A 57,671-nucleotide genomic window follows, 5' to 3' on the forward strand; every position below is an offset into this window, starting at 1 on the left:
GAGGGCATCGCCCGGCGCGCGGGCGTCGGAAAGACCGCCGTCTACCGCCGCTGGAAGTCCAAGCTGGCCCTCGTTCTCGACCTGGTCTCCGCCGTCGCGGTCCAGGGCATGCCTGCGCCGGCCACCGGTTCGCTGTACGGGGACGTCCGCGCCGTGCTCCAGCTGGCCGCCTATGCGCTGCGCCACCCCGTCGCCTCGCAGGTCATCCCGGATCTGCTGGTCGAGGCGGCGCGCAACCCGGAGATCTCCGACACGATCAAGTCGGCCCTGCTGGACCCGCAGCAGGGCATCGCCGCCGTGGTCGTCCGGGACGCCGTCGCCCGCGGTGAGCTGCCCGAGGACAGTGACCCGGACCGCGCCCTGGACCTGATCGTCGGCCCGCTCTACTGGCGGCTCGCCGTGGTCCGCGGCGATCTGCCCAAGGGCTATCTGGACGATCTGGCCGAGTCGGCCGTCGCCGCCCTCAAGAAGAACTGACCGCCCGACCATCGGCTGCGCCCCGGCCCCGTCCGCCTGCCGGGTCTCGTACGGCGCGCACGTCGGCCCGGTGCCCGGCCGCCCCGGCGACACCCCCGGAGCTGTCGCCGCCACCGAGGGCGGGCTGCCGGGGGTCTTCGGATCGAGGAGTGGAGGTCACAGCGGGCGGCCGGGCTCCGGGGCATGTTCCGGGAGCGGTTCCGTCCGTACCATGGCGGCCACGCCGCCGACCGCGTGGTGCCATGGTGTTCCTGAACAGCTTGTGATGTCACTCGTTCGAGGCCGTAACCGGTGACCCCCGGCCGTTCACACGGTTGAGCCATACGGACAACCAGGCCCCCGATGAACGGACGTGCTCAACATGCCGCCACGGCTCAGTGTCGTCGTCCCCGTCTACAACGTGGAGCTCTATCTGACGGACTGCCTGAAGTCCCTCGCGGAGCAGACCATGGACGACCTGGAGGTGGTGATGGTCGACGACGGGTCCACCGACGACAGCGCCGCCTTGGCCACTGCCTTCGCCGAACAGGACAGCCGGTTCCGGCTGGTGAGCCAGAAGAACGGCGGCCTCGGGCACGCCCGCAACACCGGGGTCCGCAACTGCGACCCGGACAGCGGCTATGTCGCCTTCGTGGACAGCGACGACATCGTGCCGCCCCGGGCGTACGAACTCCTCGTCGGCGCACTCGACGAGACGGGATCGGACATCGCATCCGGCAATGTGCTCCGGCTGCGGGCCTCCGGCAAGCTCCAGCAGTCGCCCAACTTCCGCAAGCCCATGGCGACCACCCGGCTGCGCACCCACATCTCCCGCGACTGGGACCTCGCCGCCGACCGGATCGCCTGCAACAAGGTCTTCCGCCGGTCCTTCTGGGACGAACACGCCTTCGCCTTCCCGGTCGGCACCCTCTACGAGGACATCCCCGTCGTCCTCCCCGCCCACTTCCTGGCCCGCTCCGTCGACGTCGTCAAGGACGCCGTCTACCACTGGCGCGACCGGGCCGGCTCGATCACCACCCGCCGCGCCGTCGTCCGCGGCATCCGGGACCGGGCCTCGCACGTACTGGGCGTCTCCACCTTCCTCGAACAGCACCGCGGCGCCGCCGACAAACGCCACTACGAGGCGCATGTCCTCGCCAACGACCTCTGGTACTTCATGGAGGCGCTGCCCGACGGGGACGACGAGTACCGCCGCGCCTTCCTCACGTACGCCAACGAGTTCACCGACCAGGTCGACCCGGCCGTCCTCGACAGGCTGCCGCTGCGGCTGCGACTGATGTGGCATCTCGTACGCGAACGGCGCACGGACGAACTGCTGGAGCTGCTCGCCCACGACAAGGCCGAACCCGGTGCCTTCGCCGTACGGGGCGTACGGCACCGCAGCGCCTCGTACCCGGCCCTCACCGGGCCGGTACCGCGCTCGGTGCTGCGGGTCGCCGACCGGGACCTGCCGCTCACCGCCCGGCTGCGCGAGGCGCACTGGCAGGGCGGCAAGCTGCACATCAAGGGGTACGCGTACATCCGCAACCTGCCCGCCGACTCGTGGCGCAGCGAATTCCGGGCCGGCTGGCTGCGGGCCGGACGCCGGCATGTGGTGCCGCTACGGCTGCGTACGGTCGATGAGCCGGAGGCCACCGTCCGTTCCCGGCAGAGCCTGCACGACTACGACCGGTCCGGCTTCGAGACGGTCATCGACCCGGCCCGGCTCCGGATCTCCGCCGACGGCGACACCGAACGGCTCACCTGGCGCCTCGAAGTCGGCATCGCCGGACACGGGATGCTGCGCCGCTCCGACGTCTCCACCGACGTGGCCGCGGCGGCACCGCCCGTGCACCGGCCGGACGGCGACCACCGCATCGTGCCCGCCTTGGAGGGCGGCAAGCTGGTGGTGCACGCGGAGCGGATCGACGCCCGGTTCGAGACGCACCGGCCGGGCGACGCGGGCGACGGGACCGCCACCGTGGTGATCAGTGGCATGATCCGCGACCGTCTCGGCAAGGGGCCGCTCCGGATCGGTCTCACCCATCGTCCCTCCAGCACCTCCCTCGACTTCCCGGCGACCGTCCACGAGGGCGCCGTGCCGTCGGCGTCGGGCTGGCGGCGCTTCACCGCCGTGATCCCGCTCGCAGCGGTCACCGACGCGCGGCCGACGACAGAGACCGCCACCGTCGCGTACAGCCTGCACCTGGTCGGACCGGACGGCCGCAGGACACCGATCGACGTGCCGGGGCCCGTTCCGCAGGGCCGCTACCCGATCGGTTCGCCCGCACCGGAAGGGGGCGGCGACGAGCCGCGTGAGCTCGCACTCACCGCCAGTTCCCGGGGCAACCTGCTGATCAGCGACCGGCCCGTGCAGCCCGTCTGCGAGTTGGCGAGCTGGACGGAGGACGGGCTGCTGCTCCTGGAGGGCACCTTCCCCGGCGACCCCGGCCGCCCCGTCGAGCTGGTGGCCCGGCACAGCGGTCACCACGAGGAGGCCGTCTTCCCGGTGGTGTTCTCCGGGCCTGCGCAGGCCCGGCGGTTCCGGGCCGAGCTGCGGCCCGACGCCGTCGAAGCGCCCGGTGGCCCGCTGCCCCTGGGGGAGGGCCACTGGTACTTCTTCCTCCGCCCGAAGGGCGCCGCCGACGACACGGGCGACATGCCGCTGCGCATCCCGGCCGCCGCCCACCGCACCCTTCCCGCCGCCCGTACGCTCGCGGGCCGCACCTACGTCATCGAGCGGCGCTACCACGACCAGCTGCTCGTCAACGCCGCGTCCGTGCTCACCGCGGCGGAGCGCGGTGCCCGCGCCAAGCGGCTGCTGCGCGAGGCGTACGCCGGACAGCGCACCGCCCCCCTGCGTGACACCGTCCTGCACAGCAGCTTCGACGGGCGCCAGTACTCCGACTCGCCGCGCGCGATCTACGAGGAGCTGGCCGCCCGCACCACCGCGTTCGAGCATCTGTGGGTCGTACGCGATCAGCAGGCCCGGATCCCCGCGGGCGCCACCGCCGTCGTCCACGGCTCTGCCGCCTGGCACGAGGCGCTGGCCCGCAGCCGCCACATCGTGACCAACACCCAGCTGCCCGAATGGTTCGAACGGCGCGACGGCCAGACTGTCGTCCAGACCTGGCACGGCACCCCGCTCAAGCGCATCGGCCTCGACCTCGCGGGCACCGCCCAGGCCAATGCCGCCTACATCGCCACCATCGAACAGCGCGCGAGCCAGTGGAGCGTCCTGGTCTCCCCGAACAGCTTCTCCACCCCCGTCCTGCGGCGCTCCTTCGGGTACCGGGGGGAGATGCTGGAGTGCGGCTATCCCCGCAACGACCTCTTCCACGCCTCGGACCGCACCAAGGTCGCCGCCGCGGTACGCGAGCGGCTGGGGATCCCCGCGGGCAAGCGGGTCGTGCTGTACGCGCCGACATGGCGTGAGGACCGGCCGCAGGGCGGCGGCAGATACGCCCTCGACCTTCAGCTCGACCTGGCCGCCGCCGAACGCGAACTCGCCTCCGACACCGTGCTGCTGGTGCGCCGCCACTATCTGGTCGCCGACCGGCTCCCGGACACCGGCAGCGGCTTCGTGCGGGACGTCTCGCGCTACGGGGACGTCGGCGAGCTGATGCTGATCAGCGATGCGCTGGTCACCGACTACTCCTCGCTGATGTTCGACTTCGCCCAGACCGGCCGCCCGATGCTGTTCCACACGTACGACCTTGCTCACTACCGCGACACCCTGCGTGGCTTCTGTTTCGACTTCGAGAACCGCGCCCCCGGCCCCCTGATCCCCGACTCCGCCGATCTCGTCGAGGCGCTGCGCGACCCGGTCCGGGCCACCGCGGGACACGCGCAGGCGTACGAGGCATTTCGGCGGGACTTCTGCGACCTCGACGACGGGCATGCGGCGCAGCGGGTGGTCGACCGGATGCTGCAGCCCTAGCCCCGTTAGTCCATCCGGGAGTCCGGTTCCGGTCCCTGCGCCCGTGCGGGACCGGAACCGGACTCCCGGGTGAAGCGGCGGTGAACGCGTAAGAAGCGCCCGTGCAATAGGGGATACATGAACCGTTCGAGTGATTCGCGCCGTCCGGTGTACGTGCAGATGGGCGGGGAGCGATTCACTCGTTCGCTTAAGTATGTTGATCGGTGCGCTGGATAGCGGCTGCGGGTTGCTACGTTCGTTTTCATGGGTATCCGAACGTGGTGCGACGCCTGGAACGTGCGACGGGCAAGAGCTGTCGTGCTCGTCGTCGCGGCCATAGGGCTGCTCGTCAGAATGCTGATCGCGGCGAACACACCGGGCCCCGCCGACGTGCGTATTTTCCAAGGTTTCGCCAAGGCCGTCTCCGTTTACGGCCCCGTTCGCATCTACGAGCAGCCGCTGCCGGGCCTGCCCGTCTACAATCATCCGCCGCTGGCCGGCTGGATGCTCCTCGGGCTGAATGAACTCGCCGAACTCGGAATTCCGTTCGGGACGCTGATCCGGTCACCTGCTTCGATCGCCGACTTCTTCTGCACACTCATCGTGTTCGAAATTGTCCGGCGGCGTCGCAGTCTGCGTACCGCGGTCGCCTGCGGGATCGGCGTGGCCCTCAGCCCCTTGCTGATCGCCACCTCGGGCTACCACGGCAACACCGACGCGGTTGCCGTCGCTTTCGCCCTCGCCGCCGCGTATCTGCTGGCCGACCGGAGGTCGCCGCTGGCCGCCGGGGTGGCCGCCGCGCTGTCGATCAGTGTCAAGTTCGTCCCGGTCGTGGTGATCCCGGCGCTGTTCGTCGTCGCGCTGCGGGCCGGCCGGCCGGTGTTCGTCCGTTTCACCGCGGGGTTCACCGCGCTGGTCGCGCTCGTCTGGGGACCCGTGCTGGTGACCGTGCCGGAGAACCTCAACGAGAACGTCCTGGAGTACACGGGGGGCTCCTACCGCCTCTGGGGCCTCGTTCGGTTCGCCGATGTGCTCGGCCTGCCGGAGTCCTTCATCGCCTTCATCCGCGGCGAGGGCCACTTCCTCTTCGTGCTGATCTGTGTGGCCGTCGGTGTCTGGCTGGCCCGGGTGCGGCCCGCGCAGCTGCCCGGTGCCGTCGCCGTGACGATGGGCCTTCTGCTGCTGCTCTCCACCGCGTCCGGCCTGCAGTACCTGACCTGGGCAGCTGCCGCGATGTTCGTCATCGGGTTCTGGGAAGGGGCCGCGTACAGCTGCCTGCTCGGCTGGACGGCCATCCTCGGCTACCAGGGACGCTCCGCCGTGCGCTGGAGCGAAACGGTGCTGCAACTGGGCACCGCCGGCTGGTTCGTGCTCGCGATCTGTCTGGTCAGCGGCGTCCGCCGGATCCTCGCCGCCCCGCAGGACGGCCCCCCGTCGTCCCCCGCCGAACCGGCATCGGCCACTGCGCCCCGCACCTCGCATCCGTTCGGTTCCGCCGTCAACTGACCACACCCGAGCACAACTGGAGAATCTCCCGTGAAGGAAAGCACGAGCCCCAGGATCGGCATCCTGGTGGTCGCGTACAACGCCGAGACGACGCTGGAGAAGACCCTCGACCGGATTCCGGAGGATTTCCGGTCCCGGGTCTCCGAGATCCTCATTCTCGACGACGCGAGCCATGATGCGACCTTCACCGCAGGATGCCGCTGGTCGCTGGCGGAGGGAATGCCTCGGACCGTCGTGATGCGGCACACCAAGAATCTCGGATACGGCGGAAACCAGAAGGCCGGATACGCGCTGGCCGCCGAACACGGACTGGACATCATCGTGCTGCTGCACGGCGACGGACAGTACGCCCCCGAACTGCTGCCCGATATGGTCGCGCCGATCGAGCGCGGCGAATGCGAAGCCGTGTTCGGTTCGCGGATGATGAAGTCCGGCAGCGCCCTCAAGGGCGGCATGCCGATGTACAAGTGGCTCGGCAATCGCATTCTCACCCGCCTGGAGAACAGGCTCCTCGGCTCGAAGCTCACCGAATTCCACTCCGGCTACCGCGCCTACAGCGTCGCGGCGCTCAAGAAACTGCCCATCGCCCGGAACACCGACGCGTTCGACTTCGACACCCAGATCATCGTCCAGCTGCTCAACGAAGGGATGCGGATCAAGGAGATCCCCGTGCCGACGTACTACGGCGACGAGATCTGTTACGTCAACGGCCTGAAGTACGCGAAGGACGTCGTCAAGGACGTCCTCGAATACCGCCTCGCCATCAAGGGGTTCGGCACCTGCGCCTGGATCCCCAAGCCCGTCGAGTACGCCTTCAAGGAGGGCGACGGCTCCTCGCACGCCGTCATCCTGGAGAAGATGCGAGAACTGCCGCCCGGCCGCGTCCTCGATCTCGGCTGCTCCGGCGGCCTGTTCGCGCAACGCCTGGAGGCGCTCGGCCACGAAGTGACCGGCGTCGACTACATCGAGGTCCCGGGCGTCCGCGAGAAGTGCACGCACTTCCACCTCGCCGACCTGGAGGAGGGGCTGCCCGACGAGATCGGCACCGATTTCGACTATGTGGTCGCCGGCGATGTCATCGAGCACCTCTCCCGCCCCGAACGCGTCCTCTCCGAGGCCGCGACCGTGCTCCGGCCCGGCGGCCATGTGCTGCTGTCCGTACCGAACTTCAGCCACTGGTACTCACGGCTGCGGGTGGCGCTCGGAGTCTTCGACTACGACCGGCGCGGCATCCTCGACGAGACACATCTGCGCTTCTTCACCCGGGCCAGCCTGCGCCGCACTGTCCGGAACGCCGGCTACGACGTCCTCGACATCGCGTCCACCGGGGCGCCGTTCTGGTCGCTGCTCGGCGGTCGCGGACCGCTCGCCACGATCCTCGGCGGCCTGTCGAAGCTGCTGACCAGGATCCGGCCGACGCTGTTCGGCTATCAGCACGTCGCACTGCTGACCCCGCATGCGGCCGAGACGATCATCGCTGGAGAGCACGTCGATGTACAGGACATCCTCAACCGACAGTACGTCCCTGCCGGCCGGGTCGGAGTCTGAGACGGCCACCGCCGCCTCCGTGCCCCATTCCGCACGCGCCCCCGAGCCGGTGCCCGCCGCCCCCGTCAGGAGCAAGACCTTGACCCTGCCCAGTCTGACGCTGCTGCTGTTCGCCGTGTTCGCGTCGGCGGGCGGCCAGATCATGCTCAAGCACGGGATGAAGGGCGCCGCGGAGGCTGCCGGGCGTGACGGCGGATCCCTGGCGATGCGCGCGGCGACCAGCCCGTGGGTCGTCCTCGGGCTCCTCGTCTTCGCGGTGTCCGCGCTCGCCTGGATGGCGACGCTGGCCAAGGTGCCGCTGAGCATCGCGTACCCGTTCAACGCGCTCGGCTACCTGCTGATCGTGCTGGCCGGATCGACGGTGCTGCACGAGCGGACCTCGATGTGGACCTGGGGCGGCTCGGTGCTCGTGGTCGTCGGCCTCGTCACGGTCATGGCGGGCCAGCAACGCTGAGGCGCATCCCGGGAACGGGTGCGCGTCAATCGCCGGGCGGCAGGAACAAGCCCGTCCGGCGATTGAGGACTAACGCCCGCCGGGTGCCCCTTCTTCCCCCAGCAGCACCGCCCGAACCACCCGCTCCGCCGCCCGCCCGTCGTCGTACGGACAGAACCTCGCCCGGAACGCGGCCCGCAGGGCCTCGTTCTCCGGGCTGTTCCAGCTGCCGTCGAGGAAGATCCGGGCCAGCTCCTCCGTGCTCTTGGAGACGGCCCCCGGGGTGTCTCCCGGCTCCCCGGACAGCAGGTCGAAGCAGACCCCGCGCACCGTGCGGTACGTCTCCCAGTCCGGGGCGTGTACCACGATGGGCCGGTCCAGCGCGGCATAGTCGAACATCACCGACGAGTAGTCCGTCACCAGCGCGTCGGCCGCCAGGCACAGCTCCTCGATCCGCGGATGGTCGCAGACATCGAGGATCGACGGACGGTCCGGCAGCCCCGCCTCGTCGTAGAAGTAGTGCGCCCGGACCATGATCACGGTGTCGGGGCCAAGCGCTTCGGCGAGCCGCTCCAGATCGAGCCTGCTGGTGAACGACGCCTCGTAGTCGCGGTGCGTCGGCGCGTACAGCACGCTCCGCTGACCGGGGCGGATGCCCAGCCCGGCCCGGATCTCGGAGATCTGCCCGGCCGTCGCCGCGGTGAAGACGTCATTGCGCGGGTAGCCCGTTTCGAGCGACCGCGCGGCACTCGGGTAGGCGCGGGCCCACACCTCCGTGGAGTGCGGGTTGGCGGAGATGCTCCAGTCCCACCGGTCGACGCGCTGCAGCAGCCGGTCGAAGTTCAGCCCCTGCGCCGCCGCCGGATACTCCTGCTGGTCCAGGCCCATGATCTTCAGCGGGGTGCCGTGGTGGGTCATCACATGGACCTGACCGGGGCGTTTGACCAGGTGGTCGGGGAAGTTGACGTTGTTGATGAAGTACGTGGCACGGGCCAGCATCGCCCAGTAGCGGCGGGTCCCCGGTACCACGTGGTCGATGCCGGGCGGCACCGTGTCCACCTGGTTCTTCGAGACCACCCACACCCCGCGCACCTGCGGGGCCAGCTCCTGGGCCTTGCGGAAGATCGCCTCCGGGTTGCAGCTGACTCCGCGGTTCCAGTACGCGGCGTAGACGGCGAGCCCGCGGTCCAGCGGACGCCTGCGCTGCCACCAGTAGTAGCGCGCGGACAGCGTGCGCTTCGCATGCGCCCGGAGTGCGGTGGGTACGGAGCGCATCCTCCGGCGCAGGGTGAGGACGGTGTCGAGGACGCCGAGTGCGGCGAACCGGCCGCCACCGATCAGCCGTGGCCGCAGCCCCCTGGCGCCGCCCGGGAACCGGTGCCCCTTGGGCCGGTGCGTACGGTGGAACGCCGCCACGGACCGCACGTACCGCCTGCGCCGCCGCTCCACCGACGGGTATCCGGCCAGGAGTTCCTGGGCGGCCCGCTCGAAGAGCAGCGCCCGCAGCGGATGCAGGGCCGGCCGGTCCCGGAGGAACGTCATCAGCCCCGCGTACGCCTCGACGAGCTGGAGCGGTGTCGTGCCGTCGGTCGGCTCCTGCTCGTCGGCGAGGTCCGGCAGATAGCGCTGCTGGCGGTGCTCGACGCAGGGGACCGGCAGGACGGCGACGGATTCGGCGGCGGCCAGCGTCTGGAGCGCGTACATCCGCTCGCCGTGCTGTCCAGGGCCGAAGGCCAGCTTCTCGGACTCGTGGAGGGTGCGGCGTACGGCCCGGTTCCAGGAGACCTGTGCGATGTCGAGGAGTTCGGGGTGGTCGGCGAGGGTGAGGGGACCCGCGGGCAGTTCGTGCAGCAACTCCAGCGACCGGGTCGGCCGCGGCCTGCCGCGGAACGATCGCTTGTGATGGCCGAACAGCAGCAGTTCCGGGTCGCCCGCCCCGTCCAGCGCGTCGGCGACGGCCTGCAGCGCACCCGGCAGCAGGACGAAGTTCCCCTCCAGGAAGAGCAGATGGTTCCCGACGGCCCGCTCGGCCCCGGCGTTGCGCCGCCCGGCGGGACCCACGCCCTCGCCCGCCGGGAGGTGGATGGCCTGCACCCGATCGTCCCGGGCGGCGAACTCGTCCAGCAGCAGGCCCGAACCGTCCGGCGCCCCGTCGTCGACGCCGATCACTTCGATATCCGTGAACGACTGCGAGAGCACCGACTCCAGGCACTCGCGCAGATGTCCTCGGGCGCGACGGACGGGGATGATGACACTCAGCCGGGGCATACACGCTCTTTCTGGGTCACTGGCACCCGTGGGCGCAGACAGCGGGGGAGACGGGGGACAACAGGAAGTCGGAAGGCCGGTAAGTCAGGCGGTCGGGCGGTCAGGTCCGGTTGACGGACTGCGTCCCGGCGAGGTCCCGCTCAGCAGAGCCGGTACGGGGACGGACGCCGGGACCGGCGCGGGCCCCGGCTGTCGCTCCGCCAGGGACACCGCGGACGCCGCGGGCACCTGCACGGTCGTGTCGCCCAGGAACACCCGGCGCACCACCCGCTCCGCCGCGTGCCCGTCGTCGTACGGGCAGAACCGCGCCCGGAACGCCGCCCGCAGCTGCGCGGAGCGGGAGCCGCGCCAATGGCCCGTGGCGAAGATGTCCAGCAGCTCGTCCTCGCTGTGGGCGATCGCACCCGGTGGGCAGGAGCGCAGATCGAAATAGGTGCCGCGGGCCGCCTCGTACGCCTCCCGGTCACTGTTGTGGATGACGATGGGCCGGTCCAGATTGGCGTAGTCGAACATCAGCGACGAGTAGTCGGTGACCAGTGCGTCGGAGGCGAGCGCGACCGCCTCGACCGAGGGATGGTCGCTGACGTCGATGATCCGCGGGTGCGTGCCGCGGACCAGCGGAGCCTCGTACGAGTAGTGCGCGCGGGTCAGGATCACGAAGTCGGGGCCGAGCGCCCTGACCACCCGCTCCAGGTCGAGGCCGAGGTGCTGGGTGCGCCGGTAGTCGCGGTGGGTGGGGGCGTACAGCAGGGCGGTGGCACCCTCGGGGATGCCGATCGACTCGCGAAACCGCGCCACATCGGTGGCGGTGGCCCGCCGCAGGTGGTCGTTGCGCGGACAGCCGTACTCCAAGGTCTCCAAGCCGGCGGACCCCGACGGGTAGGCCCTCTCCCACACGAGGGTGGAGTGCCGGTTCGCGGAGAGCGAGAAGTCCCACTTGTCGACGTTGGCGAGCAGCTGCTCGAAGTCCATCGTGCCGGCCGCCGCGGGACGGTCCTGAAGGTCCAGGCCCATCGTCTTCAACGGGGTGCCGTGATGGGTCTGGAGCAGCACCTGGCCGCGCCGCTTGACCAGTCGCCGGTCGAAGTTGACGTTGTTCACGAGGTACTTGGAGCGGGCCAGTGCCTGCCAGTAGCGGTACGTTCCCGGTGTGAGCCGGCGGATTCCGGTGGGGACGGTGTGCTCGTCCTCGGCGCGGCAGATCCATGACGTGTGCAGCCCGGGCACCAGTTCGCGGGCCTTCTCCTCGATCGCCGCCGGGCTGCAGGCGTAGCCGCGGTGCCAGTACGCAGCGAACACCGCCCGGTCCGCACGCACGGGCAGCCGGAGCTGCACGCGGTAGTACGCCTGGAGCACGCCGGCTCGCACCACCCGTCGTGCGGCCCCGGCGATCCGGCGCAGCCGCCCCCGCAACAGCCGTGCGGTCCACAGGGCGCGGTACGTGCGGTGCGCGCCCAGCCGGATCAGTCCGTGGCGCAGCCGGGCGCGGCGTTGCGCGGGGGCGCCGGGGACGCGGTAGCGGCCGCAGTGGGTGCGGGCGCGGCGGAAGAACTCGCCGCGGCTGCCGCGCGGCAGCCTGCCGGGGGTGGTGAAGATCGTCGAGAAGTGGTCGAGCATCCGGCGGTAGATCACCGGCCGCCAGTTCGCGAGCCGGGGGTGGGCGTCGATGAACGCGAAGACCCGGTCGTACTGGTCGAAGATGTCGAAGTGCTTGCGGCTGGTGGTGGACAGGATGTTGCCCTGGCGCCGCTGCCGGTAGTGGACGCACACCTCGTCGAGGACGGCGATCGAACCGGCGGCCATCAGCACCGGGTAGGTCCACGGGGTGTCCTCGTAGTAGCCGGGCGGGAAGGTGAACCCCTCGGCCTCGACGAACTCGCGGCGGTACGCCTTGTTCCAGACGACCATGAGGACTTTCAGCAGACCGGGTCGGCCGGCAAGGGTGAAGGTCGCGGGACCAGTCTCGGCGAGATACCCGGCGAAGGCGTTGCGCACGCTCTCGCCCGTCCAGTACGTACGGGCGTAGTCGTAGACGAGGACGTCCGGCTCCCCGGTCCGCGCGATCCGGTCGGCGATGGTCCGCAGGGCGCCGGGGGCGAGGGTGTCGTCACTGTCCAGGAAGATCAGGTAGTCGCCGGTGGCCTGTGCGATCCCGGCGTTACGGGCGAGGCCGAGGCCCACGTTCTCCGGCAGGTGCAGGGCCCGCACCCGGCTGTCGCGGGCGGCGAACCCGTCGATGATGGTGCCGCAGGCATCGGGGGAGCAGTCATCCACCGCGATGATCTCGAAGTCCGCGTAGGACTGGCTCAGCACCGAGTCCAGGCTCTCGTGCAGATACGCCTGAACCCGGTACGCGGGCACGATGACACTGAACCTGGGCACAACACATCCATGGGTCGTTCGCTGGTGCGGGCGGGTGGTCCGCAAACGGCCGATGGGGCGCGATGGTTACGCCGAAACGTGGCATTCGCGCGAAGTGCCAGGTGGGGCGTGCCCGTTCGGAGTAACGGGACACGCCCCATGTTGACGTACATCCGGTCGACGTACAGCTGATGGATTTCTGTGTGGCGCTGCTACTTGACCGCGCCCGCCATCACGCCGGAGACGAACTGGCGCTGGAAGGCGAAGAACACAGCAAGTGGAATCACCATCGACACGAAGGCACCGGGCGCCAGCACATCGATGTTGTTGCCGAACTGCCGTACCTGCTGCTGCAGGGCCACGGTGATCGGGGGCGAGTCGGAGTCCGCGAAGATCAGCGCGACCAGCATGTCGTTCCACACCCAGAGGAACTGGAAGATCCCGAGCGAGGCGATCGCCGGACCGCCCAGCGGCATCACGACCCTGGTGAAGAGCCGGATCTCGCCCGCCCCGTCGAGCCGGGCCGCCTCCAGGAGTTCGCGCGGGATCTCCGCGAAGAAGTTCCTCAGCAGGAAGATCGCGAAGGGCAGGCCGAACGCCGTGTGGAAGAGGATCACACCGAAGGTGGTCTCGAAGATCCCGATCTCGCCGAAGAGCTTGGACACCGGGATGAGAGCGACCTGCACCGGGACCACCAACAACCCGACGACCAGCAGGAACCACCAGTCGCGGCCGGGAAAGTCCATCCAGGCGAAGGCGTACCCGGCCAGCGAGCCGAACACCACGACCAGGACCGTCGCCGGGACGGTGATCATCACCGTACTCAGGAGGGAGTGGGTGATGGTCGAATTGTCCAGCAGCCGGGAGTAGTTGTCGAAGGTGAGCTGGGACGGGGCGGTGAAGACCTTCCACCAGCCGGTAGCCGCGATCTCCTCGCCGCTGCGCAGTGAGGAGAGCAGTAGTCCGATGGTCGGCATCAGCCAGAACAGGCCCACCAGGATGAGGAAGACCCGCATCACGCCGCCGCCGGCGCGGGCCGCGATCCGTGAACCGAGGGACTGCTTCGCCCGCGCCGCTTCGCTGCCGGAGGCCGGGGTCGTGCGGGTGGCCGCGGCCGTCGTCGACGGGGTTGTCATCGGCGCCCCTCCTTCCGTATCCGGCGGATATTGCCGTGCTCTTCCGGGGGACAACCCCCGGACCTCCGGCCGGAGGTGGCCGTGATCGACGGAGTGGTCATCGGCGCCTCTCCCTCCGCATCCGGCGGATATTGAAGATCATCACCGGGATCACCAGCAACAGCAGGAGTACGGCGATGGCGCTGCCGATCCCGAGGTCCGCATCCGTTCCGAACGAGGACCGGTACAGCTGGAGGGCCAGGACGTTCGCGTCGTCCTGGGAGGAGCCCGGGGCGATGATGAAGACCAGGTCGAAGATCTTCAGGACGTTGATCATCAGCGTGACCAGCACGACCGCGAGCACGGGCGCGAGCATCGGCACGGTGATCCGGCGGAACACCTGCCACTCGTTGGCACCGTCCACCCGGGCCGCCTCGAGGAGTTCACGCGGCAGGCCCGCGAGTCCGGCCGCGATCAGCACCATCGCGAAGCCCGCCCACATCCAGACGTAACTGCCGATGATCCCGGGCGTCACCAGGGTGGGGCCGAGCCAGTCGACCCCGTTGTACGGCTCCTTGAAGTTCGATGCGGGGAGCCGGAGCAGGGCGCCGTCGGCCGAGGCGGGCAGGGTGAACGTACCGTCCGCGGCGGCCTTCGCCGAGGCGACCACCTTGCCGTTCTTGACCGCCTCGACCTCGAGCCCCTTGAGACCGAGCTCCTTGGTGTCGATGACATTGGGTTTGCCGCCACCGCCCTTGGTGAAGTCCAGCCATGCGGTACCGGCGACCTTCCCGGACGGCGCGGTGGCCGCCTTCGCCGGCTTCGCATCGGTCGGCATCTTCGCGGGCGCCACACCGACCAGTGGCAACTGGACCGTTTCGCCGGCCCGTACCGGCACCTTGGTGACGAACGATCCGCCGCCGCCCGCCTTGAGCGGATGGACGGGCAGCGGGTGCGCCTTCGGATAGCCGGCCGACTCGGCGAACGTGTCGTGCACACCCACCCATACGGCGTTGGCGACCCCACGCTCCGGGGCCTGGTCGTACACCAGCCGGAAGATGATGCCCGCGGCCAGCATCGAGATCGCCATCGGCATGAAGACGATTAGCTTGAACGCCGTACCCCAGCGGATCCGCTCGGTGAGCACCGCGAAGATCAGCCCGAGCGCGGTGGAGATCGTCGGCGCGAAGACGACCCAGATCGCGTTGTTCTTGACCGCTGTACGGATGGTGTCGTCCGTGAACAGCGCCTTGTAGTTGTCGACACCGGCGAAGCCCGTACCCGACTGGTCGAAGAACGACCGGTAGACGGAGTAGCCGATCGGATAGAGCACGAGCGCGCCGAGCAGCACCAGCGCGGGCAGCAGGAACGCCGTCGCGACGATCCTGCGGGTGCCGGTCACGCTCCTGCGGGGGCGCGGCTGCCCAGGGCGCCCGGAGCGCTCAGGGGGACGCTTGTCGGCGGGGGGCACCGCGTCGGCGCCCCCCGCTGTCGCTGTCGTCATCCCGTCAGCTCTTGTACGCCTTGGCCGCGTCGGACTCCAGTTTCGCCTGGGTCCCCGCGATGTCCTTCGGGTTCTTCAGGAAGTCCTGGAGGGTCTTCCACTCGCCCTTCCCGGGCGTCCCGCCGAACGACTGCGGGGCCTGGTCGGACATGTCGAACCGGACGGCGTCACCGGCGGCGATCAGCGCCTTCGCCATGGTGCGCTGCACCTCGTTCGGATACGCGGCGGTGTCCAAGGCCTTGTTCGGCGAGATGAACCCGCCCTGCTCGGCCCAGATCTTCGCCGCGTCCGTCGAGGCCAGCCAGGTCAGCAGGGCCTGGGCGCCCTTGCTGTCCTTCAGGGCCACCGCCGCGTCGCCGCCCGTCACCACGGGGGACTCGGCGCCGACCGCCGGGAACGGGAACACCTTGGCGTCCGTACCGATCTTCGCCTTGGTCTGCGCGATGTTGATACCCACGAAGTCGCCCTCGAAGACCATGGCGCCCTTGGGCTGGTCACCGCCGGTGAACGTCTGGGTGACCGAGGCCGGGAACTCCGTCTGCAGCGCACCGTCTGCGCCGCCCGCGATCAGGGACGGCTTGCCGAAGAGCTCGGCGAGCGTGGTCAGCGCGTCCTTGACGGACGGGTCGGTCCACTTGATCTTGTGCTGGGCCAGCTGGTCGTACTTCTCCGGGCCCGCCTGGGAGAGGTAGATGTTCTCGAACCAGTCGGTGAGGGTCCAGCCGTCCGCCCCGCCGACCGAGACCGGGGTGACACCCGAGGCGGAGACCGTCTCGGCGGTCGCCATGAAGTCCTTCCAGGTCTTCGGCTCGCTCGCCCCCGCGTTCTCGAAGGCCTTGCTGTTGTACCAGATCAGGGACTTGTTGGCGGCCTTGAAGTAGACGCCGTACTGGGTGCCGTCCACCGCGCCGAGGTCCTGCCAGACCTTCGAGTAGTTCTTGTCCAGCTGGGCCTTGGCGTCGGCGCCCACCGGCTTGGCCCACTTCTTCTCCACGGCCTGCTTGATCGCGCCGACCTGCGGGATCATCGCAACGTCCGGCGGCTGACCGCCCGCGATCTTCGTACCGAGGAAGTTGACGATCGGGTCCTGCGCAGGGACGAAGGTGACCGTGGCGCCCGTGCGCTTCTCGAACTCCTTGAGAACCTTGACGAAGTTGGCCTGCTCGGGGCCGGTCCAGACCGCCGCGACCGAGATCTTCTCGCCGTCCAGCTTGGGCAGTGAGACACCCGAAGGCGTTTTCTCGGAGCTGCTGGAACCTCCGCCCGCCTTTCCCTTTCCGTCGTCACCGCAGCCGGTGAGGGCCAGTGCGCCGATGGCTGTGAACACCATGGCGGCCCTGCGAATCCGAAGCGTTGTGCGCATCCGTGCCCCGTCTCTCCTGTGCGCCTGCCTGTACGTGTGAGTGTCTGCTCGTGTGCGCACAGTCCTACGCCGGGTGCACGGGCGCCGCAATACCGCTTTCGGTGTCAACTTGTCGATCGTGATGGGCTCGTGACGTGAGGTCAGTCGTGTTCGGTCACCGGACGGGCCCGATGTCCCAGCCCGTCCGGTGATCCAGGACGAAATGACGAAATAGCGAAATACGCAAGGGCGGCCGGGGCGAGGATGCTTCGGCCGAGGTGACGGGACCTCAGGGGTGGTGGGCCACGAGCGGAGCTATTCGCTCGGCGTTCACCGAACGGGCCGCCCGCTCCAGCGCACTGGCCAGCAGCGCCAGGTCCGTCGGCCCGTTGCCCAGCTCGCGGACCGGGCGCCGGGTGGGCGGATCGCCCATCCGCTCCCACTCCAGCGGGACGACGGTGGGCCGCAGGGTCGCGGTACGCGGAATGCGGCCCGTCACCCGGCCACCCTGGAACGGCGTCACCCGCCCGTCCGGATGCCCCAGCCTCCCCCGGCCGGGCAGCGGGTCCTCCGGCGAGGGCGGCACGACGGGCGCGTCGAGCACCACCCGCAGCCGCGCCCCGTGGGCCAGTTCCGTGTCCTCGGTACGGTCGGCACGGGCGGATGTCGCGACCAGATGGACGCCCAGCCGGCCGCCGTCCCTCGCGACGGCCTCCAGGGCCCGGACGACCGAACCGGCAGCGGGCCGGCCCGGGCTGCCGAGGGCGGGTGCGACCAGCGCGTCGAAGTCGTCGACCAGGACGACGAGCCGGGGCAGCGGGGACGGGCCGGGATCCACGGACCGCGCGGAGGCGGGCCGCAACCGGAGCGTGCCGCTCGTCGCCGGGTCCAGATCGCCGCGCTGCTCGGCGGTGCTCGGTGCTCGCTGGCCGACCATCCGCTGCGCCACCTCGTGCCGGACGTGCCAGTCGTCGAAGTCGAGCCGCCCGAGCAGCTCTGCCCGCCGCTTCAGTTCGCCGCCCAGGGCCTGGGCGAACTCACGCATCCTCAGTGGATCGGAGGCCGTCAAGTTCATGAACGCATGCGGGAGTTCGGTGCAGGGACGCAGACTCTCGCCGCGCTCGCCACCGGCGCCGTCGACGAGCAGGATGCCGAGCCGGTCGGGCCGCGCCGCGGCGGCGAGCGAGGCGGCGACGGCGCGCAGCAACTCGGTACGTCCGCTGCCGGCTGGGCCCTCGATGAGGAGATGGGGCCCTTCGTCCGCAAGATCGACACTGACCGCGCCCCGGGGCCCGGCGCCGAGAACGACGATGGGCCGGGCGGCGACTGCGGTCGCGTCGGGGGCCGGGGGAGTGCAAGCTGCAGCAGCCCTGACCGGGCTCGCGCCCTCGGTCACCCGAGCAGCAACCCGCGGAGCATCGCCGCCACGGGGCCCGCTCACCCGGCTTGCGGCACGCTCGGCGGGCTCGGTGCCAGGACCGGTCCGAGAACTGGAGGAGTCGCCAACCGCACGGTCGTGACGCTGCGCGCCGATCCGGGGGGTGGCGGGGTACGGGGTGCGCCCGGAGTCCGACGTGTCGGCGCGGGGGTACGGGGTGCGGCCCGAACCTGAGGCATCCGCCCCCGGGTACGGCGTACGCCCCGAATCCGGGGTGCCCGCGCCCGAGTACAGGGTGCGTCCCGACCCGGTGCCCGACAGGCTGCCGTCGCCGCGAACCGACGCATGCCGTGGTGTGCCCGCGTGGGTGTCGTTGCTCGTGCCGGGGTACGGGGTGCGGCCGGAGCCGGACGTATCGGTGCCCGGATACGGGGTGCGCCCCGACTCCGACGACTCGCCACCGGGGTACGGCGTACGCCCCGACCTGGATCCGTACACGTCATCCGCCGCCCGGGCACCGGTGGCACCCGCACCGGCCGGGCGCGAGGACTGCGACGGGACGCCCGGCCCGCCGTCGGCCGTGCGCTGCGCGCCCACACGGGGCCCCGCGCTGCCCGGGTACTCGGTGCGGCCCGAACCGTGGGTGCCGACGGGCGGCACCTCCATGCTGCCGAGCCCGTGCACCGTCGCCCCCGGCTGGTCGTCCGACGTCGACGCCCAGCGGGCCATCAGCGAGGCCGGGGTGGCCCTGGCCAGGCCCAGCTCGTCCAGCAGGCGGGCGGACGGCGGGAGGGCCGCAGCCGTCCGGCGGCCCGGTGCCGTCGCCGAACCCTCCGCACGCAACGGGGCCAGCGCCCGACCGAACCGCTCCGCCCAGGCCGCCGACACCGCGTCCACCGCGGCCACCGTGCCGTGGCCCGCGGCCTGCCCGCCCGCCGTGCGCAGCAGCCGCAGTGCCGTCGCCACATCGCCGCTCAGTATCGCCACCGCCCCGCACTCGCGGAACGCGATCGACGCGTGGCAGGCCGCCTCGTACGTCGCCGCGACCGGCGAGGTGGGCGACGCGGCCGGCGTCTCGGCCAGGCAGATCAGATGGATCCCGGCGGCCGCACCCGCGGCGGCCAGCCGGGCCGTGGTCTCGCGCAGCACCGCGGAACCGGGGTCGCCGTCGACGATCACCACGGTGTGCGGCCCCACGTACCGCCGGGCGGCCTCGGCGACCGTGCCCCGGTCGACGCTGGCCCAGCCGGTGCCGAGCGGCCCGTCGTCCAGCCGGCGCACCAGCTCCGTCGTACGGGCGATGGCCTGCTCCCGGTCGTACGCGAGCAGCAGCCGGCAGTCCTGGCCGTGCATCGGCCGCAGATGGGGGAGCCAGCCGAGCCACGCCCACTGACGCCTGCGCTCGTCCGCGTTGCGGGCGCGGTCGGTACTGATGAGCACGATCTCCAGGTCGGCCGGGGAGTGCAGCGCGGCGAGCTGCGCGACCGCAGAGCGGGCGAGTCCGGCCAGCCGCTCCCGTGGTCCGGCGAGCCCGAGCGAACCGGCCTCCCGCAGTCCCACGGTCACCGGTACTGCGGGCAGCTCGGCCCGGTCGGTGGTGCCCAGCCGGACCACCAGCGCCTCCGGGTGCTCGGCGTCGCGCTCCCACAAACGGGGGCCCGGTCCGAGGGCGGTCAGCAGCACGGTCGCCGGATCGGGCCATGTCTCCCCGACCGACGAGCCCGACGGGCGCGAAGCCGTGACGGAGGACGGGGCGGACGGGCCCGGTCGGCCCACCGGCCGCGACTCGTCGGGCGCGGCCTCGTGCACCGGCTCGCCCTTGTTGCCCGCCAGCCTGCGGGCCCAGGCTCCTATCCCGCCGCGCCGGGGTGCCTCGTCGTCCGTGAACCGGCCGGCCGGCGCCCGCCCGCCCCGGTCACCGGCCTCGGCCGGTGCGCCGCTTCCGTACGCAAACGCGACGCCCTCGCCGGACCCGAGGCCGGGCGAGACACCCGCGCTGTACGCATGGCCGGAGCCGTACTCGCCCGACCCCGACCACGGCCCCGACTTCTCCGACTCCGAACCCTCCGGGAAGTTCCCGTCCTCGCCGACGCCGCCCGCTGCCCGCGCCACGCGCAGATGGCCCTCACCGTCCGGCGTCGTGGCCAGCGTCGGCGTACGCGCCCCAGAGGCCAGCCGCAGCGTCGATTCGCCGAGCCGCAGCAGCGCACCCGGCTTCAGCCGGACCGGGCGGTCGTGGACCTCCGCACCGTCCAGCGAGGTGCCGTTCGTGGAGCCCAGGTCGGTGACCGAGACCTGGCCGTCCTCGGAGACCGTCACCGCGCAGTGCAGCCGGGACACATCGGGGTCGTCGAGCGGGACGTCCGCGTCGGCGGAGCGGCCGATCCGGATCTGCCCGCCGTGCAGCAGATGGACGCCGCCCGCGTCGGGGCCCGCCACCACATGGAGCTGAGCCGGTACGGCATCGTCCGCCGCTTCGTCCTCGCCCGGGACCTGGAGCGACAGCACCGCCCCGTCGACCAGGGGCGGCTCACCCAGCGCGCACCGCTGCGCGTCGAGCCGCTCGCGCCCGGCGAACAGCACCACCGCACCGCCGCCGAGCGAGCCGTCCGGCCCGGTGACGGCCGCAGCGAGGTTGGAGGCCACAGTGGCGAGCGCTGTCCCCGCAGGGGCGGTGACGAGCACGTCACAGGCGCGAGCCGGGGTCTGGCCGCTGGGCGGCGCGAGGACGGTCAGCCGGATCTGCATCGCCGTCAGCGGTCCCTTCTGCGCGGGGTGCCCGGCAGGGGAAACGCCCTGTGATTCCCCCCACCCGGCACGGACGCGTCGTCCGGTACAGGTCGTCACGTACCGCGAGGCTCCCGCCCCCACAGTTCCGTGCTGGAGGCATCCTCGCACCTGCCACTGACAACACGCCCGGGGGCCACCTGGAATTGATCTTGGAGCGTCGGCTGTGGTCCCAAAAGTGCCTGCTTGGGGCGTTCCGGGGAGCTGCGCACGGGAACCGGACGGCTGCCCGGGGCCGGCCATGGGCACGTTTGTGCGGCAACTCCGCGGCAACCATCCGTCCGGCGTGCGCGTCTTCCTGCGGACACGACGAATCACACGTTCCGGACACGACGGCTCACTCACCGTTCACGACCGGAGAACGACCGACCGGTGTCCCGTTCGAAGGCCACGAAGCGGCACTAGAGTGGGCCGGAACTCCCGGGCGGCCCCGGGGGACCGCAAGCACCACGATCAGCAGGGAGCGCATGACGTGCGGCCGGTAGGCAGCAAGTACCTGCTCGAGGAGCCGCTGGGACGCGGCGCCACGGGCACCGTCTGGCGTGCCCGCCAGCGGGAGACCGCAGGTTCCGAGGCGGCAGTCGCGGGTCAGCCCGGCGAGACCGTGGCGATCAAGGTCCTCAAGGAGGAGCTCGCCAACGATGCGGACGTCGTGATGCGGTTCCTGCGCGAGCGCTCCGTGCTGCTGCGGCTCACCCACGAGAACATCGTGCGCACCCGTGACCTGGTTGTGGAGGGCGATCTCCTCGCCCTTGTGATGGACCTGGTCGACGGCCCCGACCTGCACCGCTACCTCCGCGAGAACGGTCCGCTCACCCCGGTCGCCGCCTCGCTCCTCACCGCCCAGATCGCGGACGCGCTCGCCGCCAGCCATGCCGACGGCGTCGTCCACCGCGACCTGAAGCCGGCCAACGTCCTGCTCTCCGAGCGCGACGGCCAGATGCACCCGATGCTCACCGACTTCGGCATCGCGCGGCTCGCCGACTCCCCGGGGCTGACCCGGACCCATGAGTTCGTCGGCACGCCCGCCTATGTGGCGCCGGAGTCCGCCGAGGGCCGGCCGCAGACGTCCGCGGTCGACATCTACGGTGCGGGCATCCTGCTGTACGAGCTGGTCACCGGGCGACCGCCGTTCTCCGGCGGCACCGCCCTCGAAGTGCTGCAACGGCACCTCAGCGAGGAGCCCCGCCGCCCCACCACCGTCCCGGCACCGCTGTGGACAGTCATAGAGCGCTGCCTCAGCAAGGACCCGGACCGGCGGCCCAGCGCCGAGAACCTGGCCCGTGGGCTGCGTACCGTCGCGGCCGGCATCGGCGTGCACGCCAACTCGGCCCAGATCGCCGCCGCCGACGGGGTGGGCGCCCTGCTCGCCCCCGACCCGGCGCCCCCTGCGGTCCCGGGGACCCAGGGTGCGGCCGACCCGACACAGGTGCTGCCGAGCAATGCGGGTGCGTACGACCCGAACGCGGCGACCAGTGTCATGCAGCACGCCCCCGGCCAGGGATACGGGCAGGGCCAGGGCGGGTACGCCGACCCGACCGCGGTCATGCCGCCCGTGCCGACGCGCCCGGAAGGCCCGCCGCAGCCCGATGGCCCGCACCCGTGGCAGTCCCAGCTGCAGGCGGCCCGCGACCGCAACGAGCAGACGCAGGTCCAATACCTCGACCCGAGCGAGGACCCGCTGCGCCGCCGCCCCCAGCGCCAGCAGCCGCGGCCCCAACAGCCCCAGCAGCAGCGGCCGCAGCACCAGCAGTACGGACAACAGCCCCAGCAACAGCAGCAGTACGCCCAGCGCCGCCAGCAGCAGCAATACCCGCAGCAGCAGCCGCAGCGCCAGCAGTACGCACCCCCGCAGCAGCCGCCGCCCCAGCAGCCGGCCCCGCGCCAGCCCCGCGAGCCGAGGCAGCGCAGCGCCAACCCGACGAAGATCCCGGGCCTCGGCTGCCTCAAGGGATGTCTGTTCACCGTGGTGCTGCTGTTCGTCGCGGGCTGGCTGATCTGGGAACTGACGCCCCTGCAGGACTGGGTGGCCCAGGGCAAGAGCTACTGGCAGGCGATCGGTGACGGGATCTCGGCCGCCACCGACTGGCTCTCCAAACTGGGCGACAGCGGCGCCAACTGAGAGCGCACGCACCACCGACTTCGTGGCTTTGTCGACTTCTGCGGGGCAATTTCGCCCGCAGAAGTGGAGGTTGGCGCCATGCAGGGCACGCAGCACCCCGATCGACGCGTAACTTTGTCGACCGGGGGTTAGTGAGCGAGGTCCATCGCCAGCCGCTGAGGGAGCAGTCTTGGCACGGAATATCGGCAGCCGGTACACCGCCCACCAGATCCTGGGGCGCGGCAGCGCCGGCACGGTGTGGCTCGGCGAGGGTCCTGAGGGCCCCGTAGCCATAAAGCTCCTCCGTGAGGACCTCGCGTCCGACCAGGAGCTGGTCGGACGCTTCGTCCAGGAGCGCGCCGCCCTGCTCAAGCTCGACCACCCGCACATCGTCGGCGTCCGCGACCTCGTCGTGGACGGCAACGACCTGGCGCTGGTCATGAACCTGGTACGCGGCACGGATCTGCGCACCCGCCTCGACCGCGAGCGCCGCCTCGCCCCCGAGGCGGCGGTCGCGATCATCGCGGACGTGGCCGACGGCCTTGCCGCCGCGCACGCCGCCGGAGTGGTGCACCGCGACGTCAAGCCGGAGAACATCCTGCTCGACATGGAGGGCCCGCTCGGTCCCGGCGGCTCGCACTCGGCACTGCTCACGGACTTCGGGGTCGCGAAGCTCATCGACACCCCGCGCCGCACCAAGGCCACGAAGATCATCGGTACGCCGGACTATCTGGCCCCCGAGATCGTCGAGGGTCTCCCGCCGCGCGCCGCCGTGGACATCTACGCTCTCGCGACGGTGCTGTACGAGCTCCTCGCGGGCTTCACACCGTTCGGCGGCGGCCACCCCGGCGCGGTGCTGCGCCGCCACGTCACGGAGACAGTGGTCCCGCTCCCCGGCATCCCCGAGGAACTCTGGCAGCTCCTGGTGCAGTGCCTGGCCAAGGCCCCGGCCTCCCGGCTGCGCGCCTCCGAGCTCGCGGCCCGCCTGCGCGAACAGCTCCCGCACCTGGCCGGCATCCCGCCCCTCGACGTCGACGAGCCGGACACCGAACCGGAACCGCAGCCGTACGACGAGCAGCAGTACACCCCCAACCCCGACGAACCCCGCCGCCGCGGCGCGGTCCCGCTGGTCCCCGGCGCGTCCCCCGACTCCAACCGTGACACCCACACGAGCATGCGCGTCCCCGCCCCGGACGAACTCTCCGGCGGCCCCCGGGGCACCGCCCGGGCCCCGCGCGCCCCGGGCCAGCCCCGCCCCGGCTCGGCCCGCAACAAATCGGCCGCCATCCGCAAACGCCGCATCACGCTCGGCGCAGTGGCGATAGTGCTGTGCGCGGCACTGGGCGTCGGCGGCTGGCTGGCCCTGAGCGGCAACGACGCGGACGCGACACCACAGGACTCGGGGAGCTCGGCACCGGCGGTGCCGTAGGCCTCCGGAAGATCGAACGGGTCCGGTCACTGTGGTCCCGGACACCCCGAGTCCGTCCGCCGGGCGGCCCGGCGGCCCCGTACGTAAGGAGGTCGGGCGGCCCGGCGGCCCCGTACACAGGGATTCCGGCCGATGATCTAGCAGCCCGGGGCAGGTCCGCGCCGACAGCCGTTACGCTGGACCCGTGGCAGTCGTCGATATTTCCGAAGAGCTGAAGTCCCTCTCCTCGACCATGGGGTCGATCGAGGCCGTCCTGGACCTGGATGCGCTGAGGGCGGACATCGCCGCGCTCGAGGAGCAGGCGGCGGCGCCGTCCCTCTGGGACGACCCGGACGCGGCACAGAAGATCACCAGCAAGCTTTCGCACCTCCAGGCCGAGGTCCGCAAGACCGAGACCCTGCGTGGCCGCATAGACGATCTTGCGGTCCTCTTCGAGCTCGCGCAGGACGAGGCCGACGCCGACACCCTCGCCGAGGCCGAGGCGGAGCTGGAGTCCGTCAGGAAGGCGCTCGACGAGATGGAGGTCCGCACCCTCCTCTCCGGCGAGTACGACTCCCGTGAGGCGCTGGTCAACATCCGGGCCGAGGCCGGTGGCGTCGACGCCGCCGACTTCGCCGAGAAGCTCCAGCGCATGTACATCCGCTGGGCCGAGCGGCACGGCTACAAGACCGAGGTCTACGAGACGTCGTACGCGGAAGAGGCCGGCATCAAGTCGACCACCTTCGCCGTGCAGATTCCGTACGCCTACGGCACGCTCTCCGTCGAGCAGGGCACCCACCGGCTCGTCCGGATCTCGCCCTTCGACAACCAGGGCCGCCGCCAGACGTCCTTCGCGGGTGTCGAGGTGCTGCCGGTGGTCGAGACGACCGACCACATCGAGATCGACGAGTCCGAGCTGCGCGTCGACGTGTACCGCTCCTCCGGCCCCGGTGGCCAGGGCGTCAACACGACCGACTCCGCGGTGCGCCTGACCCACCTGCCGACCGGCATCGTCGTCTCCTGCCAGAACGAGCGCTCGCAGATCCAGAACAAGGCGTCCGCGATGAACGTCCTCCAGGCGAAGCTCCTCGAGCGCCGCCGCCAGGAGGAGCAGGCCAAGATGGACGCGCTCAAGGGCGACGGCGGCAACTCCTGGGGCAACCAGATGCGTTCGTACGTCCTCCACCCGTACCAGATGGTCAAGGACCTGCGTACGGAGTTCGAGATCGGCAACCCGGAAGCGGTCTTCAACGGCGAGATCGACGGCTTCCTGGAGGCGGGCATCCGCTGGCGCAAGCAGCGGGAGAAGTAAGCAACCAGTTCGCGCGGCGGTGCCGGGACCCCCACAGGGTTCCGGCACCGCCGTTTTCGGTACCCGGCGGCCGCCATGGTGCGTGCGGAATTCCTTTGCCTGAAGGGGAGTTGGGGCCGCGAGTTGCGTAGGCCCCGTGGTGAGTGCGTCACAGTCGTGATTCTGATTGACGGTCAACTGCTCGCAAAACGGTGCACATTGCACGGAACAGGCTTGACGTAGTCCTTAACTCTGGACAGGGTGCTAGTGCAGCATGCGTATGTCTGGGACGGGTGTGGGCGGGGGAGGGCGGCTTGACCACGGCATTACGTGGCCCGGCAGGCCGAGAGCGCAACCCCCGGCAGAGCCGCGAGCCCGCATATGGCTGCTCCATTGACGAGAACAGCTACTGGGGGTAGCAGCAGATGACCAAGAAGACGCGAGTCCGCGTCGCGCGGATAGCCGCCGGTGCGGTAATCGCCGCGGGTGCCTCGCTGACCGCTGCCGGCGCGGCGCAGGCCGTCGGCATCGGTGTCAACATCGGTGGGCTCTCGGCCAAGGCCGAGGCCAACGAGGACGGTCTCGACGTCGGCCTGGGTATCCAGGGAGACACCGAGGGCGACAGCGGCGGCGATGTGGCCGGCGGTGTCGACGAGGGGCCTTCGACCACGGGCGAGACCACTGACGGTGGCGCGGCCGATAACGGTGGCGCGGCTGACAATGGCGGTGCGGCCGATAACGGCGGTGCGGCTGACAATGGCGGTGCGGCTGACAATGGCGGTGCGGCTGACAACGGCGGTGCGGCTGACAACGGCGGTGCGGCCGATAACGGCGGTGCGGCCGATAACGGCGGTGCGGCCGATAACGGCGGTGCGGCCGATAACGGTGGCGCGGCCGATAACGGTGGCGCGGCCGATAACGGCGGTGCGGCCGATAACGGCGGTGCGGCCGATAACGGCGGTGCGGCCGACAACGGTGGCGCGGCTGACAATGGTGGCGCGGCTGACAACGGCGGTGCGGCTGACAACGGTGGCGCCAACGGCAACGGCGGCGGCAACGGCGGCAACGGCGGCGCCTCCGGCGACGTCACCGGCGGCGGCGACGACGGTGGTGCCAACACCTGCACCGTCGACCTCGACGGCGCCGAGTGCGCGGACAACACCGACACCGACAGTGTCGGCAACCAGCCGGTCGAGCAGGGCAAGGGCAAGGACGAGCTCGCCGAGACCGGTGCGGCCGAGACCACGTTCCTGCTGCTCGGTGCCGCGACGATGATCGCCGGCGGCATCGGCTTCCGGATCCTGCCGCGTCTGGTGAACGGCCGTACGGTCGCCTAAGGCCCCTGTGGCCGGTGGACGCGCCTGCGTACACAGAAGTGCCCGGGACAGCCGATCGGCGTCCCGGGCTCTTCTACGTACGCACACGGTCACGTATTCACTCCGCCATGCGGGCGGCGGCGGTTACAGACAGCTACACGGTCATACGGTCTGGTGCGCCAGCAGTGCCAGCGTCGCCAGCAGCACCACCAGCAACGCGACCAGCATCGCCGGGCTCAGGCCTGCGAAGAGTCCCTGCTGCTCTTCCTGCTGCTGCAGCCGTGCGCGGCTGGCCCGGCATACCGGGCACCGGCCCTCGTTCACGGGCGCCGCGCAGTTTGCGCACACCAATCGGTCATAGGTCATGCGCTTTCCTCCTCCCGCGCGGCGGAGCCGCATACGCGTTCTCTCCGCACAACGCTCATGGAAACGCATCCGTTCCCCCTCCACTGTGCCAGCTCGCGCAGATTTCGGCGCGGCCCGCCGGAAACACCCGGTCCGTTCCGGCTCCGGTTGCGCCCCGGCACGGTTCCGTTCCGCCATAAATCGCCCATCAGCGGACGCGCGCCTGCACGCCTCAGCCCGGTTCGCGTATGGTCACGCACACCTACTCCCGGCCGACCGTGGTGCATCCGTGATCCGATTCGACAACGTCTCCAAGACATACCCGAAGCAGAGCCGTCCCGCTCTACGGGATGTGTCTCTCGATATCGAGAAGGGCGAGTTCGTCTTCCTGGTGGGCTCCTCCGGCTCCGGCAAGTCCACCTTCATGCGACTCATCCTCCGCGAGGAGCGTGCCAGCCAGGGCATGGTCCATGTCCTCGGCAAGGACCTCGCGCGCCTGTCCAACTGGAAGGTGCCGCAGATGCGCCGCCAGCTGGGCACGGTCTTCCAGGACTTCCGGCTGCTCCCCAACAAGACTGTTGCGGAGAACGTGGCGTTCGCCCAGGAAGTCATCGGCAAGCCGCGCGGCGAGATCCGCAAGGCCGTACCGCAGGTCCTCGACCTCGTCGGTCTCGGCGGCAAGGAGGACCGCATGCCCGGTGAGCTCTCCGGTGGTGAGCAGCAGCGCGTGGCGATCGCGCGGGCGTTCGTGAACCGTCCCATGCTGCTGATCGCGGACGAGCCGACCGGCAACCTCGACCCGCAGACCTCCGTGGGCATCATGAAGCTGCTGGACCGGATCAACCGGACCGGGACCACCGTCATCATGGCGACCCACGACCAGAACATCGTCGACCAGATGCGCAAGCGCGTCATCGAGCTCGAGCAGGGCCGTCTCGTACGCGACCAGGCCCGCGGCGTCTACGGCTACCAGCACTGAGCGGATCCGGCCGCGCCGGACCCGCTGAGCATCGAGTACTGAAAGGACGCCATGCGCGCCCAGTTCGTCCTGTCGGAGATCGGCGTCGGTCTCCGTCGCAATCTCACGATGACCTTCGCCGTCGTCGTCTCCGTCGCCCTCTCGCTCGCCCTGTTCGGCGGCGCGCTGCTGATGCGCGAGCAGGTCAGCACGATGAAGGACTACTGGTACGACAAGGTCAACGTCTCGATCTTCCTCTGCAGCAAGAACGACGCGGAGTCGGCGGCCAACTGCTCCAAGGGCGCCGTCACCGCTGAGCAGAAGAAGCAGATCGAGACCGACCTCGGGAAGATGAGCGCCGTCGAGAAGGTCGTATACGAGTCGGCCGACCAGGCGTACAAGCACTACCAGGAGCAGTTCGGCGACTCACCGATGGCCGGCAACATCACGCCGGACCAGATGCAGGAGTCGTTCCGCGTCAAGCTGCACGACCCGAAGAAGTACAAGGTCGTCGCCACCGCCTTCGCGGGCCGCGCCGGGGTGCAGTCCGTCCAGGACCAGAGATCCATCCTGGACAACCTCTTCGGGCTGATGAACGGCATGAATGTGGCCGCGCTCTTCGTGATGGCGCTGATGCTGGTCATTGCGCTGATGCTGATCGTGAACACCGTCCGCGTCTCGGCGTTCAGCCGGCGCCGCGAGACGGGCATCATGCGGCTCGTCGGTGCGTCCGGGTTCTACATCCAGATGCCGTTCATCATGGAGGCCGCGTTCGCCGGGCTCATCGGTGGCGTGCTCGCCTGCGTCATGCTGCTGGCCGGGCGGTATTTCCTGATCGACGGCGGTCTGGCCCTCCAGTCGAAGCTGAATCTGATCGACTTCATCGGCTGGAACGCGGTCTTCACCAAGCTGCCGCTGGTCCTTGCGATCGGGCTGCTGATGCCCGCCGTTGCCGCACTCTTCGCGCTGCGCAAGTACCTCAAGGTGTGACATGCGCCCCGTGGGGCGCGCGGTGAACCCGCCGTGCGCCCTCGGAGTGTTGTCCTAGACTCATCGCCATGTCGGGCCCCACGCACGCTGTCGGGCCCCGCGGCCTCTGCCGCGGGGCGGCCCTGACATTGGTCTTCGCGAGCGTCCTGGCCACCGGGGCGGCCACCGGATCTCTGCCGCACGGGCACGGGGCGAACGCCGCTATAAAGGCCCGTGCCGTCGCCTCCACCGCCGACCGCGACGAGGTCGCGCACGCGGCCGCCGAGGCGCTGGCCGACGGCAAGTCCGCTACGGAGGCGGCCGAGGAGGTCGTCAGCCGCAGCGGGGACCGCTGGGGCGCGGTGTACGACGAGCGGGAGTACGAGGAGTTCGAGCAGGCCCTCGACGGCTCGTACACGGGGGTCGGACTGGCCGCGAAGCGCTCGGCCGACGGGCTGGTCGCCGTGGCCCGGGTCCAGCCGGGCGGCCCCGCCGGCCGGGCCGGCATCGAGCGGGACGACCTGCTCCGTACGATCGACGGCCACCGGGTCGACAAACGCCCCGTCGCCGAGGTCGTCGCCCTGCTGCGCGGGGACCGTACGAGCGCTGCCGCGGGCACCACCGTCGTGCTGGGCGTCCAGCGCGGCGCCACCGGCCCGACGAGGACGCTGACGCTGACCCGGGCCCGGCTCATCACCGAGGCCGTCACCGTCCAGAAGCTCGGACCGTACCGTTCCGATTCCTCCGCAGCTGTACTGATCAAGGTCGACTCGTTCACCAAGGGCGCCGGCGCCAAGGTCCGCGACGCGGTCCGGAGCGCACCCGCGGGCGCCGGGGTGCTGCTCGACCTCCGCGGCAATTCCGGCGGGCTGGTCACCGAGGCCGTGGTCGCCGCCTCCGCGTTCCTCGACGGCGGGCTCGTCGCCACGTACGACGTGCACGGCGAGCAGCGCGCCCTCTACGCCGAGCCGGGCGGCGACACCGTACGGCGCCTCGTCGTCCTCATCGACGGCGGCACCATGAGCGCGGCCGAGCTGCTCACCGGCGCCCTCCAGGACCGGGGCCGCGCCGTCACCGTCGGCTCGCGGACCTTCGGCAAGGGCTCCGTCCAGATGCCCAGCAAGCTCGCGGGCGGCTCGGTCGCCGAGCTGACCGTCGGCCACTACCGCACCCCGGCGGGGCGCAGCGTCGACGGGCACGGCATCACCCCGGACCTCGCGGTCTCCTCCAGGACCCTGCAGCGGGGCGAGACAGTATTGAGTGGCCTCGGGGGTGGGTCGTAGTGCGAAAATGGCCGCACTATGGCTAAGGAAAAGGACACAGGGCGCAAGCTCATCGCGCAGAACAAGAAGGCGCGGCACGACTACCACATCCTCGACACCTATGAGTGCGGTCTCGTACTGATGGGCACCGAGGTCAAGTCGTTGCGGCTGGGCCGGGCCTCGCTGGTGGACGGCTTCGTCCAGATCGACCGGCACGAGGCGTGGCTGCACAACATCCATGTCCCCGAGTACGTGCAGGGGACCTGGACCAACCACTCCGCCAAGCGCAAGCGCAAGCGCAAGCTGCTGATGCACCGGGCCGAGATCGACAAGCTGGAGTCGAAGTCGCAGGAGACCGGGCACACGATCGTGCCGCTCGCGCTGTACTTCAAGGACGGCCGGGTCAAGGTCGAGATCGCGCTCGCCAAGGGCAAGAAGGAGTTCGACAAGCGGCAGACGCTGCGGGAGAAGCAGGACCTGCGGGAGACGAACCGTGCCATCTCGGCGGCCCGGCGGCGTCAGCGGAGCGCCTGAGCGCGCTCCGGCAGGAATAGGCTGGCACCGTCGTGCGTTGGTCACGTACGATGGCACTGCACCTCACAGCGGGTGCGCCTTTGAAAAAACAACATGGGGATGATCGGTTTCGACAGCGGATGTCGAAGCAGGGGAAGCGTGTCGAGGAAGCGGCAATGATCTCGTAAACCATATGTCGCAACCAATAATCGCCGATTCCAAGCGCGATTCCTTCGCCCTCGCTGCCTAAGTAGCGACTTGCGAAGTGTCAGCCCGGGGGTGATCCCGACCCGGATCCTGGCATCATCAAGGGATCTAAACTTCTAGGCCCGGTCACGGGGCCTGGAAGGAAATCAAGCAGTGGCTGGGCCTGTCGGAGGCTTGTTCGCGTGATCTCCGGGGCCGAGAAAAGCGCAGCGAACTGCACACGGAGAAGCCCTGATTCTGCACCGTTGGACGCGGGTTCGATTCCCGCCATCTCCACAATTCCCATGTGAACGAGGACCCCGTTGCCCACCGGCAGCGGGGTCCTCGTTCGTGTCCTGGCGCATCTCCGGGTTCATGTCCGGCGGATTCCGGCCGCCGCGACGGCCAGGGCGAGTCCCGCCGCGCAGACCGGGACGACGTACCCCGTCACCGCCCCCGTGTGCTCCACCATCCAGCCGCCGGCCGCCGAACCGGCCGCTATCCCGCCCAGCAGTGCGGTGACGGAGAGCGTCATGCCCTCGTTCAACTGACCCTCGGGGGTCAGCCGTTGTACCAGCGTCATCCCGGTGACCATCGTCGGGGCCGTGGCCGCGCCCGCCAGCAGCAGACTGCCGGCCAGCGTGAGCAGCGAACCGCTCGCGGAGGCGGCGAGCAGCGGCAGGGACATCAGCGTCGTCATCCCCGCCAGGCACCACAACAGCCGCTGCCGGATGTCCGTGGCTGGGCGCAGCGATCCGTACAGCAGGCCCGCCACGCACGAGCCCCCTGCCTGGAGCGCCAGGATCGCGCCCCCGGCGTGCGCGATCGTGACGACCTCCATGGCGCCGAAGACCGCGCCGGTGGCGAGGAAGGTGGCGAGCAGCGCGGGCATGCCGTGGGTGCGCAGCGGGGAGCCGGCCCGGGTGCGCGGCGCCACCGGGGGCTCCGTGGCGCGCTGGGCGGCGAAGATCAGCACGCCGGTCATCAGCAGGATCGTGCCGATCAGCGTCCCGGCCTCGGGGAAGAGTGCCGCGCACAGGAGTGCGGCGAGGGCGGGGCCGAGCATGAAGCACAGTTCGTCGGCGGCCTGTTCGAAGGAGTTCGCGGTGTGCAGCGCGGCCGGGTCGCCGCGGTGCAGATGGGCCCAGCGGGCGCGGGACATGCCGCCGGTGTTGGGGGTGGTGGCGGTGGCGGCGTAGGCGGCGAAGAGCGTCCAGGCCGGGGCGTCGTAGTGCACGCAGAGCAGCAGCGCGAGCGAGCCGAGTGCGGCGATCGCGGTGGCGGGCACGGCGATCCTGGCCTGGCCGTACCGGTCGACGAGCCGGGCCGTCCAGGGCGCGACGACGGCGGTCGCGGCGAGTCCGGTCGCGGTGACCGCCCCGGCCAGGGCGTACGAGCCGCGCGACCCGGCGATCATGATCACGGCGCTGACGCTGAACATCCCCATCGGCAGCCGCGCGATCAGATTGCCGGCGGTGAAGGCGCGGGCGCCGGGGGTGGCGAGCAGGCGGCGGTACGGGTTGGTGGAGACCCGGCGGGCGGGGGCGCCGGTGCGCGGGGCGATCACCAGCTGGCCGCCGGAGACGGCGTGCAGCGGTGTGGTGGGCGTGTCGGACGGCATGGGTCAACCCTCGCGGCGCCCGGCCGGTGCGGTCCAACACCTGCTCCGCGCCCATTCACGCACATCTGTTGTAAGTTCGGGCCCGTGGCCTCCTCCGATACTGATCCCCGGCTGTTGCGCGCCTTCGTCAGCGTCGCCGAGGAGCTGCACTTCACCCGCGCCGCCGCCCGGCTCTACGTCGCCCAGCAGGCACTCAGCCGCGACATCCGGCGGCTGGAGCGCGAGCTCGGTGCGGAACTGTTCGTGCGGACCACTCGGCAGGTCTCCCTCACGCCCGACGGCGAACGGCTGCTGCCGCACGCCCGCCGGGTGATCGCCGCCCACGACGACCTCCGCGCCGCCTGGGCGGTCCAGACGCGCCCGCTGCTGGTCGACATCGGTGCCCCGGTCGGGACGGGCCACCGGCTGCTCGGGCTGGCCCGCAGCGAGGCGCCGGGGGTGGAGTTCGTGGCGCGCTATCTGAGCGGGCTGACGGGGGCGGCGGCGGAGATCCTGGCCGGGCGGCTCGACGTCTCCTTCGGCCGGGTGGCAGGGCTCGATCCGGCGGTACGGGCGGCGCTGGCGCATCAGCCGGTCTGTTTCGAGCGGCTGACCGTCCTGCTGCGCGACGACCATCGTCTGGCGTCGCTCGCCCGGGTCCCGATGGCGGCGCTGGCGGGGGAGCGGCTGTACGCGGCGGCGGGCAACCCGGCCACCGCGGAGTGGACCGACCTCGCGGAGCGGCTGTTCGCGGGGCGGGGGATCGAACTGGTGGCGCCCTTCCCGGAGATCGTGGGGGAGGAGGAGTTCGTACGGGTGGTGCGGAAGCAGGGCTGGTCGGTGCTGGCGAGCACCGAGTTCATCGAGGTGCCGGGGATGGTCGTACGTCCGCTGGTCGACCCCGTGCCGCTGTCACCGGTGTCGCTGGTGTGGCGCAAGGGGCTGAAACACCCGGGGGTGGATGCGCTGCGGCGGGTCGCGGCGAGGGTGACGGCGGCGGAACGGGGGCTGGAGGTGCCTGCCGGGAGCTGGCTTCCCGAGGGGGACCTGGCCTTCATGTCGTAGGCGTGCCGATGCCGCAGGTGTGCTGACGCGACATGTTGGCCGATTGTTGGCCAACTTTGACTCAACTCCGGAACAGGTAAGCGTGGTTTGTGCATGTAAGGGCGGATCTTCTTTTCGGTCGAGGCTATGTGAAATCGGTGTATCCCCCATTCCTCGACATCACTCGTTCAGGGGCAATTTCGTCAGCTTCGTGCGCTACATTCATCCTCCGGGTGCAAGGTGCTGGGGGGCGCACGGACCGGGTGGGGGCCCAGTCCGTCGGTACGTAACTGGCTCAAACGTGCGCACCCGTTTTTCTGAGTGGGGGATGTGCCTACACCTGTGGAAAATTGGCGTGAAGGTGCCCGTACCGGGCACACGCACGAGCCGAACGATGTCACCGTCCAGCTCGACGGTCTCGGACGTCAGCTCTCCGAACTAACTGCCGAACCAGGAGTCCCCGAAGGCTCCGACGGTCCGGTCTTCGTCGACGAGAGCGGCCGGCGCAGCAAGACGTTCAGGCGTCTGGGCTGGGTCCTTGCCGCGGTCTGCGCCTGCTACGCGGTGACGCTGGTCGTCGCCCTGCTCGGCGGCAATTCCAGCGCGCCGTGGCTGCCGCTCTCCGGTCAGAAACAGCACAAGAAGGCGGACGAGGCGCCGGCGCCGTCCGTTCCGTCGGGCAGCGCCGACGCGGTCGTGCCGGTGGGCGCGACACCGGGCGTCGCGGAGACGGAGCAGGCGGTCGGCGGCAGTGCGACGCCGTCGGCCGGAGCCGCATCCGGCAGCGCGTCCGCGCCCGGCAAGGACCCGTCGAAGCCGACAACCGTCGTATCGCCGAAGGCCAGCACCACCACCGGCGGGGGCAAGAAGCCGGAATCGGGCACCCCGACCCCCCGGCCGCCCGCCGCCACCACGACGCCGCCCGTCGATCCCGGTCCCACCGGGACGCCGACATCGCCCGTCGAGTCCCCGGATCCTCCTGTGCAAGAGCAAGAAGGCGCCCAGTAAATGACCACCCCCGCCTCGCGGGGCAGGCACAACAGACAGAAGCGGAACCAGCGCCGCAGGCTCCCCATGCGTTATCTGCTGCCCTGCGTGTTTCTCGTTGCCCTGCTCGCCATGCTGATGTTGCGCGGCTACGTGCACAGCGAAATCCTCGCCGACCACCGGGTCCAGGCCCCGGCACCCACCGACCAGGTGCCCGACGCGATCCTCGACGGCGGCCCGGTCATCGACGCCCGGAGTGCCACCGCGCCCGCCAAGACGCTGCGCATCCCCGATCACCGGATCGTGCTGACCTTCGACGACGGACCGGACCCGGTGTGGACCCCGCGGGTCCTCGACGCGCTGAAGAAGTACCACGCGCACGGCGTCTTCTTCGTCACCGGAACGATGGCCTCGCGCTACCCCGACCTGGTCCAGCGCATCGTCGACGAGGGGCACGAGGTCGGGCTGCACACCTTCAACCACCCGGATCTCTCCTACCAGTCGCACTCCCGTATCGACTGGGAGCTGTCCCAGAACCAGCTGGTACTGGCGGGCGCGGCAGGCATCCGTACGTCCCTGTTCCGGCCGCCGTACTCGTCGTTCGCCGACGCCATGGACAACAAGTCCTGGCCGGTAACCCAGTACGTGGGCACGCGCGGCTACCTCACCGTCGTCAACAACACCGACAGCGAGGACTGGAAGCGCCCCGGGGTCCCCGCGATCATCGAACAGGCCACCCCCAAGGGCGGCAAGGGCGCCGTCATCCTGATGCACGACTCCGGAGGCGACCGGTCCCAGACCGTGGCCGCCCTGGGCGAGTTCCTGCCGCAGATGCAGCAGCGGGGCTACACGTTCACCAACCTCACCACCGCCCTCGGCGCCCCCAGTGCGCACACCCCCGTGACCGGGTTCGCACTGTGGAAGGGCAAGGCGTTCGTCTTCACCGTCGATCTCTCCGAGAAACTCACCGACGTGCTGGTGGCCGGACTCGCCGTCATCGGGGTGCTCGTCCTCGTCCGCTTCGGACTGATGCTGCTGCTGTCCTTCCTGCACTCCCGGAAGGTCCGCAGGAGGGACTTCAGCTGGGGGCCCGAGCTCCGCCGCCCCGTCTCGGTGCTCGTGCCCGCGTACAACGAACGCGAATGCATCGCCAACACCGTGCGTTCCCTGGTGGCGAGCGAGCATCCCATCGAGATCATCGTCATCGACGACGGCTCGACGGACGGCACGGCGGACATCGTCGAGGCGATGCGGCTGCCGAACGTCCGTGTCATCCGCCAGCGCAACGCCGGCAAGCCCGCCGCCCTCAACAACGGCATCGCGCACGCCCGCCACGACATCGTCGTGATGATGGACGGCGACACGGTCTTCGAACCGGCCACCGTCCGTGAACTGGTCCAGCCGTTCGCCGACCCGAAGGTCGGCGCCGTCGCCGGGAACGCCAAGGTCGGCAACCGCGACTCGCTGATCGGCGCCTGGCAGCACATCGAGTACGTGATGGGCTTCAACCTCGACCGCCGGATGTACGACATGCTGCGCTGCATGCCGACCATCCCCGGCGCGGTCGGCGCCTTCCGCCGCGACGCGCTGGACCGGATCGGCGGTATGAGCGAGGACACCCTCGCCGAGGACACCGACGTCACGATGGCGCTGCACCGCGACGGCTGGCAGGTCGTCTACGCGGAGAACGCCCGCGCCTGGACCGAGGCGCCGGAGACCGTGCAGCAGCTGTGGTCGCAGCGGTACCGGTGGTCGTACGGCACCATGCAGGCGATCTGGAAGCACCGCCGCGCCGTCGTCGAGCGCGGCCCGTCCGGCCGCTTCGGGCGCGTCGGACTGCCGTTCGTCGCCCTGTTCATGGTCGTCGCCCCGCTGCTCGCGCCCCTCATCGATGTCTTCCTGTTGTACGGACTGGTCTTCGGCCCCACCGAGAAGACCGTCGGCGCCTGGCTCGGCGTCCTCGCGGTGCAGGCCGTCTGCGCCGCGTACGCCTTCCGGCTCGACAGGGAACGCATGACGCATCTGATCTCGCTGCCCCTCCAGCAGATCCTCTACCGGCAGCTCATGTACGTGGTGCTGCTCCAGTCCTGGATCACCGCGCTCACCGGCGGCCGGCTGCGCTGGCAGAAGCTTCGCCGTACGGGAGTGGTGGAGGCGCCCGGCGCGATGGTGAGCCAGCGCGGGCGCAGCAACGATCGGAGACCCGTCGCATGACGAGCAGTTACACCCCGGCGTTCCCCCCGCCCCGCCCGGCCCCGGTGCCCGCCCGGTCCGCCCCATCGGCACCGGAGGCGTCCGCGCCGGCCGCCCCGAAGAGGCCGAGCCGCGACCGCTACCTCGACCTGCTGCGCGCCGTCGCCCTTGTCCGCGTCGTCGTCTTCCACGTCTTCGGCTGGGCCTGGCTGACGATCCTGTTCCCCTCCATGGGCGTCATGTTCGCCCTCGCGGGTTCGCTGATGGCGCGCTCGCTGGACCGCCCTGCCCCGGCCGTCGTGCGGGCCCGGCTCCGCCGTCTGCTGCCCCCGATGTGGGCGTTCGCCGCGGTCGTCGTCCCGGTCATGTTCGCCCTCGGCTGGAAGCCGCTGAAGGAGGAGGGCATCTGGTGGTTCATCAAGCTGGGCTGCTACCTCCTCCCGGTCGGCGCCCCGCCCTACCCCTGGGAGAGCGGCTCGCGGGGCGGCTTGCTGGAGGAGTCCTGGGCGGACCAGGCCGTCGGACCGCTCTGGTACATCCGCGCCTACCTCTGGTTCGTGCTCGCCTCGCCGCTGCTGCTGAGGGCCTTCCGCAGACTGCCCTGGGCGACGCTGCTCGCCCCGCTCGGTCTCACCGCCGTGATCGGCACCGGACTGGTCACCGTGCCCGGGGAGACCGGCGAGGGGCTCGTCGACTTCGCGGTGTTCGGCTCCTGCTGGGTCCTCGGCTTCGCCCACCACGACGGACTTCTGAAGAAGGTCCCGCGCTACCTGACGGTCTCGCTCGCCGCGTTCCTGATGGCGTTCGGACTGTGGTGGGCCGCGGGGCATCTGACGCAGGAGGGCTGGAACCTGGACGAGATCCCGCTGGCCCAGGCGGCCTGGTCGCTCGGCTTCTGCGCGATTCTGCTCCAGTACGCACCGTCCTGGCAGCAGCTCCCCGGCAGGCTGGCCCGGTGGGACAGCCTGATCACCCTCGCCAACAACCGCGCGGTCACGATCTACCTCTGGCACAACCTGCTGATCATGGCGACCTCGCCGCTCATAGACCAGCTGTGGAACATCCCCTGGGTCGGTGACCGCATCGGTACGTACATCGACTCCTCGTACGCGGTGCTGATGCTGCTCCTGGTCTGGCCGCTGCTGGCGCTGATGATCCTCGCGGTCGGCTGGGTCGAGGACGTCGCGGCGAAGCGCAGCCCCCGGCTGTGGCCCACCGGCGCGTCCGCGAGACGGAAGAACGCACCGGCCCCGCAGTGACCGGCCTTCTCCTCACCGGGCCGCCCCCGGCCCGGTGAGAGCAAGGTTGCCCACCGGTCACCTCGCGGCACCGCACCGAAACGAGCGCTCCCTAGCGTCGAGGCAGACGACCCGACACCCGTGGAACGCGAACCGTGGAGGCGTGATGGCCGGCAGGTGGATCGAGCAGTGGGAGCCGGAGGACGAGATCTTCTGGCAGGAGAAGGGCGAGCGGATCGCCCGCCGGAATCTGTGGTTCTCCGTGCTCTCCGAGCACATCGGGTTCTCGATCTGGACCCTGTGGTCGGTGATGGTGCTGTTCATGGGGCCGGAGTACGGGATCGACCCGGCCGGTAAGTTCTTCCTGATCTCGACGGCGACGCTGGTCGGGGCCCTGGTCCGGGTCCCGTACACGTTCGCCGTCGCCAGATTCGGCGGGCGGAACTGGACGGTGATCAGCGCCCTGACCCTCCTCGTGCCGACCGTCGCCGCGTATCTGGTGATGGAGCCCGGGACCTCGTACACCACCTTCCTCGTGGTGGCCGGGCTCGCCGGGATCGGCGGCGGGAACTTCGCCTCGTCGATGACGAACATCAACGCCTTCTTCCCGCTCCGCAAGAAGGGCTGGGCGCTCGGGCTCAACGCGGGCGGCGGCAACATCGGCGTACCCGTCGTGCAGCTCGTCGGGCTGCTGGTGATCGGCACGGCGGGCGCCACCCACCCGCGGTTCGTGCTCGCCGTGTACGTACCGCTGATCGTCGTCGCCGCGCTGTGCGCCGCGTCCTTCATGGACAACCTGGCGCCCGTGCAGAACGACACCGGGGCCGCGAAGGACGCCGTGCGTGACCCGCACACCTGGATCATGGCGGTGCTCTACATCGGCACCTTCGGCTCCTTCATCGGCTACAGCTTCGCCTTCGGGCTGGTCCTGCAGACCCAGTTCGGCCGGACCCCGCTGCAGGCCGCCTCGCTCACCTTCATCGGCCCGCTGCTCGGCTCGCTCATCCGGCCCGCGGGAGGGTGGCTCGCCGACCGGTACGGCGGCGCCCGGATCACCCTGTGGAACTTCGCCGCGATGGCCGCAGCGACCGGCGTCGTCGTGTACGCCTCCGGCATCGAGTCGCTCGCCGTGTTCCTCGTCGGGTTCATCGCCCTCTTCGTCCTGACCGGGCTGGGCAACGGATCGACGTACAAGATGATCCCCGGCATCTTCCACGCCAAGGCGATCGCCCAGGGGCTGCGCGGCGAGGAGGCCGCGGCCCACGGGCGACGGCTGTCCGGGGCGGCCATGGGACTCATCGGCGCGGTCGGCGCGCTCGGCGGGCTCGCCATCAACCTCGCGTTCCGGCAGTCCTTCCAGACCGAGGGCACGGGAACGGCGGCCTTCTGGACCTTCCTCGCCTTCTACGGGGTGTGTTTCACGGTCACTTGGGCGGTATACCTTCGCCGCGCCGCCGCCGTCCCCGCGAAGCCGCTGCTCAGCTACGCCGAAGTGTGATCATGACCGTCCGGCGTCGGTACGACGTAACGGGCGGGAAATACGGGTGAACCGAGCCTGTCACGCTTTATTGGCAGGCTCGGTCCTCCGCATCAACGAGCAGCGGGACGAGAGCCGGTAGACCACATGCGCGACGACGAACAGCACGGGCCCCTCGCGGGTTTCACGGTCGGGGTGACCGCCGCACGCCGCGCGGACGAACTCGGCACCCTGTTGCAGCGACGGGGCGCCACCGTCGTACACGCGCCCGCCCTGCGGATCGTGCCGCTCGCCGACGACAGCGAACTCCTCGCCGCCACCGAGGAACTCATCGACCAGGTCCCCGACGTGGTCGTCGCGACCACCGCGATCGGCTTCCGCGGCTGGATCGAGGCCGCCGACGGCTGGGGCATCGGCGACCGTCTGCTGGACCGGCTGCGCACGGTCGAACTGCTGGCCCGCGGACCGAAGGTGAAGGGCGCCGTCCGGGCCGCCGGGCTCACCGAGGCCTGGTCGCCCGGCTCCGAGTCCATGGCCGAGGTCCTGGACCGGCTCCTCGACGAGGGCGTCGAGGGCCGCCGCATCGCACTCCAGTTGCACGGCGAACCACTGCCGGGCTTCGTCGAGTCGCTGCGGGCGGGCGGCGCCGAAGTCGTCGTCGTACCCGTCTACCGCTGGATGGAACCCGAGGACCTCGCCCCGCTCGACCGGCTGCTCGACGTCACCGCCGCCCGCGGCCTGGACGCGCTCACCTTCACCAGCGCCCCGGCCGCCGCCTCCTTCCTGAACCGGGCCGAGAAGCGCGGGCTGCTCCCGGAGATCCTGGGCGCCCTGCAGGGCGAAGTCGTCTCGGCCTGCGTCGGCCCGGTCACCGCACTGCCGCTGCAGGCCCGAGGCATCGACACCATCCAGCCGGAACGCTTCCGGCTCGGCCCGCTCGTCCAGCTGCTCTGCCGCGAACTGCCCGGCGGCGCCCGTACGTTGCCGGTCGCCGGGCACCGGGTGGAGATCCGCGGTCACGCGGTGCTCGTCGACGACGAACTGCGCCCCGTGCCGCCCGCCGGCATGACCCTGCTGCACAGCCTGGCCCGCCGGCCGGGCTGGGTGGTGGCCAGGGCCGACCTGCTGCGCGCGCTGCCCGGCAGCGGTACGGACGAACACGCGGTGGAGACCGCGATGGCCCGGCTGCGTACGGCACTCGGTGTGCCCCGGCTGATCCAGACGGTCGTCAAGCGCGGCTACCGGCTGGCGCTGGACCCGGCGGCGGCCGACGCCAAGTACGCGGACTCCTGAGGCGTTACCGTGCAGGGATGACCACCGACACCCACCTGCTCGACACAGAGGTACGACTCCGTCCCGTCACCATGGCCGACGCCGCCTCTCTCGCCGACTCGCTGACCCGCAGCCGCGCGTACCTGCAGCCCTGGGAACCCGTGCGTCCCGACGCCTTCTACACCGAGAAGGGGCAGCAGGAGCGCCTGGCCGGACTGCTGGCGGACCATGAGGCGGGGCGTGTGATGCCGTGGGTGCTCGCCGACGCCGACGACCGGGCGATGGGCGGGTTCACGCTCACCAGCATCGTGCTGGGGCCGTTCCGCAGCGCCAGTCTCGGCTACTGGGTCGATGTCGCGTACGCCGGTCGGGGCCTTGCCACCGCAGCCGTGGCGCAGGTGTGCGCGGCGGCCAGGGACGTGCTGCGGCTGCACCGGGTGGAGGCCTCGACCCTGCTCGACAACACGGCGTCGCAGCGGGTGCTCGCCAAGTCCGGCTTCGAGGTGATCGGTATGGCTCCGCGCTATCTGCACATCAACGGTGAGTGGCGCGACTGCCGACTGTTCCAGCGGATCCTGCACGACGGTCCGGTCGAAGGACCGGCCGACCGGCCGTCCGCCGGCTGACGGCCGGCCCGGACAGCCCTCAGTCCGCCTCGCGGACGTGGCGGTGCCCGTCGAGCGGCCACGGCGGGCGGGCCGGGAGGATCTCCGCGAAGGCGTACCCGCTCTTCACGGCGACCCGGCACGAGGCGCGGTTGTCCTCCTGGTGGAGCAGGTCGAGCCGCCGCAGACCGTCGTCGGCGAAGGTGGTGAACGCCCAGCCGGTGAGCGCTTCGACCGCCTGCGGGGCGAGCCCGCGGCCCCGGACCCGCGCCGCCGTCCAGTAGCCGACCTCGGCCGAACCGGAGCCGGGCGCCGGGTACTTCAGCGCCACATTGCCGACCGGTCGGCCGTCGAGGTCCGTGTCGACGACGGCGAAGCTGAACCGGGTGCCGGACTCCCGGCCCTCGGTCTGGACCCGCAGCCACCGTTCCGCGTCCGCCTCGTCCGTGACGAGATCCCGCAGCCGGTCGCGCATCGTGGGATCGCGGTAGGCCTCGACCAGCGCAGGTATGTCGTCCCGGCACCAGGGCCGCAGCAGCAGGGGGCCGGCCGAGAACGCGGCCTCCCGGAGATCGTCGCTCATGTCCTGACCGTACGGGGGAGCCGGCCACGACCCGGACGGCGGGAGGGGTTCCGGGCCGGGCCGGCGACGGGCACTCTGGTGGTGGCTACCACCGGTGACCCGAGGCGGTGACATGCGCATGGCGGCGGGCAAGGGCTCGTACGACTGGCGGTTCGACTCCGGGCGGCTCTGCCTGGACCTGGTGGCGACGGGGATCGGTACCTCCGGCGCCTGCGAACTGCTCGACAGGGCGGACCGGCTCGCCGACTGGCTGGTGGCCACCGGACTCGTACCGGAGGACACCCGCCTCGACGCCGTCGACGACACCTGGCTGGCGAGCTTCCGGCAGCTGCGCACAGGCGTCGACCTGTTGCTCACCGCGGAGCTCGGCGGCCGCGACGCCGACGGCGCGCTGGAACGCGTCAATGAGCTCGCCGCCGGGGCCCCGCCGGGGGTGCGGGCCGTGCGCGCCCGCAACGGTCTGCTGGTACGGGCACTGAGCGCCGACCTGGAATGCCGGGCGCTGCTGTCCGCCGTCGCCCGCGACGTCGTGGAGCTCCTGACCGACCCGGTCGCGCTGGCCGGGCTCCGCCGCTGCGAGGGCGACACCTGCCGGCGGCTCTACCTCGATACGTCACGGGGGCGGCGGCGTCGCTGGTGCTCCAGCGAGGTGTGCGGGAACCGGGAACGGGTGGCCCGGCACCGGCGCCGGGCGGCGGAGGCCACGGTCCCGGCGGAGCTCACCTCGTAAAAAATCTCGGAACTGTGTTGAATGGATCGGGCCCGGCCTCCGTATTCGATGGCCAAGGAGCTCTACAGGGTCTCGACCAGGAGGTTCGGGTGCGCAAGGATGCGGCCGTGGCCGATGACCGTCCGCACAGGGCTCGACATCGCAGTGAACCGCCCCCGTCTCTCTCCGCCGTCCCCGACGAGGAGCTGATGCGGGCGCTCTACCGCGAACACGCCGGACCGCTGCTCGCGTACGTGCTCCGCCTCGTCGCCGGCGACCGTCAGCGTGCCGAGGACGTGGTGCAGGAGACGCTCATCCGTGCCTGGAAGAACGCCGGTCAGCTCAACCGGGCGACCGGCTCCGTCCGCCCCTGGCTGGTGACGGTCGCCCGGCGCATCGTCATCGACGGCCACCGCAGCCGGCAGGCCCGGCCGCACGAGGTCGATCCGTCGCCGCTGGAGGTCATTCCCGCGGAGGACGAGATTGACAAGGCGCTGTGGCTGATGACGCTCTCGGATGCGCTCGAGGACTTGACCCCCGCCCATCGGGAAGCATTGGTCGAGACCTACTTCAAGGGACGTACGGTCAATGAGGCTGCCGAGGTGCTCGGCATACCCAGCGGCACGGTGCGTTCCCGGGTCTTCTACGCACTGCGCTCGATGAAGCTCGCACTCGAAGAGAGGGGGATCACGGCATGAGCGACCACGAGTGGGAGCCTTTCGGGCCCCGGCCGACCGGTCCCTCCAGCCCCACCGGCCCCACAGGTCCGCACGGCCGCCCGGGAATCCCCAACAGCTTCGGCGGGCCCAGCAGCTTCGGCGGCTTCGACGCAGCCCACGGCCCCGGCTCCGGTGGAGCCGCAGCCCACGGCCCCGGCTCCGGTGGAGCCACCGAAGGGCCGGAGCACGACGCCGCCGGTGCGTACGTCCTGGGCATCCTGGACGCCACCGAGGCCTCCGCGTTCGAGGAACATCTGGCCGGCTGCGCGCTCTGCGCCGCCCATCTCGACGAGTTCGCCGGCATGGAACCCATGCTCGCGATGCTCGCCGAGGCCCCCGCCGCCGTACCGGGCGCCCGCCCCGTCCCGCACGTCCCCGAGCCGCCCGCCCCCCGGGTGCTCGACCGGCTGGTGGACGAGGTCGCGACCAGGCGGGCCAGGCGGCGCCGCCGCGGCATGTATCTGGTGGCGGCCGCCGCGGCGCTGATCATCGGCGGTCCGGTGGTCGCCGTCGTGGCCACCGGCGGCGGCGACAGCGGCTCGAACCAGGCGGCGGACCCGCACCCCACCAGCCCCGCCGAGGACGCGTTCTTCCACCACATGACGGAGAAGGTGGGGGCCACCGATCCCGTCACCAAGGTCGTCGCCACGGTCGGCATGGAGAAGAAGGCGTGGGGCACGCACGCCGTACTGGAGCTCAAGAACGTCACGGGGCCGGAGAAGTGCAGCCTGATCGCCGTCTCGAAGACCGGCGAGGAGGAGGTCGTCACCTCCTGGTCCGTACCGAAGTGGGGCTACGGCATCGAGGACTCTCCGCACCCGACCGCGAAATATCCGCTCTATGTCCACGGCGGCGCGGCGATGGACCGTGCCGACATCGACCATTTCGAGGTGCGCACCTTCGACGGAAAGCGGCTGGTGGACATCGACGCATAACCGCCCGACCAGGGCCCGACGCACAATCGAGACCTCCCACGAGCCATATCGGTGCTCGTGGCAGGTGCGCGGCGGGGCTTCCTTCGCATAGGGTTGACGGCTGCCCAATGCACGTCAGAAGGGGGCCTCGGTGGCCGCGCAGGATGCCGCTGTCGATTCGTTGCGGGACCGGGAAATCGGTGTCGAGCAGGAACATCTCGACCGTGTTTATCACCGCCTTGGGGAGAAGATCCACGAGGCAGAATTTCTCATGAACGATGCCGTCAAGCGCGGCCAGGTCGGTACGCCCGGCGCGCTCGCCGAGCGTGATGCCCAGGTGTTCCGGGCCGGGATCCACCTCAACCGGCTGAACAGCGAGTTCGAGGACTTCCTCTTCGGGAGGATCGATCTGCTGCTCGGCAAGGACGGCGAGCGCGGCCCGGACGGCGCGTTCACCTCCGTCGAACCGGCCGACAACGCCGTGCGCGACGACAGCACGGCCGATATCGCGGAGACGCTCCACATCGGCCGGATCGGGGTCCTCGACTCCGACTACGCGCCGCTGGTCATCGACTGGCGGGCACCGGCCGCCGCGCCGTTCTACCGGTCGACGCCGAAGGATCCGGGCCGGGTGGTACGCCGCCGGGTCATCCGCTCCAAGGGCCGCAAGGTCCTCGGGGTCGAGGACGACCTGATGCGCCCGGAGCTGACCTCGTACAAGGACGGCGACAAGCTGCCCGTCATCGGCGACGGCGCGCTGATGGCGGCGCTCGGCCAGGCCCGCAGCCACACCATGCGGGACATCGTCTCGTCCATCCAGGCCGAGCAGGACATGGTGATCCGGGCGCCCGCCGCCTCCGTCACCGAGGTCTCCGGCGGACCGGGCACCGGCAAGACCGCCGTCGCCCTGCACCGCGCCGCGTATCTGCTCTACCAGGACCGGCGGCGGTACGCGGGCGGCATCCTCGTCGTCTCGCCGACCCCGCTGCTCGTCGCGTACACCGAAGGGGTGCTGCCCTCGCTCGGCGAGGAGGGGCAGGTCGCGATCCGCGCGGTCGGCTCGCTCTCCGACGAGGCGGCGGGCGTCGAGGGTGCCACCACGTACGACGAACCGGCCGTCGCCCGGATCAAGGGCTCCTCCCGGATGCTTCAGGTGCTGCGCAAGGCGGCCCGCGGGGCGCTGGAACAACCGCGGACCCCGGGCGCGCCCCAGGGCGGACAGGACGGCCAGCTGTCGTTCGGTGACGCGGACGGTACCGACGGCTCCGAGGACGGGACGGACGCGCCCCTCACCACCCCCACCCGCCTGCGTGTGGTCGCCTTCGGCGCCCGCGTCGAGCTGAATGCGGACGAGCTCCACCGCATCCGGCAGTCGGTACTCGGCGGCACCACCCCGGTCAACCTGCTGCGCCCCCGCGCCCGCAGGCTGCTGCTGGACGCCCTGTGGAACAAGTCGTCGGGCCGGGGCCGCTACACCGACCCCGAGCTGGCCGCGGAACTGCGGTCCTCCTTCGACGAGGACGTCTCCACCGAGACGCCGTTCATCGACTTCCTGAACGCCTGGTGGCCCGAGCTCACCCCGCGCGGGGTGCTCGCCGCGATGGCCGACGAGAAGCGGCTCGGCCGCTGGGCGCGCCGGGTCCTCAACCAGGGCGAGGTGCGCCGCCTCGCCCGCTCGCTGAAGCGGCTCGACAGTGCGGGCCGGGGCCCCCTGTCCGTACACGACGTGGCGATCCTCGACGAGCTGCTCGCGCTGCTCGGTACCCCGCACCGGCCGAAGAAGAAGCGCGAGTTCGATCCGCTGGACCAGCTCTCGGGTCTGGAGGAGCTGATGCCGCAGCGCGAGGAGACCCAGCGCGAGCGGGCCGAGCGGCTCGCGGCGGAGCGTACGGAGTACACGCACGTCATCGTCGACGAGGCGCAGGACCTGACGCCGATGCAGTGGCGCATGGTCGGCCGCCGCGGCCGTACCGCCACCTGGACGATCGTCGGCGACCCGGCGCAGTCCTCCTGGTCCGATCCCGACGAGGCGGCCGAGGCGCGCGACGAGGCGCTCGGCAACCGCCCGCGCCGCCGCTTCACCCTCACCGTCAACTACCGGAACCCGGCGGAGATCGCGGAGCTCGCGGCGAAGGTCCTGGCGCTCGCGATGCCCGGGATGGAGTCCCCGGCCGCGGTCCGTTCGACGGGAGTGCAGCCCCGCTTCGAGGCCGTACGCGACGGCGATCTGGCCGGGGTCGTACGGGAGGAGGCGCGGCGGCTGCTCGGCGAGGTGGACGGCACGGTCGGTGTCGTCGTCGCGATGAACCGGCGCGCGCAGGCCCGCAAGTGGCTCGCGGAGCTCGGCGACCGGGTGGTGGCGCTCGGCAGCCTGGAGGCGAAGGGCCTGGAGTACGACGCCACGGTCGTCGTCTCGCCGGCGGAGATCGCCGACGAGTCACCGGCCGGTCTGCGGGTGCTGTACGTGGCGCTGACCCGAGCGACGCAGCAGCTCACGGTGGTGTCGGGGGAGCGGGACCTGCCCGACGAGGACGGCGTTCCGGATCTGCTCAGGGACTGACGGACAAGTCAACCTGCGATGCGGGAATCACTTATCCCGGGGACTTTGTTAGCCTGGTGTCGGCACCGGCTCGATCCAAGCCCCCGGGCCCAACCTTCGTCGCTACGAGCGACCACTTGCCGCGAGGCGAGCATGGCGGGTCGGTGCCACTCAAGTGAAAAAGACAGACCCGTGTCACCTTCCGGTGGCGCGGGTCTGTTTTTGTTGGTGGCCCGGTCCGGCAGCCGCGTCCGGGGCTGCCGGGGTTCCACGAAGAGACCAAATCTCGTATGGTGGAAAAGTTTTTCCGAACAGTGGCAGTCATTACCGGCTACCAGCCAGTAGGTGCGAACATCGGGAAGCGTGTCCGAGGCGAGGGCCCCGGCCGCGCGGCAATGAAGCTAGGGAAAGCGAAGGACTCGGTCATGGCAACGGCGCCCAGCGTCTCGTACTCGATGACGGTCAGGCTGGAGGTGCCCGCGAGCGGTACCGCGGTCTCCCAGCTCACCACGGCCGTGGAGTCCTCCGGCGGTTCGGTCACCGGCCTCGATGTGACCGCTTCCGGTCACGAGAAGCTGCGGATCGACGTCACCATCGCGGCCTCGTCCACCGCGCACGCGGACGAGATCGTCGAAGGTCTGCGCGACATCGAAGGTGTCGTGCTGGGCAAGGTCTCCGACCGTACGTTCCTGATGCACCTCGGCGGCAAGATCGAGATGGCGTCCAAGCACCCCATCCGCAACCGTGACGACCTCTCGATGATCTACACCCCGGGTGTGGCGCGGGTCTGCATGGCGATTGCCGAGAACCCCGAGGACGCCCGCCGCCTCACCATCAAGCGCAACTCCGTCGCAGTTGTGACGGACGGCTCCGCCGTACTGGGCCTCGGCAACATCGGCCCGATGGCCGCCCTGCCGGTGATGGAGGGCAAGGCGGCCCTCTTCAAGCGGTTCGCCGGCATCGACGCCTGGCCGATCTGCCTGGACACCCAGGACACCGACGCGATCGTCGAAATCGTCAAGGCGATCGCCCCCGGCTTCGCGGGCATCAACCTGGAGGACATCTCCGCACCCCGCTGCTTCGAGATCGAGGCACGGCTGCGCGAGGCCCTCGACATCCCCGTCTTCCACGACGACCAGCACGGCACCGCGATCGTCGTGCTGGCCGCCCTGACCAACGCACTGCGCGTGGTGGGCAAGGGAATTGGGGACGTGCGCGTCGTCATGTCCGGCGCCGGAGCGGCCGGTACGGCCATCCTGAAGCTGCTCATCGCCGCCGGCGTCAAGCACGCCGTCGTCGCCGACATCCACGGTGTGGTGCACGCGGGCCGCGAGGACCTGGTCTCCGCCGACCCCGACTCGCCGCTGCGCTGGATCGCCGACAACACCAACCCGGAATCGATGACCGGCACGCTCAAGGAGGCCGTCGTCGGCGCCGACGTCTTCATCGGCGTCTCCGCTCCGAATGTGCTGGACGGCAACGACGTCGCGGCGATGGCGGACGGCGCGATCGTGTTCGCGCTCGCGAACCCGGACCCCGAGGTGGACCCGGCAATCGCCCGCCAGACCGCGGCAGTTGTCGCCACCGGGCGCTCCGACTTCCCGAACCAGATCAACAATGTGCTGGTCTTCCCGGGTGTCTTCCGCGGCCTGCTGGACGCTCAGTCCCGCACGGTCAACACGGAGATGATGCTCGCCGCGGCCGGCGCCCTCGCCGAGACGGTTGCCGAGGACGAGCTGAACCGGAACTACATCATCCCGTCGGTCTTCAACGACAAGGTCGCGGGCGCGGTCGCCGGGGCCGTCCGCACGGCCGCGAAGGCCGCTGGAGGCGCTGTGACGGGCGCGGCGAACTCCATCTGAACCCAGTACTTCCCTTACCCGCCACGGCCCCTGTCGGGGGCTGTCCGGGGCTGTGGCGCCCCCCACGTTGGCCTGCCCCACGGCGCGTCGCGGGTCGCGGGGCCCCAAACGCCCCTTTAGGGTGGGCGGGCAGCGAGCCCCGCAGGACCCCGCACCCGCTGTGGACCCGCCGCGGGGCGCTCCAGCATCTGCTGAGGGCCGCTTCAGGGAGTCGATGGAACGTCACCACGACGAGGCAGTGGCGGCTTTCGTGTGACTCCGGAGGGTGCCGGATTGGCTTTCCCGCCGCAGGTGGGGGCAGGATGCGTATTCGGGCGCGAGGGTCTGACGTCAGACCCGGGTCCGGGGACTGTCCGAGGGCCCTGGCAGCATCGGCTTCGATCTCACGCCTCACAGGCAAGAAGAACACGGGAGTAACAACATGAACCGCAGTGAGCTGGTGGCCGCCCTGGCCGACCGCGCCGAGGTGACCCGCAAGGACGCCGACGCCGTGCTGGCCGCGCTCGCCGAGACCGTCGGTGAGATCGTCGCCAAGGGCGACGAGAAGGTCACCATCCCCGGCTTCCTGACCTTCGAGCGCACCCACCGTGCCGCTCGCACCGCTCGTAACCCGCAGACCGGCGACCCGATCAACATCCCGGCCGGCTACAGCGTGAAGGTCTCCGCGGGCTCGAAGCTCAAGGAAGCCGCCAAGGGCAAGTAAGCCCCGTAGGCACGACGGAGGGCGGTCACCCCGACCAGGGTGGCCGCCCTTCGGCGTACGGACCACAGAATCCGCCCCAAGGCCGCTCCAAGGCCGCTGGAGGGCCGCTGTGAGGCCGCTGCAGGGCCGCAGCGAGGTTCTGGCGGCGAAGAGCCGTGTGCGCACGCCTCGCCGGCGAACGAGAAGCGGGGGCCCGGGGCAGTGCCCCGAACCCCCGCGTCGGTCCTGACCGTCGGGCGCCCGCCCTCAGACCAGTGACCCGCCCGGCAGCTCCACCTTCGCGCCCAGCTTCTCCAGCTTGTCCATGAAGTTCTCGTAGCCACGGTTGATCAGGTCGATGCCGTGCACCCGGGACGTGCCCTGCGCCGCCAGCGCGGCGATCAGGTACGAGAACCCGCCGCGCAGGTCCGGGATGACCAGATCCGCGCCCTGCAGCTTCGTCGGGCCGGACACGACCGCCGAGTGCAGGAAGTTCCGCTGGCCGAAGCGGCAGTCGGAGCCGCCCAGGCACTCGCGGTAGAGCTGGATGTGCGCCCCCATCTGGTTCAGCGCGGACGTGAAGCCGAGCCGGGACTCGTACACCGTCTCGTGGACGATGGACAGGCCCGCGGCCTGCGTCAGCGCCACCACCAGCGGCTGCTGCCAGTCGGTCTGGAAGCCGGGGTGCACGTCCGTCTCCAGGGCGATGGCGTTCAGCGCGCCGCCCGGGTGCCAGAAGCGGATGCCCTCGTCGTCGATCTCGAAGGCGCCGCCGACCCGGCGGAACGTGTTCAGGAACGTCATCATCGAGCGCTGCTGTGCGCCGCGCACATAGATGTTGCCCTCGGTCGCCAGCGCCGCGGACGCCCAGGAGGCCGCCTCCAGGCGGTCCGGGATCGCCCGGTGCGTGTAACCGTCGAGCCGGTCGACACCGGTGATCCGGATCGTCCGGTCGGTGTCCATCGAGATGATCGCGCCCATCTTCTGCAGCACGCAGATGAGGTCCTCGATCTCCGGCTCCACGGCCGCGTTGGACAGCTCGGTGACACCCTCGGCGAGCACGGCCGTCAACAGCACCTGCTCGGTGGAGCCCACCGACGGGTACGGCAGCCGGATCTTCGTACCGCGCAGCCGCTGAGGGGCCTCCAGGTACTGGCCGTCCGCCCGCTTCTCGATGGTCGCGCCGAACTGCCGCAGCACGTCGAAGTGGAAGTCGATCGGCCGTCCGCCGATGTCACAGCCGCCGAGTCCCGGAATGAACGCGTGGCCCAGCCGGTGCAGCAGCGGGCCGCAGAAGAGGATCGGGATGCGCGACGAGCCCGCGTGGGCGTCGATGTCGGCGACGTTCGCGCTCTCGACATGGGTGGGGTCCAGGATGAGCTCGCCCGGCTCGTCACCGGGGCGGACCGTCACACCGTGCAGCTGCAGCAGGCCCCGCACGACCCGCACATCGCGGATGTCGGGCACATTGCGCAGCCGGCTGGGCCCGCTGCCGAGCAGCGCGGCGACCATCGCCTTCGGCACCAGGTTCTTGGCGCCTCGGACGCGGATCTCGCCCTCCAGCGGGGTTCCGCCGTGGACAAGCAGGACATCGTCTGTGCCGGTCATGAATCTCGCGTTCCGGAGTGGTCGGGCAGGGGGCCAACCGAAAGGGTAATGGGCAGGTACCCCCCTTCCATAAGGCTACGGGCGGTGTACGAACGTCATGAATCCGCCACAACACGCTCTGCTCGCCGAGCCTTGCGGAGGGTTACCGTCCGCAAGTGCCTCACGGACCGTGCGCTCTTCGTGCACCCGTGCGCCCTGAGCTGCGCTCGGGCCCCCTTCGGCACCCGGCGCACCACTTGGTCCCCACGGAGGGCGAAGATGCGGGATCATTTCTGCCATGACCGAGGTGTCCTCGCTCACAGGGCGACTGCTCGTGGCCACACCCGCCCTGTCGGACCCGAATTTCGACCGCGCGGTGGTGCTGCTCCTCGACCACGACGAGGAGGGCTCGCTCGGCGTCATCCTGAACCGCCCGACCCCGGTCGGTGTCGGTGACATCCTCGTGTCCTGGGCCGACCTGACCGCTGAGCCGGACGTCGTCTTCCAGGGCGGCCCCGTCTCGCTCGACTCGGCGCTCGGCGTCGCGGTGATCCCCGGCGACGAGGGGCCGCTCGGCTGGCGACGGGTGTACGGGGCGATCGGTCTGGTGGACCTGGAAGCGCCGCCGGAGCTGCTGGCCGCGGCGCTCGGCTCGCTGCGGATCTTCGCCGGGTACGCGGGCTGGGGACCCGGACAGCTGGAGACGGAGCTGACCGAGGGGGCCTGGTACGTGGTGGAGTCGGAGCCAGGAGACGTCTCCTCGCCGCGTCCGGAACAGCTGTGGCGGGCGGTCCTGCGCCGTCAGCGCAGCGAGCTCGCCATGATCGCCACCTATCCGGACGACCCTTCGCTCAACTGAAGCCCGGGCCTTTCAGTACCCTGGCTGTTATGAGCACTCTTGAGCCCGAGCGCGGGGCAGGTACGGGGACCCTCGTAGAGCCGACGCCGCAGGTGTCGAGCGGCGACGGCGACCACGAGCGCTACGCCCATTACGTCCAGAAGGACAAGATCATGGCGAGCGCCCTGGAGGGCACCCCCGTGGTCGCACTGTGCGGGAAGGTCTGGGTGCCGGGGCGCGACCCCAAGAAGTATCCGGTCTGTCCCATGTGCAAGGAGATCTACGAGTCCATGGGCGCCGGTGGCGACAAGGACAAGGGCAAGGGCGGCAAGGACAAGAAGTAGTCCGTCCCCGACCGTTCGGGCCGAGGCCCCCGGGAGCACGCTGACGCGTGCTCCCGGGGGCCTTTTCGTATGCCCTTTCGTAGGCCCTGGGTTGTTTGCCCGTATCGCTCGGTCACAGATTGGTTGAGACCACTTGTCGGCGTCCGTGACCGCTCCTACTCTCCTGCCAGTTGTGCAGAACGAAACGCACGTTGCATATGTTGCAACGCTCAATCGGTAGGGGTTCCGGATGAAGCTTTCCGCCCGAATTGCCGCCCCGGTCGCGGCGCTTGTACTGGCCGGCCTGACCGCCACCGCCTGCGCGCCGCAGACCTCGGACACCGGCGCCAAGGGGGACGAAAAGACCGGGACGCTGCGCGTGTGGCTGTTCCAGGAGGTCGGCAACAAGCCCAAGGAGCAGGTCGTCGACGCGGCGGTGGCCGACTTCGAGAAGACCCACAAGGGCGCGAAGGCGGAGATCGAGTACATCCCCGTCGACACCCGCGCCCAGCGCATCAAGGCCGCCTTCAACGACCCCAAGAGCGCCCCGGACCTCATCGAGTACGGCAACACGGACACGGCCGGCTACGTCAAAGACGGCGGACTCGCCGATGTGAGCAAGGAGTTCGCGGCCTGGGACGAGGCCAAGGACACCGACCCGACCGCGAAGCAGTCGGTGACGGTCGGCGGCAAGGTGTACGGGGCGCCGCTCTTCGTCGGCGTACGTGCGCTGTACTACCGCACCGACATCTTCAAGGACCTGGGCATCGAACCCCCCAAGTCGCAGGCCGGACTGATCTCCACCGCCAAGAAGATCCACAAGAAGAAGCCGGAGCTGTACGGCCTCGCCGTCGGTGGCGCGTACACGTACGGCGCGATGCCGTTCATCTGGGCGAACGGCGGCGAACTCGCCGACGAGAGCGGTGGTACGTACAAGGCGGCCGTCAACGGCGACCGGGCCCGCAAGGGCATCGAGGCGTACACCTCGCTCTTCGGCGACAGCAACTGCCCGGCCGCCAAGTGCGCCGCGATGGGCGGCAACGCGACGGTCACCGCCTTCGCCTCCGGCAAGGCGGCCATGGCGATCGGCGGCGACTTCAGCCACGCCGCCGTCGAGGCGGGCTCGGTGAAGGGCAAGTACGCGGTGGTTCCGCTGCCCGGCACGTCCGAAGGATCGATCGCCCCCGCGTTCGCGGGCGGGAACAACATCGGTGTACTGAAGAGCAGTTCGCACCGCACCCTCGCCGTGGACCTGATGAAGTCGCTGACCGGCAAGCAGACCCAGGAGAAGCTGTTCGACGCGATGGGATTCCTGCCGACGTACACCGATGTGCGGGCCACGGTCGCGCAGAAGGAGCCGTTCGTCGAACCGTTCGTCAAGACGCTGGGCGCGGGCGCCAAGTTCGTCCCGGCCTCACCGGGCTGGGGCCAGATCGACTCCTCGCTGATCCTGCCGACGATGTTCCAGGAGATCGTCAGCGGCCGTAAGGACGTGGCACAGGCCTCGGACGACGCGGCGAAGAAGATGGACGCGGCGTTCGCCGACGCGGGCTGACGATGACGGCGAACAGCACGGCGTACAAGGCTCCTGCGGCGGCCGGGACGGGCAGCACACCCCGGCGCCGCCTCTCCCGGGGACCGGCACGCCGCCCCGGCTGGACCCCCTGGCTCTACCTGCTGCCCGCGCTCGTCCTGCTCGGCGGGCTCCTCCTCTACCCGATCTACCAGCTCGGTCTGATCTCGTTCCTGGAGTACACCCAGGCCCAGGTCAGCGGCGGTGAACCGACCACCTTCCAGGGGTTCGGGAACTACGCAACGCTCTTCGGCGACAGCCAGTTCTGGCAGGTGCTCCTCGCGACCGTGGTCTTCGCCGCGGCCTGTGTGCTCGCCACCCTGCTGGTCGGCTGCGCGCTCGCCGTCCTGCTGACGCGCGTACGGGCCCTGCCCCGGCTCGCGCTGATGCTGGCGGCGCTCGGCGCCTGGGCGACGCCCGCGATCACCGGCTCCACCGTCTGGATGTTCCTTTTCGACCCGGACTTCGGACCGGTCAACAGGGTGCTGGGGCTGGGCGACTTCTCCTGGACGTACGGGCGCTGCAGCGCCTTCGCCCTGGTGCTCCTCGAAGTGCTCTGGTGCTCGTTCCCGTTCGTGATGGTGACGGTGTACGCGGGCATCCGGGCGATCCCCGCCGAGGTGCTGGAGGCGGCCGCGCTGGACGGTGCCTCGCAGTGGCGGATCTGGCGGTCGGTCATGGCGCCGATGCTGCGGCCGATCCTCGTCGTCGTCACCATCCAGTCGATCATCTGGGACTTCAAGGTCTTCACGCAGATCTATGTGATGACGGGCGGCGGCGGCATCGCGGGCCAGAACCTGGTGCTCAACGTGTACGCGTACCAGAAGGCGTTCGCGTCCTCGCAGTACAGCCTGGGCTCGGCGATCGGGGTCGTGATGCTGGTGATCCTGCTGGCCGTCACGCTGGTCTATCTGCGCCTGGTACGGCGCCAGGGGGAGGAACTGTGAGCGTGCTGCGCATCCGTCGTCCGGGCAGGCTGGCCGCGGAGGCCGCCGCGCTGCTGATCGCCGCCGCGGTCGCCTTCCCGCTGTACTGGATGGTGCTCTCCGCACTCAAGCCGGCGGGAGAGATCCAGTCCACCGACCCCCGGCCGTGGACGCTGTCGCCGTCCCTGGACTCCTTCCGCCGGGTCCTCGAACAGCACGATTTCGGCCGCTACTTCCTCAACAGCCTGATCGTCGCCGGCACGGTCGTCGTCGCGTCCGCGCTGGTCGCCTTTCTGGCGGCGACGGCGGTGACCCGCTTCCGCTTCCGGTTCCGCACCACCCTGCTGATCATGTTCCTGATCGCGCAGATGGTGCCGGTGGAGGCGCTGACCATCCCGCTGTTCTTCCTGATGCGGGACTTCGGCCAGCTCAACACGCTCGGTTCGCTGATCCTGCCGCACCTCGCCTTCTCGCTGCCGTTCGCGATCTGGATGCTGCGCGGCTTCGTCAAGGCCGTCCCGGACGCCCTGGAGGAGGCCGCCTACATCGACGGCGCGAGCCGCACCCGCTTCCTGTGGCAGATCCTCTTCCCGCTGGTCCTCCCGGGGCTCGTGGCGACCAGCGTCTTCTCGTTCATCTCGACCTGGAACGACTTCCTGTTCGCCAAGTCCTTCCTCATCAGCGATACCTCGCAGTCGACGCTTCCGATGGCGCTGCTGGTCTTCTTCAAACCGGACGAGAACGACTGGGGAGGGATCATGGCAGCCTCGACGGTGATGACCGTCCCCGTGCTGGTCTTCTTCGTACTCGTACAGCGACGCCTGGTCTCGGGGCTGGGCGGAGCGGTTAAGGACTGACGACATGGACATGGAACTCATCCCGGCACCGGTGAGCGTCGGCGACCAGGGACGGTGCGGCTTCCTGATGGACCGGGCCACGAGCATCACCGCGCAGGACGGCACCGAGTCCACCGAACGCTGGCTGCGCTCCACGATCGGGGCCGCCTTCGGTCTGTCGCTCCCACCGGGAGCCGAGGGCAAGGACAACACCATCCTGCTGCGGATCGACCCGGCCCTGGAGCCCGAGGGCTATCGGCTGTCCACCGGGACCGGCCGGAGCGTCGTGATCACCGGCGGCAGCCCCGCCGGGGTCTTCTGGGGCGCCCAGACCCTCCGGCAGCTCCTGGGACCGGAAGCCTTCCGCCGGGCACCCGTCTCGACCGGCGTTCCCGCGCGCATTCCGTTCACGGACATCGAGGACCGGCCCCGCTTCTCCTGGCGCGGCCTGATGCTCGACGTCTCGCGGCACTTCCTGCCCAAGGACGATGTCCTGCGCTACCTCGACCTCCTCGCCGCCCACAAGCTGAACGTCTTCCACTTCCACCTCACCGACGACCAGGGCTGGCGCGTGGAGATCAAGCGCTACCCGAAGCTCACCGAGGTCGGCTCCTGGCGCTCCCGCACCAAGCACGGGCACCGGGCCTCGGAGCTGTGGGACGAGACCCCGTACGGCGGCCACTACACCCAGGACGACATCCGCGAGATCGTCGCGTACGCCGCCGAGCGGCATATCCGCGTCGTCCCCGAGATCGACATCCCGGGCCACTCGCAGGCCGCCATCAGCGCATACCCGGAACTGGGCAACACCGACGTCATCGACACCACCACCCTCTCCGTGTGGGACACCTGGGGCGTCAGTCCGAACGTACTCGCGCCCACCGACAGCACCCTGCGCTTCTTCGAGGGCGTGTTCGAGGAGCTCCTCGACCTCTTCCCGGCCGCCACCTCGCCGTTCATCCACGTCGGCGGGGACGAGTGCCTCAAGGACCAGTGGAAGGAGTCCCCGACCGCCCAGGCCCGCATCAAGGAGCTCGGCCTGGCCGACGAGGACGAGCTGCAGTCCTGGTTCATCCGGCACTTCGACCGCTGGCTCACCGCGCGCGGCCGCCGCCTCATCGGCTGGGACGAGATCCTCGAAGGCGGCCTCCCGGACGGCGCGGCCGTGTCGTCGTGGCGCGGGTACGCGGGCGGCATCGCCGCAGCCGAGGCGGGGCACGACGTCGTGATGTGCCCGGAGCAGCAGGTGTATCTGGACCACCGTCAGGGCGGCGGCCCCGACGAACCGATGCCCATCGGGTACGTCCGCACCCTCGAGGACGTCTTCCGCTTCGACCCCGTACCGCCGGGCCTGACCGAGGAGGCGGCCGGTCACATCCTCGGCACCCAGGCCAACGTGTGGACCGAGGTCATGCAGAACCGGTCCCGAGTCGACTACCAGGTCTTTCCGCGGCTCGTGGCCTTCGCGGAGGTCGCCTGGTCGGCACTGCCCGCCCCCGCCGACCGGGACTTCGCCGATTTCGAACGGCGAATGACGGCGCACTACGCCCGACTTACTGCGCTCGGCGTCGAGTACCGGCCGCCGGGCGGCCCGTTGCCGTGGCAGCGACGCCCCGGCGTTCTCGGACGCCCGATCGAGGGGGCGCCCCCGAACGTGTGAGCCCGGCCGCAGTGCGGGTCCGGCCACCACGGTTCCTGGGAACGTGGTGGCCGGTAAGCGTTCACCGCACGAACGGAACAAGTCGTACAACCATGGCTGAAGAGTGCCAATTCACACTCTGCGCCGAAGAGGTGCGAAATAGGACTATCTTCCAGGTCGGGGACAGATGCACCCTTCGCGGACCCTCGCGTCGGTCCGATCGGAAGATGTGCCAGAGTTGCCACGTCCGGGCTTCGAGCACGTACCGTACGGCGAAACAAGCCGGACGCCGGGACACCGGGAAGGGGCAGCTGGGTTGACCACGCACGCACCGCAGGCGGCGCAGTCCGTGACGCTGCCCGCCTCGCTCGACGAGGCCGTGGCGGCGCTCGGCGCCATGCCTGCCGCCGTTCCTGTGGCCGGTGGCACGGACTTGATGTCGGCCGTCAACAAGGGGCTCCTGCGTCCCTCCGGACTGGTCGGCCTCGGCCGGATCAGCGAGCTCCGCGGCTGGCACTACCAGGACGGTCACGCCCTGCTCGGCACCGGACTCACCCAC

The 57,671-nt window shown here is 70.4% G+C and carries 43 protein-coding genes and 1 other RNA gene (2 of these 44 cut by a window edge); 34 read left to right on the top strand and 10 right to left on the bottom strand.

What is annotated here, in order from left to right; translation table 11 throughout:
* From OHA03_RS18155 to OHA03_RS18175, 5 genes are all read left to right on the top strand, one after another.
* On the top strand, nt 1-477 hold the 3' portion of the coding sequence (locus OHA03_RS18155) for a TetR/AcrR family transcriptional regulator (protein WP_030922875.1). It extends 132 nt beyond the left edge of the window; only the last 477 of its 609 coding nucleotides appear in the window; the start codon falls outside the window, past its left edge; the stop codon is at nt 475-477.
* 361 nt (nt 478-838) lie between these two features.
* Nucleotides 839-4,396 carry a bifunctional glycosyltransferase family 2 protein/CDP-glycerol:glycerophosphate glycerophosphotransferase gene (locus OHA03_RS18160; RefSeq protein WP_267004876.1) on the top strand — a complete coding sequence of 1,186 codons (3,558 nt, stop codon included), beginning with the start codon at nt 839-841 and terminating at the stop codon, nt 4,394-4,396.
* 243 nt (nt 4,397-4,639) lie between these two features.
* Nucleotides 4,640-5,881: a glycosyltransferase family 39 protein gene (locus OHA03_RS18165; RefSeq protein WP_267004877.1), complete on the top strand. Its 1,242-nt coding sequence runs from the start codon at nt 4,640-4,642 to the stop codon at nt 5,879-5,881.
* 30 nt (nt 5,882-5,911) lie between these two features.
* Entirely contained in the window at nt 5,912-7,429 is a 1,518-nt protein-coding gene (locus OHA03_RS18170; protein ID WP_267004878.1) for a bifunctional glycosyltransferase/class I SAM-dependent methyltransferase, read from the top strand.
* A gap of 79 nt (nt 7,430-7,508) precedes the next feature.
* On the top strand, nt 7,509-7,883 hold the full coding sequence (locus tag OHA03_RS18175; RefSeq protein ID WP_267004879.1) for an EamA family transporter: 375 nt from the start codon (nt 7,509-7,511) through the stop codon (nt 7,881-7,883).
* A 69-nt stretch (nt 7,884-7,952) separates the two neighbouring features.
* Here OHA03_RS18175 and OHA03_RS18180 read toward each other — a convergent pair whose 3' ends face one another.
* The 6 genes from OHA03_RS18180 to OHA03_RS18205 form a co-directional block, all read right to left on the bottom strand.
* On the bottom strand, nt 7,953-10,130 hold the full coding sequence (locus tag OHA03_RS18180) for a bifunctional glycosyltransferase family 2 protein/CDP-glycerol:glycerophosphate glycerophosphotransferase (protein WP_267004880.1): 2,178 nt from the start codon (nt 10,128-10,130) through the stop codon (nt 7,953-7,955).
* Between the two features lie 84 nt (nt 10,131-10,214).
* Nucleotides 10,215-12,512 (bottom strand): bifunctional glycosyltransferase family 2 protein/CDP-glycerol:glycerophosphate glycerophosphotransferase, encoded by a 2,298-nt coding sequence (locus tag OHA03_RS18185; protein ID WP_267004881.1) that lies wholly within the window; start codon nt 12,510-12,512, stop codon nt 10,215-10,217.
* A gap of 191 nt (nt 12,513-12,703) precedes the next feature.
* Nucleotides 12,704-13,627 carry a carbohydrate ABC transporter permease gene (locus tag OHA03_RS18190; protein WP_267004882.1) on the bottom strand — a complete coding sequence of 308 codons (924 nt, stop codon included), beginning with the start codon at nt 13,625-13,627 and terminating at the stop codon, nt 12,704-12,706.
* 97 nt (nt 13,628-13,724) lie between these two features.
* Nucleotides 13,725-15,110: a carbohydrate ABC transporter permease gene (locus OHA03_RS18195; RefSeq protein WP_267004883.1), complete on the bottom strand. Its 1,386-nt coding sequence runs from the start codon at nt 15,108-15,110 to the stop codon at nt 13,725-13,727.
* 4 nt (nt 15,111-15,114) lie between these two features.
* On the bottom strand, nt 15,115-16,473 hold the full coding sequence (locus OHA03_RS18200; protein WP_267004884.1) for an ABC transporter substrate-binding protein: 1,359 nt from the start codon (nt 16,471-16,473) through the stop codon (nt 15,115-15,117).
* Between the two features lie 268 nt (nt 16,474-16,741).
* Nucleotides 16,742-20,578 (bottom strand): FHA domain-containing protein, encoded by a 3,837-nt coding sequence (locus OHA03_RS18205; protein ID WP_267004885.1) that lies wholly within the window; start codon nt 20,576-20,578, stop codon nt 16,742-16,744.
* Nucleotides 20,579-21,089: 511 nt separating this feature from the next.
* Here OHA03_RS18205 and OHA03_RS18210 point away from each other — a divergent pair.
* From OHA03_RS18210 to OHA03_RS18225, 4 genes are all read left to right on the top strand, one after another.
* Nucleotides 21,090-22,739 (top strand): serine/threonine-protein kinase, encoded by a 1,650-nt coding sequence (locus OHA03_RS18210; protein WP_267004886.1) that lies wholly within the window; start codon nt 21,090-21,092, stop codon nt 22,737-22,739.
* Nucleotides 22,740-22,908: 169 nt separating this feature from the next.
* A complete protein-coding gene (locus OHA03_RS18215) occupies nt 22,909-24,147 on the top strand; it encodes a serine/threonine-protein kinase (protein ID WP_267004887.1) in 1,239 nt (412 codons plus the stop codon).
* Between the two features lie 184 nt (nt 24,148-24,331).
* Nucleotides 24,332-25,438 carry a peptide chain release factor 2 gene (gene prfB, locus OHA03_RS18220; protein ID WP_267004888.1) on the top strand — a complete coding sequence of 369 codons (1,107 nt, stop codon included), beginning with the start codon at nt 24,332-24,334 and terminating at the stop codon, nt 25,436-25,438.
* 404 nt (nt 25,439-25,842) lie between these two features.
* Nucleotides 25,843-26,754, top strand: coding sequence for a hypothetical protein (locus OHA03_RS18225; protein WP_267004889.1), 912 nt, complete (start codon nt 25,843-25,845; stop codon nt 26,752-26,754).
* 141 nt (nt 26,755-26,895) lie between these two features.
* Here the strand turns inward: OHA03_RS18225 and OHA03_RS18230 are convergent, their stop codons facing one another.
* The gene (locus tag OHA03_RS18230; RefSeq protein WP_030922919.1) at nt 26,896-27,099 is read right to left on the bottom strand and encodes a hypothetical protein; all 204 of its coding nucleotides are present in this window, start codon (nt 27,097-27,099) and stop codon (nt 26,896-26,898) included.
* Nucleotides 27,100-27,367: 268 nt separating this feature from the next.
* Here OHA03_RS18230 and ftsE point away from each other — a divergent pair, with 268 nt between their 5' ends.
* The 5 genes from ftsE (at nt 27,368) to ssrA (ending at nt 31,266) form a co-directional block, all read left to right on the top strand.
* Nucleotides 27,368-28,057 carry a cell division ATP-binding protein FtsE gene (gene ftsE / locus OHA03_RS18235; protein ID WP_014046319.1) on the top strand — a complete coding sequence of 230 codons (690 nt, stop codon included), beginning with the start codon at nt 27,368-27,370 and terminating at the stop codon, nt 28,055-28,057.
* A gap of 51 nt (nt 28,058-28,108) precedes the next feature.
* Nucleotides 28,109-29,026 (top strand): permease-like cell division protein FtsX, encoded by a 918-nt coding sequence (gene ftsX / locus OHA03_RS18240; protein WP_267004890.1) that lies wholly within the window; start codon nt 28,109-28,111, stop codon nt 29,024-29,026.
* A 68-nt stretch (nt 29,027-29,094) separates the two neighbouring features.
* Complete coding sequence (locus OHA03_RS18245; protein WP_267004891.1) at nt 29,095-30,288, top strand: S41 family peptidase; 1,194 nt, start codon at nt 29,095-29,097, stop codon at nt 30,286-30,288.
* Nucleotides 30,289-30,306: 18 nt separating this feature from the next.
* Nucleotides 30,307-30,801, top strand: a complete 495-nt coding sequence (smpB, locus tag OHA03_RS18250) for an SsrA-binding protein SmpB (RefSeq protein WP_267004892.1) — start codon at nt 30,307-30,309, stop codon at nt 30,799-30,801.
* Between the two features lie 95 nt (nt 30,802-30,896).
* Nucleotides 30,897-31,266: a transfer-messenger RNA gene (ssrA, locus tag OHA03_RS18255) on the top strand.
* Between the two features lie 73 nt (nt 31,267-31,339).
* Here ssrA and OHA03_RS18260 read toward each other — a convergent pair.
* A complete protein-coding gene (locus OHA03_RS18260; RefSeq protein WP_267004893.1) occupies nt 31,340-32,587 on the bottom strand; it encodes an MFS transporter in 1,248 nt (415 codons plus the stop codon).
* Nucleotides 32,588-32,671: 84 nt separating this feature from the next.
* Here OHA03_RS18260 and OHA03_RS18265 point away from each other — a divergent pair, with 84 nt between their 5' ends.
* The 7 genes from OHA03_RS18265 (at nt 32,672) to OHA03_RS18295 (ending at nt 41,403) form a co-directional block, all read left to right on the top strand.
* Nucleotides 32,672-33,631, top strand: coding sequence for a LysR family transcriptional regulator (locus OHA03_RS18265; protein ID WP_267004894.1), 960 nt, complete (start codon nt 32,672-32,674; stop codon nt 33,629-33,631).
* A gap of 321 nt (nt 33,632-33,952) precedes the next feature.
* Nucleotides 33,953-34,618 carry a hypothetical protein gene (locus OHA03_RS18270; protein ID WP_267004895.1) on the top strand — a complete coding sequence of 222 codons (666 nt, stop codon included), beginning with the start codon at nt 33,953-33,955 and terminating at the stop codon, nt 34,616-34,618.
* Nucleotides 34,619-36,811 (top strand): bifunctional polysaccharide deacetylase/glycosyltransferase family 2 protein, encoded by a 2,193-nt coding sequence (locus tag OHA03_RS18275; RefSeq protein ID WP_267004896.1) that lies wholly within the window; start codon nt 34,619-34,621, stop codon nt 36,809-36,811. It abuts the gene before it with no gap.
* Nucleotides 36,808-38,049 (top strand): acyltransferase, encoded by a 1,242-nt coding sequence (locus OHA03_RS18280; protein ID WP_267004897.1) that lies wholly within the window; start codon nt 36,808-36,810, stop codon nt 38,047-38,049. Before OHA03_RS18275 ends, OHA03_RS18280 begins: the two co-directional genes overlap by 4 nt.
* 145 nt (nt 38,050-38,194) lie before the next feature.
* Nucleotides 38,195-39,526, top strand: a complete 1,332-nt coding sequence (locus OHA03_RS18285) for a NarK/NasA family nitrate transporter (RefSeq protein ID WP_267004898.1) — start codon at nt 38,195-38,197, stop codon at nt 39,524-39,526.
* A 126-nt stretch (nt 39,527-39,652) separates the two neighbouring features.
* Nucleotides 39,653-40,798, top strand: a complete 1,146-nt coding sequence (locus tag OHA03_RS18290) for a uroporphyrinogen-III synthase (RefSeq protein ID WP_267004899.1) — start codon at nt 39,653-39,655, stop codon at nt 40,796-40,798.
* A gap of 17 nt (nt 40,799-40,815) precedes the next feature.
* Nucleotides 40,816-41,403, top strand: a complete 588-nt coding sequence (locus tag OHA03_RS18295) for a GNAT family N-acetyltransferase (RefSeq protein ID WP_267004900.1) — start codon at nt 40,816-40,818, stop codon at nt 41,401-41,403.
* Nucleotides 41,404-41,422: 19 nt separating this feature from the next.
* Here OHA03_RS18295 and OHA03_RS18300 read toward each other — a convergent pair whose 3' ends face one another.
* Nucleotides 41,423-41,965 carry a GNAT family N-acetyltransferase gene (locus OHA03_RS18300; protein ID WP_267004901.1) on the bottom strand — a complete coding sequence of 181 codons (543 nt, stop codon included), beginning with the start codon at nt 41,963-41,965 and terminating at the stop codon, nt 41,423-41,425.
* Nucleotides 41,966-42,083: 118 nt separating this feature from the next.
* On the opposite strand from OHA03_RS18300, the gene OHA03_RS18305 reads away from it, so the two are divergent.
* From OHA03_RS18305 to OHA03_RS18330, 6 genes are all read left to right on the top strand, one after another.
* A complete protein-coding gene (locus tag OHA03_RS18305) occupies nt 42,084-42,695 on the top strand; it encodes a CGNR zinc finger domain-containing protein (protein WP_267008089.1) in 612 nt (203 codons plus the stop codon).
* A gap of 89 nt (nt 42,696-42,784) precedes the next feature.
* Nucleotides 42,785-43,372: a sigma-70 family RNA polymerase sigma factor gene (locus OHA03_RS18310; RefSeq protein ID WP_267004902.1), complete on the top strand. Its 588-nt coding sequence runs from the start codon at nt 42,785-42,787 to the stop codon at nt 43,370-43,372.
* Complete coding sequence (locus tag OHA03_RS18315) at nt 43,369-44,328, top strand: anti-sigma factor (RefSeq protein ID WP_267004903.1); 960 nt, start codon at nt 43,369-43,371, stop codon at nt 44,326-44,328. The genes OHA03_RS18310 and OHA03_RS18315 overlap by 4 nt, the downstream gene beginning before the upstream one ends.
* A gap of 130 nt (nt 44,329-44,458) precedes the next feature.
* Nucleotides 44,459-46,867: a UvrD-helicase domain-containing protein gene (locus OHA03_RS18320; protein WP_267004904.1), complete on the top strand. Its 2,409-nt coding sequence runs from the start codon at nt 44,459-44,461 to the stop codon at nt 46,865-46,867.
* A gap of 404 nt (nt 46,868-47,271) precedes the next feature.
* Nucleotides 47,272-48,708, top strand: coding sequence for an NAD-dependent malic enzyme (locus OHA03_RS18325; protein ID WP_267004905.1), 1,437 nt, complete (start codon nt 47,272-47,274; stop codon nt 48,706-48,708).
* A 421-nt stretch (nt 48,709-49,129) separates the two neighbouring features.
* The gene (locus OHA03_RS18330) at nt 49,130-49,411 is read left to right on the top strand and encodes an HU family DNA-binding protein (RefSeq protein ID WP_003968811.1); all 282 of its coding nucleotides are present in this window, start codon (nt 49,130-49,132) and stop codon (nt 49,409-49,411) included.
* 246 nt (nt 49,412-49,657) lie between these two features.
* On the opposite strand, the gene murA is transcribed toward OHA03_RS18330, so the two are convergent.
* Complete coding sequence (gene murA / locus OHA03_RS18335; RefSeq protein WP_030922987.1) at nt 49,658-50,998, bottom strand: UDP-N-acetylglucosamine 1-carboxyvinyltransferase; 1,341 nt, start codon at nt 50,996-50,998, stop codon at nt 49,658-49,660.
* Nucleotides 50,999-51,275: 277 nt separating this feature from the next.
* Here murA and OHA03_RS18340 point away from each other — a divergent pair, with 277 nt between their 5' ends.
* The 7 genes from OHA03_RS18340 to OHA03_RS18370 all read left to right on the top strand — a co-directional run.
* On the top strand, nt 51,276-51,836 hold the full coding sequence (locus OHA03_RS18340; protein WP_267004906.1) for a YqgE/AlgH family protein: 561 nt from the start codon (nt 51,276-51,278) through the stop codon (nt 51,834-51,836).
* 29 nt (nt 51,837-51,865) lie between these two features.
* Complete coding sequence (locus OHA03_RS18345) at nt 51,866-52,159, top strand: DUF3039 domain-containing protein (RefSeq protein WP_063756076.1); 294 nt, start codon at nt 51,866-51,868, stop codon at nt 52,157-52,159.
* A gap of 229 nt (nt 52,160-52,388) precedes the next feature.
* Nucleotides 52,389-53,693 (top strand): extracellular solute-binding protein, encoded by a 1,305-nt coding sequence (locus OHA03_RS18350; protein ID WP_267004907.1) that lies wholly within the window; start codon nt 52,389-52,391, stop codon nt 53,691-53,693.
* Nucleotides 53,694-53,695: 2 nt separating this feature from the next.
* A complete protein-coding gene (locus tag OHA03_RS18355) occupies nt 53,696-54,658 on the top strand; it encodes a carbohydrate ABC transporter permease (RefSeq protein ID WP_267004908.1) in 963 nt (320 codons plus the stop codon).
* Nucleotides 54,655-55,494 carry a carbohydrate ABC transporter permease gene (locus OHA03_RS18360; protein WP_030922997.1) on the top strand — a complete coding sequence of 280 codons (840 nt, stop codon included), beginning with the start codon at nt 54,655-54,657 and terminating at the stop codon, nt 55,492-55,494. The genes OHA03_RS18355 and OHA03_RS18360 overlap by 4 nt, the downstream gene beginning before the upstream one ends.
* A gap of 4 nt (nt 55,495-55,498) precedes the next feature.
* The gene (locus OHA03_RS18365) at nt 55,499-57,133 is read left to right on the top strand and encodes a beta-N-acetylhexosaminidase (protein ID WP_267004909.1); all 1,635 of its coding nucleotides are present in this window, start codon (nt 55,499-55,501) and stop codon (nt 57,131-57,133) included.
* 295 nt (nt 57,134-57,428) lie between these two features.
* Nucleotides 57,429-57,671: the start of a xanthine dehydrogenase family protein subunit M gene (locus OHA03_RS18370; protein ID WP_267004910.1), read on the top strand. Its footprint extends 654 nt past the window's final position; the window shows 243 of its 897 coding nt (coding positions 1-243); its start codon is at nt 57,429-57,431; its stop codon lies off the right edge, out of view.

Origin of the sequence: Streptomyces sp. NBC_00154 (assembly GCF_026342835.1) — a bacterium.
Taxonomy (GTDB): Bacteria; Actinomycetota; Actinomycetes; order Streptomycetales; family Streptomycetaceae; genus Streptomyces.

What these genes read in the sequence shown, in the direction of transcription:
- OHA03_RS18330 (WP_003968811.1), top strand. Translation starts at nt 49,130, where the DNA reads ATGAACCGCAGTGAGCTGGTGGCCGCCCTGGCCGACCGCGCCGAGGTG.
- OHA03_RS18245 (WP_267004891.1), top strand. Translation starts at nt 29,095, where the DNA reads ATGTCGGGCCCCACGCACGCTGTCGGGCCCCGCGGCCTCTGCCGCGGG.
- OHA03_RS18345 (WP_063756076.1), top strand. Translation starts at nt 51,866, where the DNA reads ATGAGCACTCTTGAGCCCGAGCGCGGGGCAGGTACGGGGACCCTCGTA.
- OHA03_RS18295 (WP_267004900.1), top strand. Translation starts at nt 40,816, where the DNA reads ATGACCACCGACACCCACCTGCTCGACACAGAGGTACGACTCCGTCCC.
- OHA03_RS18285 (WP_267004898.1), top strand. Translation starts at nt 38,195, where the DNA reads ATGGCCGGCAGGTGGATCGAGCAGTGGGAGCCGGAGGACGAGATCTTC.
- OHA03_RS18180 (WP_267004880.1), bottom strand. Translation starts at nt 10,130, where the DNA reads ATGCCCCGGCTGAGTGTCATCATCCCCGTCCGTCGCGCCCGAGGACAT.
- OHA03_RS18225 (WP_267004889.1), top strand. Translation starts at nt 25,843, where the DNA reads ATGACCAAGAAGACGCGAGTCCGCGTCGCGCGGATAGCCGCCGGTGCG.
- OHA03_RS18205 (WP_267004885.1), bottom strand. Translation starts at nt 20,578, where the DNA reads ATGCAGATCCGGCTGACCGTCCTCGCGCCGCCCAGCGGCCAGACCCCG.
- OHA03_RS18280 (WP_267004897.1), top strand. Translation starts at nt 36,808, where the DNA reads ATGACGAGCAGTTACACCCCGGCGTTCCCCCCGCCCCGCCCGGCCCCG.
- OHA03_RS18290 (WP_267004899.1), top strand. Translation starts at nt 39,653, where the DNA reads ATGCGCGACGACGAACAGCACGGGCCCCTCGCGGGTTTCACGGTCGGG.
- OHA03_RS18300 (WP_267004901.1), bottom strand. Translation starts at nt 41,965, where the DNA reads ATGAGCGACGATCTCCGGGAGGCCGCGTTCTCGGCCGGCCCCCTGCTG.
- OHA03_RS18195 (WP_267004883.1), bottom strand. Translation starts at nt 15,110, where the DNA reads ATGACGACAGCGACAGCGGGGGGCGCCGACGCGGTGCCCCCCGCCGAC.
- OHA03_RS18325 (WP_267004905.1), top strand. Translation starts at nt 47,272, where the DNA reads ATGGCAACGGCGCCCAGCGTCTCGTACTCGATGACGGTCAGGCTGGAG.
- OHA03_RS18275 (WP_267004896.1), top strand. Translation starts at nt 34,619, where the DNA reads ATGACCACCCCCGCCTCGCGGGGCAGGCACAACAGACAGAAGCGGAAC.
- OHA03_RS18260 (WP_267004893.1), bottom strand. Translation starts at nt 32,587, where the DNA reads ATGCCGTCCGACACGCCCACCACACCGCTGCACGCCGTCTCCGGCGGC.
- OHA03_RS18200 (WP_267004884.1), bottom strand. Translation starts at nt 16,473, where the DNA reads ATGCGCACAACGCTTCGGATTCGCAGGGCCGCCATGGTGTTCACAGCC.
- OHA03_RS18315 (WP_267004903.1), top strand. Translation starts at nt 43,369, where the DNA reads ATGAGCGACCACGAGTGGGAGCCTTTCGGGCCCCGGCCGACCGGTCCC.
- ftsX (WP_267004890.1), top strand. Translation starts at nt 28,109, where the DNA reads ATGCGCGCCCAGTTCGTCCTGTCGGAGATCGGCGTCGGTCTCCGTCGC.
- OHA03_RS18365 (WP_267004909.1), top strand. Translation starts at nt 55,499, where the DNA reads ATGGACATGGAACTCATCCCGGCACCGGTGAGCGTCGGCGACCAGGGA.
- OHA03_RS18230 (WP_030922919.1), bottom strand. Translation starts at nt 27,099, where the DNA reads ATGACCTATGACCGATTGGTGTGCGCAAACTGCGCGGCGCCCGTGAAC.
- smpB (WP_267004892.1), top strand. Translation starts at nt 30,307, where the DNA reads ATGGCTAAGGAAAAGGACACAGGGCGCAAGCTCATCGCGCAGAACAAG.
- OHA03_RS18355 (WP_267004908.1), top strand. Translation starts at nt 53,696, where the DNA reads ATGACGGCGAACAGCACGGCGTACAAGGCTCCTGCGGCGGCCGGGACG.
- OHA03_RS18350 (WP_267004907.1), top strand. Translation starts at nt 52,389, where the DNA reads ATGAAGCTTTCCGCCCGAATTGCCGCCCCGGTCGCGGCGCTTGTACTG.
- OHA03_RS18160 (WP_267004876.1), top strand. Translation starts at nt 839, where the DNA reads ATGCCGCCACGGCTCAGTGTCGTCGTCCCCGTCTACAACGTGGAGCTC.
- murA (WP_030922987.1), bottom strand. Translation starts at nt 50,998, where the DNA reads ATGACCGGCACAGACGATGTCCTGCTTGTCCACGGCGGAACCCCGCTG.
- OHA03_RS18165 (WP_267004877.1), top strand. Translation starts at nt 4,640, where the DNA reads ATGGGTATCCGAACGTGGTGCGACGCCTGGAACGTGCGACGGGCAAGA.
- OHA03_RS18305 (WP_267008089.1), top strand. Translation starts at nt 42,084, where the DNA reads ATGGCGGCGGGCAAGGGCTCGTACGACTGGCGGTTCGACTCCGGGCGG.
- OHA03_RS18190 (WP_267004882.1), bottom strand. Translation starts at nt 13,627, where the DNA reads ATGACAACCCCGTCGACGACGGCCGCGGCCACCCGCACGACCCCGGCC.
- OHA03_RS18340 (WP_267004906.1), top strand. Translation starts at nt 51,276, where the DNA reads ATGACCGAGGTGTCCTCGCTCACAGGGCGACTGCTCGTGGCCACACCC.